Source organism: Noviherbaspirillum autotrophicum (genome assembly GCF_000818395.1).
Taxonomy (GTDB): Bacteria; Pseudomonadota; Gammaproteobacteria; order Burkholderiales; family Burkholderiaceae_D; genus Noviherbaspirillum; species Noviherbaspirillum autotrophicum.
The window spans coordinates 4,593,147-4,648,922 of record NZ_JWJG01000028.1; the positions used below are offsets into that span (position 1 = coordinate 4,593,147).

Consider the following 55,776-nt stretch of genomic DNA (forward strand, 5'->3'; position numbering starts at 1 on the left):
GGCGCAGCAGCTGCATACCTTCGGCGCGGACGTCTACCTGGTCAACATCCTGGGCATGAGCATCATCCGCGAACTGGGGCCGATGCTGGCCGCCATCCTGGTCGCCGGCCGCTCCGGCTCGTCCATCACGGCCCAGCTGGGCGTCATGCGCGTGACCGAGGAACTCGATGCGATGCTGGTGATGGGCATGCCGCACGGTTATCGCCTGATCCTGCCGCGCGTGCTGGCGCTGGCGATCTCGATGCCGCTGTTGGTGATCTGGACCGATGCGATTGCACTGGCCGGCGGCATGACCGCCGCCAAGGTGGAGCTCGGCCTGTCGCCGAGCTACTTTCTGCAGCGCCTGCCGTCCGTGGTGCCCCTGTTGAACTACTGGATCGGCCTTGGCAAAGGCATCGTGTTCGGCATGCTGATCGCACTGGTGGCCTGCCACTTCGGGCTGCGCGTCAAGCCCAATACCGAAAGCCTGGGCCAAGGCACCACGCTGTCGGTCGTCACCGCCATTACCGCAGTGATCCTGGCCGATGCAGTGTTCGCGATCCTGTTCAAGGGCGTGGGGTTCCGCTGATGCCGCCACCCATCATCCAGATCCGGAACCTATCGACCCGCTTCGGGCAGTTCGTGGTCCACCAGGATCTGAATCTCGAAGTGCGCAAAGGCGAAATCCTGTCGCTGGTGGGCGGCTCCGGCTCCGGCAAGACCACGCTGCTGCGGCAGATGCTGGGGCTGGAGCAGCCGGCGCACGGCACGGTACAGGTATTCGGCGAAGACATCCACCGCGCCTCGGCCGCGCACCTGCAGGCGCTGCGCAACCGCTGGGGCATGCTGTTCCAGCACGGCGCGCTGTTTTCCGCCCTCACCGCGTTCGACAATGTCGCCCAGCCGATGCGCGAATTGCGCGCGTTGCCGGAAGACTTGATCCGTGACGCGGTCCTGCTCAAGCTCGACATGGTCGGCATCAGCCCGCGCGATGCGCTGAAAATGCCGGCCGACCTGTCCGGCGGCATGGTCAAGCGCGTGGCGCTGGCACGCGCCCTGGCGCTGGAACCCGAGCTGCTGTTCCTGGACGAGCCGACCGCTGGGCTGGACCCGGACCTGTCGGACAGTTTCGTCAACCTGATTCGCGCGCTGCACCGCGAACTGCATTTGACGGTGGTAATGGTCACGCACGACCTCGACACGCTGTTCGAGCTGTCGACGCGCGTGGCCGTGCTGGCGGAAAAGCATGTGATCGCCAACGGCACGCCGGAAGAAGTGATCGCAATGCCGCATCCGTTCGTCAAGGAATTCTTCCTTGGGGAACGCGGCCGGCGCGCGCTGGACGTCTTACGCAACAAGAAAATGGACATGGATCATGGAAAATAAGTCGCATGCCGTCGTTGCCGGCATTTTCACGCTGGCCCTGCTGGCCGCCGCAGTCCTGATCGGCATGTGGCTCAACCGCGACCGCGTGCAATGGGTGCCGTACCAGATCGCGACCAAGCAGTCGATTCCCGGCCTCAACCCGCAGGCCAACGTGCGTTATCGCGGGCTGGACGTCGGCAAGGTGGAAGACATCTCGTTCGATCCGCAAGTACCGGGGCAGATCCTGGTGCGCATCAACGTGCGGCCGGATACGCCGGTGACGCACTCGACCTTTGCCTCGCTCGGCTACCAGGGCGTCACCGGCATCGCCTACGTCCAGCTCGATGACGACGGCAGCAATCCCGCCAGGCTGCAAAGCAGCAAGGAACACATGGCGCGCATCGACATGCGGCCCAGCCTGTTCGACCAGTTGCAAACGCGCGGGCTGGCTATCCTGCAGCAGGCGCACGAAGTGACGCGTCGCCTCAACGATATGCTCGCCCCCGCCAACCAGCAAGCCATCCTGAATGCCTTCGACAAGGCGGGCAAGGCGGCCTCTGCGATGGAAGCCATTCCGCGGCAACTGCAGCCGACCCTGGAAAAACTGCCGGCCCTGACGGCGCAGGCGCAGCAAACCCTGCGCTCCGTAGACACCCTCGCACAAAATACCAGCACACTCACCGTCAGCCTCGACAAGATGTCGCGCAACCTGCAGGCGTCCGACGGCGCGCTGGCGCAACTGGGCAATGCGGCCGAACAGATGGGCAGCATGGCAAGCAAGCTCGAGTACGAAACGCTGCCGCTGGCCAGCGACATGCGTTCATCGCTGCGCGCGCTCAACCGCACGCTCGACAACCTGAACGAACGCCCGCAAAGCGTGTTGTTCGGCATGCCGCGCGTTGCGCCCGGCCCCGGCGAGCCCGGTTTTGGCGCATTGTCCAGATAAGGGAACAACAGATGAAAAAAACAATCCAGATGATTCCTGCGCTGGGTGCGGCATGCGTGTTGCTTGCCGGCTGCGCGATTCAGCGGCCGGAATCGGCGACGCTCTATGACCTTGGTCCGGCGCGGCCGATGGCCGTAGCAACAGCCCTGCCGACGAGCTTGCCGGCAATAAGCATGGCGGATGTGGCGGCGCCGGGCTGGCTCGACCGGCCGCTGATGTTTTACCGGCTGGATTACCAGAATGACCAGCAGCCGCGCACGTATGCGCAAAGCCGGTGGTTGACGCCGCCGACGCAGATGCTCACGCAGCGCGTAAAAATGCGCATCGCGCAAGCCGGCGGCGTGGTCTTGCCGGCGTCCGACGGGGCGGCCAACATGCCGTTGCTGCGCATCGAAGCGGACGATTTCATGCAAGTCTTCGATGCGCCGGGGCATAGCGTCGGCCGCGTGGCATTGCGAGCTTCGCTGTTCAAGGGGCGAGTCCTGGTGGCGCAGCGTTCCTTCAGCAGCCAGGTGCCAGCGTCGCAGGCCGATGCCGGCGGCGGCGCCCGGGCCCTGGCGGCGGCGAGCGATGCGGCGATTGCCGAGCTGATGCAATGGCTGGCCGCGCTGCCGCAGAAATAGAGGGTGCGCCATGGGGCGCTCTGCAGGCGCAGCATGAATCTACGATAATCGAACCATGCCTCTGAACAAGGAAAGTCCGCCAACGACTGGTGCAGAACCGGAAACCGCGCCGCACGTATCGACCTTCGCGCGCGTCGGCCTGGTGATGTACAGTTTCCTTATCGTATATGCCAGCCTGTACCCGTTCTATAACTGGCGCGACATCGGCCTGCCGTTCTGGGCCTTCCTGCTGCAGCCGCTGCCGCATTACTGGACGGGGTTCGATGTCATCACGAATATCATCGGCTACCTGCCGTTCGGCATGCTGGTCGTATTTGCATTACATCCGCACCTGCGCGGCCTTGCGGCAGCCCTGCTGGCCATGGCGTGCGGCGCGCTCCTGTCGGGAACGATGGAAGGGGTGCAAACCTACCTGCCCAACCGGGTGTCGTCGAACCTGGATTTCATCACCAATATTTCCGGCACCTGCATCGGCGCCATCGCCGGCGCGCGCCTGAGCGGCATCTTCCTTGAACAGAGCCGCCTGCTGCGGCTGCGCCAGCGCTGGTTCGTGGACGATGCGGGGCGCGGCCTGATCGTGATCGGGCTGTGGCCGCTGGCGCAGATTTATCCGCAAAGCTATCTGTTCGGGCACGGGCAATTCATGCCGCTCCTGTCCGAATGGCTTTCACACCTGCTGGAAACACCGGTCGACCTGGTCACGCTGCTGCGCCGTGACATGGAATTCAGCGTGCAGGAGTACTGGCTCTCCGAAACCATCATTACCGCCTGTGGCCTGGCCGGTGCGCTGCTGACCGCTTCCTGCCTGCTGCGCAAGCAGGCGCCGCGCACGGTATTGCTGCTGCTGTTGCTGGCGGCGACGCTGGCAGCCAAGGCCTTGGCCAGCGGTCTGTTCTTTGCGCCGGAAAACGCCTTTGCCTGGCTCACGCCCGGCGCCAAGGGCGGCTTGCTGGTCGGGGCGATGATGGCGTCCGGCCTCATCTTCGCCCCGCCTACCATGCAGCGCCGCCTGGCCGTGGTCAGCCTGCTGGCCAGCTTCATCGCGGTCAACCTGGTACCGACCAATCCTTATTTCGTTGCGACGCTGCAGGCGTGGATACAAGGGAAATTCCTGAACTTCAACGGCGCCGCGCATTTCCTCTCGCTGTTCTGGCAATTTTTCGCACTGTGGTTTCTTTTGCATCCGGCACATCGCCTGAAGCAAAAATAACGCGGGTGTATCATGTCGCCTTTGAGTAATACCACCGATCATGAGCGACAAGCCGTACTATCAGCACCACGTCTTTTTCTGCCTCAACCAGCGCGAAGAAGGGCGTCCCTGCTGCGCCGACAAGGGCGCGCACGCAGCCCAGGAGCACGCGAAAAAGCGCATCAAGGAGTTGCACCTGAACGGCCAGGGCAAGGTTCGCATCAACAAGGCCGGCTGCCTGGACCGCTGCGAAGAAGGCCCGGTGCTGGTGGTTTATCCGGAAGGCACCTGGTACACCTACGTCGACACGCATGACATCGACGAAATCATCGACGAACACCTGGTCGGCGGCAAGGTCGTCGAGCGCTTGAAAATCTGATAATGAACGCCCATACCCAACGCTTCACCCTCACCGGTGCGGCAGGCGCGCTCGAGTGCGCGCTCGACCTGCCGCATGGCGCGCCGCGCGGCATCGCGCTGGTCGCACATCCGCATCCGCTGTACGGCGGCACCATGGACAACAAGGTGGCGCAGACGCTGGCGCGTGCTTTCGTTGCGCTCGGCTATGCCGCCGTGCGCATGAATTTCCGCGGTGTCGGCAAATCCGAGGGCGAACACGACGCCGGCCGCGGCGAAACCGACGACATGGCACTGCTGCTTGCGCATATGCGGCAGCAATATCCCGGCTTGCCGGTAGCGCTGTCCGGTTTCTCTTTTGGCACGGTGGTGCAAGCACAATTGCAACAACGCCTCACGGCGCAGGGCACCCCGGCCGAACGCCTGGTGTTGGTCGGCACGGCCGCCGGCAAGTGGACCATCCCGGAAGTTCCCGCCAACACCATCCTGATCCACGGCGAGCAGGACGAGACGATTCCGTTGTCAGATGTGCTCGACTGGGCGCGTCCGCAAGACTTGCCGGTCATCGTGATTCCGGGTGCCGATCATTTTTTTCACCGCAAGTTGCAACATATAAAGAATTTCGTGGTCGAAATGTGGCACCGCTGACCGCTGGTTCAAAAACCGTTGCAATTGGCTGCAATCAACGGCTGGTTTTTCAACCGGCGCAAGCAGCGGCGCTATAATTTCTTTCGAGCTTGTTTCTTCGTGTCATCCGCCGGACTCCGAGCGGAATTCATTTGTTATATCCATGAAAAAAATATTTGTGGCCTTTGCCGCCTCCGTTCTCTCGTTGTCCTGCGCCTTTGCGCAATCCGTTCCGGCGCCCACCATCGACGCCAAGTCATGGCTGCTGCTCGACGCCACCAGCGGCCAGGTGCTGGCCTCGCACGAGCCGGACATGCGCATCGAGCCCGCCTCGCTGGCCAAGCTGATGACGGCCTACCTCGCATCGGCCGCCATCAAGGAAAAGCGCCTCGATGCCAACCAGATGGTGAACGTCTCGGTGCGCGCATGGAAAGTCGACAAGAGCAGCTCGAAAATGTTTATCGATCCGGCCACGCCGGTGAAGGTCAACGACTTGCTGTATGGCCTGATCATCCAGTCCGGCAACGACTCGGCGGTGGCGCTGGCCGAAGCGGTGGCCGGCACCGAAGATGCGTTTGCCGCCCTGATGAACCGCGAAGCCGAGCGCATGGGCATGAAGTCGACCCACTTCGTCAATGCGCACGGCTTGCCCGATCCCGGCAATTATTCGACCGCGCGCGACCTGGCGACGCTGGCCACGCACGTGGTCTACGATCATCCGGAAGACTACAAGATCTACTCGATCAAGGAATACACCTATAACAACATCAAGCAGCAGAACCGCAATCGCCTGCTGTGGCTGGACCCGACGGTCGACGGCCTGAAAACCGGCCACACCTCCAGCGCCGGCTATTGCCTGATCTCGACTGCGCACCGCCCGAACGGCAACAGCGACCGCCGCCTGATCTCCGTGGTGATCGGCACGCCGTCCGACCAGGTGCGTACGCAGGAAAGCCAGAAGCTGTTGAACTGGGGATTCCAGAACTTCGACACCGTCAAGCTGTATGCGAAGGGCCAGGCGGTCGACACGCCGCGCGTCTGGAAAGGTTCGCAAAACAACGTGAAAATCGGCTTTACGCATGACGTCTATGTGACCGTGCCGAAGGGTGTTGCGGACAAGATGAAGCCGGTGCTGGAACGCAAGGACCCGCTGATTGCGCCGATCAACCAGAACAGCAAGGTCGGCACGCTGAAGGTCGTCGTCGACGGCAAGCAGCAAAGCGAACTGCCTGTCGTCGCGCTCGAACAGGTGAACCAGGCCAGCATCTTCGGCCGCGCCTGGGACTCGGTGCGCATGATGATGAAGTAATCGGCCGGCGCGGGCACGACTGCCCGCCCTGCCCCGTCCGGTTCCAACGAACGCGGCGGACATGGCGAAGAACGATCAGTAACGCTTCTTCCTGCCGTGCCCGCCGCGTTCGGCATTCTGGAACCGCCACTTTCCTTGTTCAGGAATCGACATGCAAGATCCCCTCGTCTACCTCAACGGCGTATTCGCTCCCTTGTCCGAAGCGAAGATCCCGGTGCTCGACCGCGGCTTCATTTTCGGCGACGGGGTCTATGAAGTGATTCCGATGTACGCAGGCAAGCTGTTTCGCGCCAGGCAGCATATGGCGCGCCTGTTCCGCAGCCTGGCGGCCGTCAGCATTGCAAACCCGCACAGCGAACAGGAATGGATGGCGTTGATCGCGCGCGTGACGAGCGCCTACACGGCCGATTATGCGGTCAGCGACCAGCTGGTCTACATGCAAGTGACGCGCGGCGTGGCGCGGCGCGCCCATGCCTTCCCGAAGGATGCGGAACCGACCGTCTTCATCATGACCAATGCGTTCACACCGCCGGCGGCCGAGGTGTGCGACAACGGCGTCGCCTGCATCACGGTGGAAGACCAACGCTGGCTGCGCTGCGACATCAAATCGATCTCGCTGCTCGGCAATGTGCTAGCCGCGCAGCAGGCCGCCGAGCAAGGCGCGACCGAAGCGATTCAGTTCCGCGACGGCTTCCTGACCGAGGGCGCGTCCTCCAATGTGTGGGTCGTCAAGGATGGAAAACTGATGGGCCCGCCGACGAATGCGCTGATCCTGGAGGGCATTCGCTATGGATTGATCGCAGAATTATGTGCCGCATGCAACATCCCTTTCGAAGCGCGCCGAATTGCCCGCAACGACGTCTTCGCCGCAGACGAGGTATTGCTGTCATCGGCCGGCAGGGAAGTCCTGCCGGTGGTCGCGCTGGACGGCCAGCCTGTTGGCAATGGCAAGCCCGGCCCGGTATTCCGGCGGCTCCATGCGGCATACCAGGATGCCAAGAGGGCGTAAAATAGACGTCTTTCTGACCGGCTGGCGCCGCCGCGCCGTCCGCGTCGAGCACCTCTTTCGAACGGCCGTTCCCGCTTACATCCGAGCCGCCGCAGCGAGCACATCATGACTCAGACACCCGACACCCTCATCGAATATCCGAGCGACTTCCCGATCAAGATCATGGGCATCATGCAGGACGCCTTTGCGCAGACGATGGTGGAAGTCGTGACGCGGCACGACCCGACCTTCCACGCCGGCAAAATGGAAATGCGCCCGTCGTCCAAGGGCACCTACCTGTCGCTGACCGTCACCGTGCGCGCCATCAGCCGCGAGCAGCTCGACAACCTGTACCGCGAGCTGACCTCGCACCCGATGGTGAAAGTCGTACTGTAATTCAGGGCGGACCGAGTTTCGCCGCCTCGTCGAACAGCCACTGGCGAAACGCCCGCACCTGCGGCTTTTGCAGCGCGTCCGGCGGGCAGACCACATAGTAGGAATGCGGGCACTGGATCGCGGTATCAAACAGCCGCACCAGTTCGCCGGAGGCCAGTTCCGTCATCGCGATCGCATGGCGCGCCAGCGCAATGCCATGCCCCTCGGCCGCCGCGCGCACCAGCATCGACGAATCCTGGAACACCAGCCCTCCGGTAGGCTCCGGCAAATCCAGCCCTGCGGCATGGAACCAGGGCGTCCAAGGCTCGCCCTCGCAGCGCAGCAGCATGCCGCGCGCCAGCGTGGCAGGCGATTTCGGCAGCTTGCCGTCGTTAAAGCGCGGACTGGCCACCGGATAGTAGTAATCGTCCATCAGCTTTTCGCTGGCCAGCCCCGCATAATGGCCTTTTCCGAAACGAATGCCGACGTCGACCGATTCGCGCACGAAGTCGGTGAGATGGTTGCTCGACTGGAGCATCACTTCCAACTCGGGATGCTGCTCGATGAATCGGCCCAGGCGCGGCGACAGCCAGCGCCCGGCGAACGACGGCAGCGCGGTGATGGTCAGCCGCTGCTGCTTGCCATCCGCCCTGAGAGCCTCGGCTGCAGCCGCGATATCGCCGAGCGCACGGCGCAGCGTCGCGGCGAAGCGCTCGCCTTCCGGCGTGATCGCGATGCGCTTGCCGTGCCGCGCAAACAGCGCCACGCCCAGCTCCTCTTCCAGCGCACGCACCTGGTGGCTAATCGCGCCATGGGTGACGTGGATTTCCTCGGCCGCACGCGAAAAATTTTCGTGGCGCGCCGCCGCCTCGAATGCGCGCAATGCAGCCAGATTGGGCAGGCGTCGCAGATCAGCCATTCTATGTGAGCCAAATTAACAAGAGAATCAAAAATATATCGTTTAGATAACGCCAGGGCAAGCACTAGAATGATTTCACAGAACGGGGCTGGCTAGCATTTGCGAGCGCTCTGCAGCATCTGCCCATTCATTTCAGGAGACGACGGTCATGAGAAGCCTTTTCACAAAACCAGCGCTGACGGTATTGCCCGGCCAGGTTGTTTCCGGGATTGCTAGCCGTGTGCAGACACTGCGCGTGCGGCAAGGCCGCCTCTGGATTACCGTCGAAGGCATTTCCCACGATTACTGGCTGTCGGCGGGCGACACATTCACCACGCTTCCCCGAAGACTGACCGTGATCGAGGCGGGACGGGACGAAAGCCGCATCGAGATCGTGTCGTCCGCGCTGGCTGGACATAGTGAAAATGCTGGCCGGCAGGCTGGCGGCGCGCTGGACATCGCGCCGCACCGTGGCCGCGTCGTTCAAGCGGCACGGCACGTGCAAGGGCAGCTGCTGAACCTGACGCCACCCATGCGTCAAATAGACTCTTGTAGATCCATGCAAAAAATTATCCGCAGCCGCGACTTTACCGCCGAGCGCCCCTGGGGCGCGCTCGACATCGCCCGCATGAATGGCATTACCACCCGCCTGCACTGGACGGATACGCCATATCAATGGCATGTCAACGACGGCGAGGAAGTATTCGCCGTTCTGGACGGCACGGTCGATATGCACTTCCGCGAGGCAGGGCTGGAGAAAATTGCGGTGCTGCAGGCCGGTGACGTATTTTTCGCCGGCACCGGCTGCGAGCATGTCGCCCATCCGCGCGGGCCGGCGCGCATCCTTGTGGTCGAAAAGGAAGGCAGCGTCTAGCGTTTCTGCTGCACCTTAAAAATCGGAACCGTCCGCCACCTGACACGAATTTGAACAGTGCTTTTGCGAACTGTTCAAAAATAGAACATGCTCGCCGCCGCCCGCGCGCATGACAACGTCTTTGCCCCCTCGCCCCGCCCATACGCGTGCGCCCGGAAGGCGCGCCAGTCCATGCTTTACGCCCCAAGCGCCGCTGCACAAGACGCCTGGCACAGTGCTTGCGCTATGTATAACGTACTCGCAGCACCATGCCGCGAGACATATACGCCAATAGACTGCACCACACCATTTTGGAGGAAGACATGAATCTTGCAGACATCAGCAAACTCGGTATCAAGAATCCGTTCAAGCAACGCTACGACAACTTCATCGGCGGCAAATTCGTGGCACCGACCGGCGGCCAGTACTTCCAGAACATCAGCCCGGTAATCGGCCAACCCTTCTGCGAGATTGCCCGTTCCACCGCCGAAGACATCGAACTCGCGCTGGACGCGGCCCATGCCGCCAAGGCCGCCTGGGGCAAAACATCCCCGGCCGACCGCGCCCGCGTGCTCAACAAGATCGCCGATCGCATGGAAGCCAATCTGGAACTGCTGGCAACGGCCGAAACGATCGACAACGGCAAGCCGATCCGCGAAACGATGGCTGCCGACATCCCGCTGGCAATCGACCATTTCCGCTACTTCGCCGGCTGCATCCGCGCGCAAGAAGGCAGCGTCGCGCCGATCGACTCGGAAACCTATGCGTATCACTTCCATGAGCCGCTCGGCGTAGTCGGCCAAATCATTCCTTGGAACTTCCCGATCCTGATGGCAGTGTGGAAGCTCGCACCGGCACTGGCTGCAGGCAACTGCGTGGTGCTGAAACCGGCCGAGCAGACCCCGGCCTCGATCATGGTGCTGATGGAGCTGATCGCCGATCTGCTGCCGCCGGGCGTGCTGAACGTCGTGAACGGCTTTGGGCTGGAAGCCGGCAAGCCGCTGGCCTCGAGCAAGCGCATCGCGAAAATCGCGTTTACTGGCGAGACCGGCACTGGCCGCCTGATCATGCAATATGCAGCGCAAAACATTATTCCGGTCACCCTCGAACTGGGCGGCAAGTCGCCCAACATCTTCTTCGAGGATGTGCTGGATGCGGACGACGAATTCTTCGACAAGTGCCTGGAAGGCTTCGCCATGTTCGCATTGAACCAGGGTGAAGTCTGCACCTGCCCGTCGCGCGTGCTGATCCAGGAATCGATCTACGACAAGTTCATGGAACGTGCAGTCAAGCGCGTAGCCGCGATCAAGCAAGGCAGCCCGCTCGACAGCAGCACCATGATCGGCGCACAGGCTTCGCAGGAACAGATGGAAAAGATCCTGTCATACCTGGACATCGGTCGCCAGGAAGGCGCAAAAGTGCTGATCGGCGGCGAGCAGAACCGCCTGTCGGGCGACTTGGCCGGCGGCTACTACGTGAAGCCGACCATTTTCGCCGGCAACAACAAGATGCGCATCTTCCAGGAAGAGATCTTCGGGCCGGTCGTTTCGGTCACCACCTTCAAGGACGAAGCCGATGCGCTGGCCATTGCCAACGACACGCTGTACGGTCTGGGCGCAGGCGTCTGGACCCGCGACGGTTCGCGCGCCTTCCGCATGGGTCGCGGCATCATGGCCGGCCGCGTGTGGACCAACTGCTACCACCTGTATCCGGCGCATGCGGCATTCGGCGGCTACAAGCAGTCGGGTATCGGACGCGAAACCCATAAGATGATGCTTGAACATTACCAGCAAACCAAGAATCTGCTGGTGAGCTACAGCCCGAAAGCGCTCGGCTTCTTCTAAGCGTTCATCAGGCGGCGTGCCTTGCCATAAGCAGGGCACGCCTGTTTTTTTCTGCGTGGGGAGCAAACATGGCACAACTCGTGGTCCAGCGTGTCGTTGCAACCGAAGCCGCACAGGAATTCATCGCGGCATTGCGAGAAAAGCATGGCGAGCTGATGTTTTTCCAGTCGGGTGGATGTTGCGACGGCAGTGCGCCGCTCTGCTATGCGGCAGGCGACTTCAACATCAGTTCGAGCGATGTCTTTCTCGGCAGTGTGCATGGCGTGCCGTTCTACATGGGCGCCGAGCAGTTCGAATACTGGAAGCACACGCAACTCATCATCGACGTGGTTGCCGGAAACGGCGGCATGTTTTCGCTCGACAACGGCACCGGGAAGCGCTTTCTGACGCGCTCCAGACTGTTCACCGATGACGAGAACACCGCGCTGCAGCAGGCCCGATAGGGAAAACAGCATCCACTGGCCATGGCCGCGTTGTATTGTTCCGATTGAATCGTCCCGAATTGGAACAATGGTGCATCAGACGCTCCGTTCGCCGCATAGATCGCGCAAGAACTCCGTTTTTACCTCGGCCGCAGGCAAGCCGCGCGCGAACAGGTGGTGCAGCTTGACGAAGGCTGCCTCGAACGTCATGTCGCCCGCGCCGATCACGCCGGCATCGATCATGCCCGCCCCGGCCGCATAGGCGCCGATCGTCACCCTGCCGTGCAGCGCCTGGCTGCCAGCGACCAGTACCATTCCAGCCGCGTCGGCGCGCGCGAGCATGTCGAGCAGCGCCGGATCACGATCCGGCACATTGCCGGCGCCATAGCATTGCAAGATCACGGCTTCCGGCTTCAGATCCAGCAATGCCTGCACCGCCCGCAGCGGCAAGCCCGGCACGAAGCGCACCGGCAGCACCGTGCTGTTCCCGTACTCCGGCAATTCGAATCGTTCCTGTCCTGGATTCGGCAGCAAGGCGGCATGGTTCAGGCGCACATCGATGCCCGCTTCGCCCAGCCACGGGTAATTGGGGCTGTCGAATGCATCGAGTCGTTCGGCGCTCAACTTGGTGGCGCGATTGCCGCGCAGCAGACGCTGATTGAAATAAAGCGCGACTTCATGGATCGCATCCGACGCGGCCAGCTGCAGCGAGGTGATCAGGTTGTGCGGCGCGTCGGAGCGCGCCACGCTCAATGGAATCTGCGAACCGGTGACGATGACGGGCTTGCGCACGCCTTGCAGCATGTAGGACAGCGCCGCCGTCGTGTAGGCCATGGTGTCGGTGCCGTGCAATACGACAAAGCCGTCGTAATCGTGATAGCGCGCCGCGATGTCGCGCCCGATCTGCTGCCAATCGCGCGGCGTGGCATTGCTGCTGTCGATCGGCGCGGCGTACTGGTGCAGCGTGTAGCGCGGTACTGCATCGTCGTTGCCGTCGAGCAGCCGGGACAGTGCCGCGGCAAAATCGCGCATCGGCGCATAACCCCGCGTGGTTTTTTCCATGCCGACGGTGCCGCCGGTGTAAATCAGGCCGATATGCTTTTGTTTCATCGTGGTTATTCCATCCTGCCGGTTCGACGGTTGCCCCATCTTCCGACGTGCCTGGCCGAAAACGCAAAAGTATGCCACGGTCTACCGTGCCAGATGGAAGCGCCGGCCCCGCCTGCGGCCCCGGGATGGAAAATTCGGCCTCCACGGGCGGCCGCGCCTCCGGCCGCCCGCCGCCAGCCGTGTTACTTCACGACGGCGATTTGCTCACGCTTGCCACCCTTGTAGGTGTATAGCGTCAGGGTGCCATTCTTGATATCGCCCTTGGCGTCGAATGCAATATTGCCGGTCACGCCCTTGTAGTTGATCTTATGCAGTTCGGGCAGGTATTTTGCCGGCTCGGCCGAACCGGCCTTCTTCATCGCCTCGACCATCACCATCACCGCGTCATACACGTATGGCGCGTAGAGCTGGACGTCGATGCCGAATTTCTTCTTGTACGCTGCGCGGAACTCGTCCATGCCCTTCTTCTGCGCTTCTTCCACGCCGCCGGCTTCGGCGCACACGATCTTGCCCGGCTCGCCGATAGCGTCGCCCGCCAGGTTGACCAAGCCTTCGGTGCAGATGCCGTCGCCGCCCATGAACTTGGCGTTCATGCCCAGCGCCTTCATCTGGCGCAGCATCGGGCCGGCCACGGCATCCATGCCGCCAAAGAACACGACGTCCGGATTCTTGGCCTTGATCGAGGTAAGGATGGCGTTGAAGTCGGTCGCCTTGTCGTTGGTGTACTGCTGCGCCACCACTTGCACGCCCTTGGCCTTGGCGCCCTTGATAAATTCCTCGGCAACGCCCTGGCCGTAGGCGGTGCGGTCGTCGATCACGGCAACCTTCTTGGCCTTCATCTGGTCTGCCGCATAGCGACCCAGCGTGCCGCCCAGCTGGCCATCGTTGGCCACCACGCGGAAGGTGGTGTTGAAGCCTTGCTGGGTGTATTTCGGGTTGGTCGCGGACGGGGAAATCTGCGGGATGCCGGCGTCGTGGTAGATCTTGGATGCCGGGATGGTGGTGCCGGAGTTCAGATGGCCGATCACGCCGTTGACATGGGCGTCGACCAGCTTCTGGGCGGCGGCGGTCGCCTGCTTCGGATCAGCCGCATCGTCTTCAGCCAGCAGTTCGAACTTGACCTTCTTGCCGCCGATGGTCACGCCCTTGGCGTTCAGTTCGTCGATCGCCATTCGCGCGCCGTTTTCATTATCCTTGCCCAGGTGGGCGATCGCGCCGGAGATCGGGCCGACATGGCCGATCTTCACTACTTGTTCCTGCGCCAGAGCAGCACCTGCAAAGGCGATGGCACCGGCCAATGGAATTATTTTTGTCGTGAACTGCATGCTGTTATCTCCTAGGTGTGAACAAGAAGTTACTGTAAGAATTCGCCTCTGCAGGACGCTCAACGGGCGTGTCGACATCGAGCCCGTCATGATCCTTTTAGGCGTTGCCGAGCCGGCATCGATGCGAAAAACATTCCGGCCGCCCTGATTGTTAACCTGTCCGGCGAGAACTTGCGCAACTGCTTGAATACGTTTTGATGAATCGCAATTATTGCTAGCACCGCCTTAAGGACTACTATGATCGGCAGCCGTCCGGCACATGGCATAAACTGATCCTACCTGGTGCTAAAATAGCGTCAAACAGCATCACCCTACTATAAATTACCAAACGGGGACCGCCCATGTCATCAGGCGCGAGGAGCGCGGCCCAGGCCGCGCAGCGCGAATTTTGCGTGAACCTGCGCATGCTATGCAGCTATTACCGCTCGGTAGCCGATGTATGCCGCAAGCTCAATCTGAATCGGGCGCAGTTTAACCGCTACCTCAACGGCACCAGCAAGCCGTCGAATCACACGCTGGAACGTATCTGCGATTTCTTCGGCGTCGAACCGTCGGAAATCTACCTGCCGCGCGAGCACTTCCACCAGATCGTGCAGGTGCGCCCCAAACAGCGCGGCGAACGCGCGGTGTACGCCGACCACGTCGCGCGTCTGCAGCGTCAAAGCAACGGTAAGCTCGACAAGTATCTCGGCTACTACTACGAGTACTATTACTCGTTGAGCGCGCCGGAAAAGGTGCTGCGCGGCCTAGTGCACATCTACACGCACGGCGGCGCGATCTATCATGAGCGGCTGGAGCGTTTCCCGCAGCATGCCCCCCCCGATGACACCCGCAAGTGCAAGTACGTCGGCGCCGCCTTCCACCTGAACAACCGCATTTTCATGGTCGATTACGAGGCGCTAAGCGGCAATGAAATTGCCCAAACCATCCTGTTCACGACTTCCCAAAGCAAGGTGGCGCGCCTGTCGGGACTGATGCTCGGCGTATCGTCCGGCAACCAGCGCACCATCGCCTGCACGCGCGTGGTGTTCGAATTCCTTGGCAAGGACATCGACACGCGCGCGGCAATGCGCTTGTGCGGGCTGTTCGACCCGGACGACGGACAAATCGATCTGGCCATCCTGAAGATGATCGACAATTCGGCGCGCCAGGACCAGCCTCACTTCTGCACGATTCCGCTGTAGCGTCGAAGTGTTCCGAACTATACTGCGTCCATGACACCGATCATCATCGACCGCGGCTTCGAGCCGTATGAAATCAGCTTTGCCGCGATGCGCGCCTTCACCGACGCACGCACCGCCGAAACGCCGGACGAACTGTGGATCGTCGAACATCCTGCGGTATTTACCCTCGGGCTGGGAGCCGACCCGTCGCATGTGCTCAACGCGCACGACATCCCGGTCGTGCAGACTGACCGCGGCGGCGAAGTGACTTATCACGGGCCAGGCCAGGTCGTTATCTATTTGCTCATGGATCTGCGCCGGCGCCCGGGTGCGCGCCTGTTCGCGCGCGAATTCGTGAATAAAATCGAACAGTCGGTCATAAACACCTTGCACGCGTATAATCTTGACGGTGAGCGCAAGCCCGGCGCGCCGGGGATTTACATGTGCGACGGCCCCTGGAAAGGCGCGAAAATCGCCGCCCTCGGACTGAAGGTGCGCGGCAACGGCTGTACCTATCACGGCGTGTCGCTGAACGTCGCCATGGACCTGTCGCCGTTCTCGTGGATTAACCCGTGCGGTTACGAAGGCTTGGCGACGGTGGACATGAAAACCGTTGGCGTGCAAGCCCCCTTGCGCGACGTGCAGCAGGCGCTCGCTCACAACCTGACCGATTTACTGACGACCTGAAGCATTCCCTGCCGCTCCGATATCCATCCGAGAACAGCGTCGACGCGCAAGCCGCCGGATTCGGCCTGCGCCGGAATGATCACTGACGAAGCGACCGCACCATGACGACCGACAGCAAGCCCCTGCCCTCTTCCGCACCTTCCGACTACAACCCGAACGAGAAGCAGAAGGGAGCCGGCAAGACGGCTCGCATCCCGATCAAGATCGTGCCGGCCGAAAAACTGCCCAAGCCCGACTGGATTCGCGTGAAGGCTGGCTCGCCATCGACCCGCTTCTACGAAATCAAGGACATCCTGCGCACCAACAAGCTGGTTACGGTGTGCGAGGAAGCGAGCTGTCCGAACATCGGCGAATGCTTCGGCAAGGGCACCGCCACCTTTATGATCATGGGCGACAAGTGCACGCGGCGCTGCCCGTTCTGCGACGTCGGCCACGGCCGCCCCGACCCGCTCGACCCGAACGAGCCGGCTACGCTGGCGAAAACCATCGCCGCCATGAAGCTCAATTACGTGGTGATTACCTCGGTCGACCGCGATGACCTGCGCGACGGCGGCGCCGGGCATTTCGCCGACTGCATTCGCCTGATACGCGAACAGTCGCCCAAGACCCGCATCGAAATTCTCACCCCGGATTTCCGCGGCCGCATGGAACGCGCCCTCGAAGTGCTGAAGGAAGCGCCGCCGGACGTGATGAACCATAACCTGGAAACCGTGCCGCGCCTGTACAAGGAAGCGCGTCCAGGCGCCGACTATGCCTTTTCCCTGAGCCTGCTCAAGCGCTTCAAGGAATTCCATCCGGAAGTCCCGACCAAGTCTGGCCTGATGGTCGGCCTGGGCGAAACCGACGAGGAAATCCTGCAGGTGATGCGCGACCTGCGCGAGCACGGTGTCACCATGCTGACCATCGGCCAGTACCTGATGCCCTCGGGCGACCATTTGCCGGTGCGCCGCTATGTGCATCCGGACACCTTCAAGATGTTCGAGGACGAAGCGTACAAGATGGGCTTTGCGCATGCCGCCGTCGGCGCCATGGTGCGCAGCTCCTACCACGCCGACCTGCAGGCGCACGGCGCCGGCGTATCCTGATCGGGCCTGCGCGGGGACTTCCGGTCCGGCCCCGCGCACGCCTGCTGACGCGAACCGCCATGCGGCTTGATAAAAACTAAACGGCAGGCCGCATGAAGCCGTAAAAATATCGATGCCAGCCTCGCGCCTGCCACTTCGGCGCGACGGGATGGCTTTTCGATTCTGATGTCGATTGCCGGCATCGACTTATCTATCGCTTGTTCCAGCTCGATGACGATGACAAGCTCCTCCTTGCCGAACCGGCTTTCACGCCGGCAGAGGAAGATCATTCCGCGACATGTTTACCAAATGTTACGGCGCCCCGAACACGGGAACCGCCCGCGCGACGATTGGTCGGACTTATCGATGGCAATAGTTACGATGCGTTTAACGCAGCGAGACGTATGATTTCATGGAACCATATCACGCAGTTTGGCGATGTCACCATCACGATGCTTGTCGCATTTGCCATAGCGGCCTGGCTCTATATCGAGGACGAGCGGCGCCTGTCGCTCTGGTGGAGCGGGCTGTTCACGGCAGGGCTGGGCATCGTCGTCATGACCAAAATGGCATTCATTGGCTGGGGCATCGGCATACGCGCCGTCGACTTCACCGGCTTTAGCGGCCATGCGATGCGGGCGACTGCCGTCATCCCGGTGCTGTTTTACCTGATGCTGCAAAAAGCAAGTCCGGCGCTGCGCACGACGGGTGTGCTGGCCGGACTTGCGGGGGCTGCGCTGGTCGGGCTGTCGCGCCTGACGCTGCATGCGCATTCGGTATCGGAAGTGGTTGCCGGCACGGCGTTGGGCGCGGCGGTGAGCATGACCTTTATCTGGATTGCGGCCGAATCACTGCGCCGGCATGTGTTCAATCCGCTGCGCATCGCCCTGAGCGTGCTGGCGCTGCTTCCCGCTCCCTATGTGCAGCCTGCGCCGACGCAGGAGTGGCTGACCGACGTCTCGCTGTTTTTCTCCGGGCACGACAAGCCGTTCCTGCGCACCGGCTCCGGGGAGTCGCAGCCAGACATGAGCCGGCCGGGTTCATCTACGCGGTCGTAGGGGTTGTTTAACAGGCGTAGCGAGCGCCCCGAAGGGCGTCGAAGAGCTCGCGAACAATGGTACGCCGAGCACCGCAGACGCCTAGCCGGGGTGCACAGTGGCATCCCCTAGGCGGCCAGCGCCTTTTCCAGCAGCTGGTGCAACTCGGCGAATTCCGGTTCGCCGACATAGCGCTTGATGATCTTGCCGTTCTTGTCGATGATGTAGGTGGTCGGCGTCAGTTTCACATCACCGAAGGATTTCGCCAGGTCTCCCTGCGTGTCGAGCGCGACCTTGAACGGCAGGTTGCGGCTCTGCGCGTAATTGAGCACGTAATTGGGCGGGTCGTAGCTCATCGCGACCGCAACGAAATCCAGGCCCTTGTCCTTGTACTTGTTATACGTCTGCACCATCTGCGGCATTTCATGCACGCAGGTAGTACAGCTGGTAGCCCAGAAATTGACCATCACGACCTTGCCGCGCAGGGTTTGCATCGGCACTTTTTCGCCGCTCAGGCTGGTGAAGGTCACGTCCGGCGCCGCTTTTTGGGATGACATCGACAGGTAGCCCACTGTCGCGACAGCAACCACGGCAATGGCGCCCACCGCCTTGATCCAGGTGCGCTGGCGAGAATTGGTAGTTTCAGCTTGCATGACGCCTCGGCATAGTGATGTTACGGATAACCGCCATTATAGTCAGTTCATGACGACGGCTAGGGCCGCAGGTAAACGAAGCCTTCGCGCGCCTGCAGCCTCGCAACTTCGACCACGCCGGACGGCACGAGTTTCGCCTGCGGCAACAGCTGCGACGGCGCGACGTCGTGTGCAGTCAGCGTATTGCGGCAGACGCGGAACTCCACGCCCTGCTCGGCCAGCGCCGCTACCGCCGCATCGAATAGCCGGCCGTTGCGTTCTTTTGCCCCGGACAGCAGGAAACGGATGCCGTCACCATTGGCAACCACCACAATTTTCGTGTCCGGCTCGGCACGCAGATGGTTGCGGATGTTTGCCATCGCGCGCGAAGCCTGGTCGATGCCATCGACGAGATGGTAGACCACCTTGACCGGCTCGTCCGCCGACGCCCGCACGGCGGCTCCTGCGGCGAGCAAACTCAAGGCGGCGAGGGAGTGTTTCAGGAAAGTGCGTCGCATAGTCATTTCTCGATCTTGTCAGGGGCGGCCAGCCTGCTGCGTGCCAGTGGCCGGCAGTGACGCCACCGGCGTAAATGCGAACACGACAGCAATGACTGAACTGGGGAATTGCACGCGCGCGGCATTGTAATGGCTTGCCGCCTCATTGTAGACCTGCCGCGCGAACGCCATCCGGCTTTCAAGTGCGCTCAATTCATCGATCAGCCGGTGCAGGTCCAGATCGGATGCCGCCTCGGAATAGTGCGGCTTCAGCACAAACATCGTGTGCAGCGCCGATTCCAGCATGGCTTCGGCCTCGATCAGTGGGACTAAGGCATCAATGCCGAGCGCGTTGCGCGCAGCATACGCAGTGGCAGCAAGTGTTGCCTTGTCCGCCGCGAGCACCGCATCGAGCGCGGCGCCCTCCTCCGGCATGCGCATCCGGCAGGCCGCAACGAGGGGCGGAATCAATTCATGGCGGCGCTCCGCCTGCGCTTCGACCTGGGAAAACGCCGTCCTGCACTGCTTGCGCTGCCTCAGCAGCCGCTGATAGGCGCCCACGGCCCAGAATACGATCAGAAGTGCAACCAGGGTCACATAAGGTGTCATTGCCCACCTCAAATAAAAAAGCCGCAGGACGAATCGCCCCGCGGCTCATGCTTGATCAGAAAAAGCTCACTTCTTCTGGTTTTCCGGCTGTGCGGTCATCTGCCTGAGCTCGTCTTCCGTGATGTACTCGAACACCTTGACGACCTTGTGCACGCCGCCGATGCCGCTCGCCACTTCCGAGGCAAGCCGCCCTTCGCGCGGGGTGACGCGCCCCATCAGGTACACGTTGCCACGCTCGGTGACCACCTTGATCGAGTTTGCGTACAAGTCCTTGGTATCGACGAACGCCGCCTTGACCTTGCCCGTGATGAGCGAATCGTTGGAGCGCGACGTGAAGCTGGAGGATCCCATCACTTCCAGGTCGTTGATGATCGACTCCACGCCTTCGATAGCGTTGACTTCGCGCTCGACCGCCGCCTTGGTCGCTTCGTCGCGTACTTCGCCGGTCAGCAGCACCTTGCGGTTGAAGCTGGTGATATTGACATGGCCGTCTTCGCCGACGATATTGGCGATGCGCCGCTCTCCCTTGAGCAGGATTGCCTTGTCCTCGGTCTGTGCGCCGAACGTGCGGCGGTCAGTCGCTGCCAGCGTACCCATCACGGCGCTGCCGACGGCCATTTCAATGCAGCCCTGCAGGCTGACAGTGACGGCGCCGCACAACAGCACGGCGGCCAAAGGACGTGTAACACGCGTCCAATTAATCATTCGCATCCTCCCCAAATAATGCGACGTCGATGCCGTCGCACAAGCAATGAATTGTCAGCAGGTGCACTTCCTGGATGCGGGCGGTGCGGTCATGCGGCACGCAGATATGTACGTCCGCATCGGACAGGCGCTTACCGATGGTGCCGCCGCCCTTGCCGGTCAGGGCCACCACCCGCATGTCGCGCTCCAGCGCCGCATCGACCGCAGCCAGCACGTTGGCCGAATTGCCGGAAGTCGACAGCGCCAGCAGTACGTCGCCCGGCTGACCGAATGCCTGCACCTGCTTGCTGAAAATGTCATTAAAGTTGTAGTCGTTGCCGACCGCCGTCAAGATGGACGTGTCAGTGGTCAGCGCCAAGGCCGGCAGAGGCAGGCGCTCGCGCTCGAAACGGCCGACCAGCTCAGCAGCAAAATGCTGGCAATCAGCTGCCGAACCGCCATTCCCGCAGGCAAGTATCTTGTTGCCATTAGACAAAGCCGTGAACATAAGTTCCACTGCTTGCGAAATCGGCTGTGCAAGAACGGCGGCAGCCCTCGTCTTTAATTCGGCACTTTCCTGGAAGTGCGCCTGAATGCGTTGGTTTGTCATAGTGTTCGCGATTATAGTGCAGGTAGGAAGCGACTTCCCGCCGGGCTACCAAAATCCATTTATTCCAATATGGAAATGATAGCCGGTGTTGGACTGCGCTGAGGAAATTAAGTGCCCAAGGAAATTTCTTTAGATTACGCTTCGATCGCGTTTTTTAGCCAGCTCAAGTGGGCGCCGTCGAAGGCGATGACATCGAAACGGCAAGCAGGCGGTACACGGTAGCGTTGCAGAAAAACCAGCGCTGCCAGAATCAGGCGCGTCTGCTTGCTTGCGGTAATACTTGCGGCAGCTCCTCCGAAGCGCACATCGGCCCTTTTCCGCACTTCGACAAACACCAGCGTGTCCCGGTGCTGCAAAATCAGGTCGATCTCGCCGCCCTTGCAGCGAAAATTACGCTGCAGTAGCGTCAACCCTTGCTTCTGCAGATAATCGAGCGCGGCGTCTTCCGCTGCCTGACCTGTGACCTGCTTGGCGGTGCGCGGACCGCTGCCGGCGCCGAACAAGCCCATTACTGCGCGCCGCCTTCCGACACCACTAGCCCATCGCGATAGACGGCGGGCTGCGCGCTGCGCTCGAAGTGCGCCTTGGTCTTGTCGAAGTGTACTTTCAGCTTGCCAGTGACACCGTCGAGCTGGAAATCGCGGTGCTGAGCTGCGATTTCGTGTGCGACGCGGTAGGCATCGATGCCGAGCGCGTAAAGCCGCTCCAGGTCGGCATTGTGCCTGTGGCCTGGGTCGACGACGAGGCGAGGATATACCATGACGGCAGGATGATCGGGCTGCAACAGCCAGGGAATGTCAAGCAGTCGGGTGCCGTTCATCTCGACGCTGCGCTCGGCATCATTGGCGTCGGCGCGCACAAAAGGGTTCAGCTGCGACGTGCCGTACAGCGCAATATCGTTTCCCAGAATCGCGCGCACTTGCCGTGCCTGGCGCGCGTCAAGCGCCGCAAACACCAGGGTCGATTTGTCGCCCTGTATCTGTTTTTTCAGCTGCAACAGGGTGCGGCCATTCAAGAAGCCATCGTTGGCCGCCACCTCGACCATTTCCGGCTCCATGCCCAACTTCAGCCATTGCATCTCGAACGCCCTGGCCGCACGCCGCTGCCACGCGGCCTGCGTATGAAGCACGTAGGCCTTGCTCCATTTTCCGCTCGCACCGGCCCAACTGACGACCTGGCGCGCTTCATCTTCGATCGACAAGCCCATGACCAGCATTTGCCGCGGCAACGCGACTTCCTCGCCATCCTGGCTGTCCGGCGGCGTCAGCGCGATGGTTGGCTTGTCGAGCACATCGCTTTGCGCGACGGCAGCCACGCCCGTGCGTGACAATGGCCCGACGACGATGTCGACTTGCGCGGCAGCAGCGGCATAGCCGGCGAGAACGTCCTGCGGTGCATCGCCGGTTTCCACGACGCTGACCTCGACGCCGTCCTGTTCGCGCTCGTGCGCAGCCATGAAACCGGCGCGCACGGCTGCCGCGGCTTCGGCCAGAGTGTCAGAACGCAAGGGCAACAGCAAGGCGACGCGGGCAACAGGGGCTGCAGTCAGAGCGTTGGCAGGGAAGGCATCGGCCGGCGGCAGGGCCAGGTCGTTCTGCGCCGTGCGCACAATCGGCGCGCTGTCGAATGAGGCAGCGCCGTCGCTGTCGGCTCCGGTTGTGTTTGCCCCGGCAGACAGGCACAATCCGCTGCAGACACTGTTTAGCAGTATCACTTTTGCCCATCGTTTCCACATCGCGCGCTCCTCATGACATCGCCCACCTCCAGCTCACTTGCCACCCTGCCGATCATGGAAGAGGTGTCACGGCAAATTTATCCGGCGTCGACATTATATGTGGTGGCTACACCGATCGGGAATGCGGGCGATATCAGCTTACGGGCGCTCAATGTCCTGTCGATCGCCGATGCCATCGCCTGTGAAGACACGCGCAACACCGGCCATCTGCTGGCTCGCTACGGCATCGCCAAGGAATTGGTTGCCGCACATGAGCACAACGAGCGCGAGGCGGCGCAGACGCTGATCGGCCGGCTGCAGGCGGGCCAGCGCATCGCCCTCGTATCGGACGCCGGCACACCGGCAGTATCCGATCCGGGCGCGCGCATCGTGGATGCGGTGCTCGACGCGGGATTACGCGTGATGCCGCTGCCGGGCGCATCGGCTGCCGTGGCAGCACTTTCCGCGGGCGGCCTGGTCAACGACCAGTTCCATTTCGTCGGCTTCCTGCCTGCCAAGGCAAAGCAGCGCGAGCTGGCGCTGGCCGAATTGCGCCAGGTCGGCGCGACCCTGGTGTTTTACGAAGCGCCGCATCGCATCGTCGATACGGTCGCCGCCCTGGCAACGCAGTTCGAGCCGACCCGGCAAGTGGTATTCGCACGCGAATTGACCAAGCTGTTCGAAGAAATTCACCGCTGCCCGCTGGCTGAAGCCGCGACCTGGCTTGCAGGTGACGCAAACCGGCAAAAAGGGGAATTCGTGATCCTGCTCCAGGGTGCGCCTACGGCGGCGGACGAGGATGAGGTGGAAGCCGATCGCATCTTGACGATCCTGTTGGCCGAATGCCCGGTCAAGCAAGCCGCGGCACTGGCCGCGCAGATCACCGGACAAAAGAAGAACGCGCTCTACGAGCGTGCGCTGCGCATCAAGCAACAGGATGCGACCGAGTAGCGGCGCCTAGCGCTGCACGATCAGCGGCTTGAAGCTGCCTTTTTCCTGCAGCTGCTGCGCGACCGCAGCGGCCTCCGAACGGGTGACGAAGGGGCCGCTGTAGAGCCGGTAGAACAAGCCGTATTCGACAACCTCGACCGGCGGCATGCTGCCACCGGTGCTCTGGGTCAGACGGCTGCGCGCCGCTTCGGCGTTTTCCGCCTGCGTGAAGCTACCAAGCTGCAGGTAAAAGCCCGGTGCAGCGATGGCGGGCGAAGCCGGCGGTGCGGCGGACACGACAGGCGTCCCGGCGTACGGCGCTTCGGCCTGAGTCGCCGGCAGTGCCGATACCGGCATGATCCCGTCCTGGCGTGATGCCTCCGGCGTCGTCCTGGCGGATTCGGCGTGTTGCGCCGCTTCGACAGCCCCCGCCGCAGCCAGCACTTCCGGCGTCGGCAAGGACTGTTCCACGCGGGCCTGCTGCTCCCTGCGGCTATTTGCCATGCGCGCTATCTCGTCCGGCAGCAGGCGTTCGACTTCAAGCTCGCTGCTGCCCTTGCCGAGATAGCCGAGCTTGAATGCCGCAGTATAGGAAAGATCGATGATGCGCCCGGAATGGAACGGGCCGCGGTCGTTGATCCGCACGATCACCTGCTTGCCGTTGGCGACATTGGTGACGCGCGCATAGGATGGGATCGGCAGGGTCGGATGGGCGGCGGTCATCTTGTACATGTCGTACAGCTCGCCCGACGAGGTTTTCTGCCCATGGAATTTCTTGCCATACCAGCTGCCGATACCACGTTGCCTGAACGGCCTGTCATCGGTCATCGGCGTATAGGTTTTGCCAAACACGGCATATGGCCGATTGCTGCGCGGCAGATACGGTTCGATCTTCGGCTCCGCATCGGGAATATCCAGCAAGCCCTCGGGCGGTGCATCCCCCGGCCCGTCGTCCTGATAGTAGCCGCCCCGGCCTGAGCCGGCGCGCGGCAGGACAGGCGCCGAGGAGGACGATTTGGATGCGGAAGAGGAACGGGTAGGCGCGGCGCCAGTTTGGGCGGGAGAATGCGGCACGCTGCCGCAGCCGACCAATACCAGTGCGGGCGCGAGAGCGAATGCAAGCAGGATCTGACATCGGCAACGGTCGTAGTACTGACGCAGGAACATCGCGCTCTCCTTTCTTATTCATTATTTATCAGGCAAGGAGTCCTTGCCTATGCGCAGTCTTTTGTGATGCCGGCCGAATGCGGCGGGCAGAAACTGGCGGACATTGATTGAACGGGCGTGCCCCGGTTTAACGGGGAACAGTTTGCCTCGACAATGCTATTGCCGCAAGAATTGATTTTTAACCAGTTGTGACGGAAGAGGATGTGCCGTCACAACTGGTAGTGTGCGCTAACTCTGCACGAGTTTACGGTGGCGTTGAATGCTCATCAACATGCCCACCCCCAATCCGAGGGTGACCATGGCTGTTCCGCCGTAGCTCATGAACGGCAGTGGCACCCCGACGACCGGGAGAACACCGCTCACCATGCCCATGTTGACGAAAGCATAGGTGAAGAAGCTCAAGGTGATGGCGCCCGCGAGCAACCGGCTGAAGAAAGTAGGCGCATTGGCGGCGATGATCATGCCACGCCCGATCAGCAGCAGATACAAGACCAGCAGGACACAATTGCCGATGAGCCCGAATTCTTCGGAAAACACGGCGAAGATAAAGTCCGTCGTACGCTCCGGGATGAACTCCAGATGTGCCTGCGTTCCCTTCAGCCACCCCTTGCCGGCAATGCCGCCGGAACCGATGGCAATGGTAGCCTGGATGATGTGAAATCCCTTACCAAGGGGATCGGTGGTCGGATCGATCAGTGTCATGACGCGGTCGCGCTGATAATCATGCAACATCGACCACACCACCGGCAAGCTGGCCAGGACGCTCGCGGCCAGACCGATCAGGATTTTCCATGACAATCCGGCCAGGAAAATCACGTAGAAGCCGGCCGACAGGACCAGGATCGCGGTTCCCAGGTCGGGCTGCTTGATGATCAGGCCGACCGGAATCGCCAATATCACCGCAGCGACCAAAAACTCTTGCCAGCGCAACTGCCCCTCGCGCTTCTGGAAGAACCAGGCGAGCATCAGCGGCATCGCGATCTTCATCATTTCCGAAGGTTGAATCACCACGCCGACGTTGAGCCAGCGGCGCGCGCCCTTCTTGATCAGGCCGAACGCTGCCACCGCGACGAGCAAGGCCACGCCCACGGTATAGACCGGCACCGCAAAGCGCATCAGCGTCTGCGGCGGAATGATGGCGGCGATCCACATCACGACAAATCCGATCAGGATGTTGCGTAACTGGTCCTCGACGCGTCCGGGGAAATCGATGCCGGCCGAATACAGCGTCACGAGCGCCACCGACAGGATCAGGAACAGGATGAGCGCAAGCGGCCCGTCGAATACCGTGAAATACGGCTTGATGATCTGTCGCAGCGGACGTTTTTCTGTCAGATGCATGGTCTCTTAATCCCTGTTGCCCTGGTTTCCGGCGCCTGCTTGCGGGCTTCCGGTCGATTCTGCTGCAGCCTTCAGGGCCGCAGCGGGATTGCCGGCAGCCGCCGCAGCCGCTTCTGCTGCGGCCTTTTCCTTGTCCACCGGACGCTTGCCGAGCAGGTAGTAATCGAGCGCCTTGCGCACGATGGGCGCCGCCGCCTCCGCGCCGAAGCCGCCGTTTTCGACGATGAGCGCAATCGCGATCTTCGGATTGTCGGCTGGCGCGAACGCGGTATACAGCGAATGGTCGCGCATGCGCTCGGCCACTTTCTTCGCATCGTACTTTTCATTCTTCTTGATGCCGACCACCTGCGCAGTGCCGGTCTTGCCCGCCGACTCGTATCCGGCATTGGCGAACACGCGCGACGATGTGCCCTCCTTGGTAACCCCGACCATCGCGCGCTTGATGATGTCGATATTTTCCTGCTTCAGGTTGATGCGGTAGCTTTCCTTCGGCACCGTGACGGTGCGCTCCTTGGTCACGCCGTTCTCGACGATCTTGACCAGGTGCGGCTTCATTACCACGCCGTTATTGGCCAGATTGGCGACCGCATGCGCCAGCTGCAGGGGCGTAAACGAGTTATAGCCCTGGCCGATGCCGAGCGAGATCGTTTCGCCGGCATACCACTTGCGCTGCTCCGGCTTCTTGTACGCGTTGCGCTTCCATGTGGTCGACGGCAGCAGGCCGCGGCGCTCATGCTCCAGGTCGATGCCGGTGATCTGGCCGAAGCCGAACGGCTTCATGAAGTCATGCATCGCGTCGACGCCAAGATCATTGGCCAGCATGTAGTAATACGTGTCGCAGGAATGCACGATCGACTTGTACATGTCGACGGTGCCGTGGCCGCCTTCCTTGTCGTCGCGGAACTTGTGATTGCCGAACCAGAAATAGCCGGGGTCATATACGGTCGCGCTCGGCGTGCGCTTGCCCAGCTCGAGCGCCGCCAATGCCATAAACGGCTTGTAGGTCGAACCCGGCGGATAAGAGCCAGTGAGCGGGCGGTTGAGCAGCGGACGGTCAGGCGAATTGTTCAGCTCTTCCCAGCTTTGGGCATCGATGCCATCGACAAACAGGTTGGGATCGTAGGTCGGCATCGACACATACGCGAGGATGTCGCCCGTCGACGGCTCGATGGCGACCAGCGCGCCGCGGCGGTCGCCGAATGCTTCCTCGATGATCTTCTGCAGCTCGATATCGACCGACAGGATCAGGTTGTTGCCGGGGCTGGCGTGGGTGCGCGACAAGGTGCGCACAGCGCGCCCGCCGGCGGAGACCTCGACCTCTTCGTAGCCGGTGGTGCCGTGCAAATGCTGTTCGTAGCTTTTTTCCAGCCCTTCCTTGCCGATGTACTCAGTGCCGGCGTAATTGGCCGCGTCTTCCGTCTCATCGATTTTTTCCGCCTCGCGCTGATTGATACGGCCGATATAACCGATCACGTGCGAGGCCACTTTCCCGAGCGGATACTGGCGGAACAGGCGAGCCTGGATTTCCACTCCGGGGAATCGATATCGTTGCGCGGTGAAGCGCGCCACCTCTTCATCGGTCAGCCGGGTGCGAATCGGCGTGCTGGCGAAATTCTTCGACTCTTCGCGCAGCTTGCGGAAGCGCTTGCGATCCTTGGGCTGGATGTCGACCAGCGTGGAAAGCTCGTCAATGACGCTGTCGAGGTCGCCCTGCAGCTTGGACGGCGTGATTTCCAGCGTATAGGCTGAAAAATTGCGTGCCAAAACGACGCCGTTGCGATCCAGGATCAAGCCGCGGTTCGGCACCACGGGAACCACGGAAATGCGGTTTTCCTCCGCCTGCGCGGCGTAATCGTTATGCTTGAAGACCTGCAGCCACAAAAAGCGCGCCAGCAGCAAGCCAAAGCAGATCAGCACGAACACACCCACCGCAGACAATCGCATGCGGAACAGATGCAGTTCGCGTTCGGTGTTTTTGAATTCTGTCATACCAAGCCTTACGAAGACATCCGGTGGGCGTCTTCGTCATTACCTTTCCATCTCCCGCAAGCGGGCAATGGCGATACAGGAAATCCGGGCAGTACGCTGCCAGCGCGCGAAAGCTCCAGCGCTTCCCGTGCACATACCGCGCGCCAGGAACAGCGCCAGAGCGGATCTGTCCGGCCGGAAGACGCGTCGATCCTCAAATCGGCCGTGTTTCGTCGCGGTCGATCGCGCGCCGCTGCGGCGCAAGCAGCATCATGGTCGCTACCGGCCAGAGCGCGGCCGACGTGACGCTTTCCAGAAAATACATCCAGCCGGGGAAGCGTCCGCTGACCAGCAGGCGCACGACCAGTTGCACCACCTGCGCCAGCATCAGCAGCGGCAGAATGTGCAACGCCTGGGTACCCATCGGGAACCACAGCACGCGACGATGAATCATGATCGCGAAGTACGACAACAGCGTGTACGCCAGCGCGTGCTGCCCCAGCAGCGTCGCGTCGTGCACATCCATTAGCAATCCCATGAAGAACGCAACGCCGATGCCGACCTTGCGCGGCTGGTGGATGCTCCAGAACACTAGTGCCAGCGCGACGAAATCCGGCACGCCGTACCACTGGCCCCATGGCAGCAGATTGAGCAGGAATGCCGCAATCAGCGTCACCACGATGAATACGGGATTGGCCGGCAACAGGATGTAGTGTGGACGATTGTTCATGGCGTCGTTACCTTTTGCTGTTGCGGTGCCGCCGGTTTCGCCGTCGATGTCGGCGCTGGCACTGCCGGCTTGACGGCAGCCGCCGGTGCGGGCGTCTGCTGCGGCGCTTTCTGCGGCGAAGCCACGCGCTGCGGCAAGGCCGCCTGCGGCGAAACTGCGGCCGGTTTGGCAGGCCCGACCGGCGCCGCAGGGGCAGCCGCTGCGGGCGCTGGAGCTACCGGAGCGGCCGGAGCAGCGGCGGGAATTGCGGCTACCGGCTGGGCACCCGGCTGTTGCGGCGCTTTCGGTTGAGGGGCGGGCGACGCCGGTGCCGGTTGGGCTGCCGGCGCGGCGGGGGCCGCCGGGGTAGCATTTGCGGCTTCCTTGGCGCCCTCTTTCTTCGCATCCTTGGCCGCGTCCGCCGGGTGCTTCTTGGCCTTCTTATCCCTCACGTCCTCCGGTTCCGGTCGCGGCGGAAGCTGGGTCTCGGTCAGCAGGATCAGCAGCTGGCGATTACGATCGATACCGGCCAGGGGCTGACACGTGATGCGGGCAAATGCGTCGGACGACTTGGATTCGATATTGGACACCTTCGCCACGGCGAGGCCGGCCGGATATACGCCGTCGATACCGGAAGTGACAAGGGTATCGCCGCTCTTGATATCGACATTGGTCGGCATGAAACGCAGATCGAGCACACCCGAATGCCCCTGCCCGTAGGCGACGCTGCGCAGGCCGCTGCGCACTACCTGCACCGGGATGGCCTGGTCCTTGTCAGTCAACAGCGTCACTTCGGAGGTAAAAGGAAACACGCGTGTCACCTGGCCGACCACGCCGACATCGTCGATGACGGGCTGTCCCGGCTTGACGCCTTGCTGGCTGCCGCGATCGAGCACGATCTTGCGGGTAAACGCGTCACGGGCGTCGTACAAGATCTCGCTCATCACCGACTTGACCGGCAGGCGCTCGTTGGCGGCCAGCAGCCGGCGCAGCTGGTCATTTTCCGCGGACAGCTGCTGCACCTGCTGCAACGTCTGCGCATTGGCGACCTGCTGCTGCTTGAGCTTGCGGTTTTCCTTTTCCAGAACCGACAGCGAAGTAAAGTAATCGCCGACCACGTACGCGGCGTCGCGCGGCAGCAGGGCCACTACTTGCAACGGATAGAGCACGGTGCCAACGAATTGCCGAATCGAGGTGAGCGATCGCATGCGCGAATCGGCCACCAGCAGGATCAGTGCAATCAGGGAGAAGAACACCACTTTGGCGCGGGCGGATGCGCCTTGCTTGAAAAGTGGCGGTGGACTGTATTCCATCAGGATCTAGCTATGTTCCGGAATGTGACCGTAGGTCGTTGTCAGCCCCCGCGCCCCGCATGGGAAGCGAGGCGCGTCGCATGAAACGCCGAACAGATTATTCGTACGAGAAGATGGAGCCAAGCTTGTCCATGCGCTCGAGCGCCATGCCGGAGCCGCGCACCACGCAGGTCAGCGGATCTTCGGCGACGATCACCGGCAGGCCGGTTTCTTCCATCAGCAGGCGGTCGAGGTCGCGCAGCAGCGCGCCGCCACCGGTCAGCATCATGCCCTTTTCGGCGATGTCGGCACCCAGTTCCGGCGGCGTCTGTTCCAGCGCGTTCTTGACAGCCGACACGATATTGTTGAGCGGGTCGGTCAGTGCTTCCAGGATCTCGTTCGAGGAGATCGTGAACGAGCGCGGAATGCCTTCCGACAGGTTGCGGCCCTTGACTTCCATCTCCTTGACTTCGGAGCCCGGGAAGGCGGAGCCGATTTCCTTCTTGATCAGCTCGGCGGTTTGTTCGCCGATCAGCATGCCGTAGTTGCGGCGGATGTAGTTGACGATCGCTTCGTCGAACTTGTCGCCGCCGACGCGCACCGACCCCTTGTACACCATGCCGCCCAGCGAGATGATGCCTACTTCAGTGGTGCCGCCGCCGATATCGACCACCATCGAACCGGTCGCGTCCGACACCGGCAGACCTGCACCGATGGCGGCAGCCATCGGTTCCTCGATCAGGTAGACCTGCGAGGCACCCGCGCCCAGCGCCGATTCGCGAATCGCGCGGCGCTCCACCTGGGTCGAGCCGCAAGGCACGCAAATGATGATGCGCGGGGACGGCTTGAACAGTTTGGAGTCATGCACCATGCGGATGAACTGCTTCAACATCTGCTCGGTGACGGTGAAGTCGGCGATCACGCCATCCTTCATCGGGCGGATCGCTTCGATATTGCCCGGCACCTTGCCCAGCATTTGCTTGGCTTCCTTGCCGACGGCCTGGATGGTCTTCTTGCCGTTCGGACCGCCCTGCTGGCGGATCGCCACTACGGAAGGCTCGTCCAGCACGATGCCCATGTTGCGCACGTAGATCAGCGTATTGGCGGTGCCGAGGTCGATTGCCAGGTCGTTAGAAAAATAACTGCGTAAAAATCCAAACATGTATTGTCCTGATGCGCATCAAAGGCGCGCTTAACATTGAAGGTAGAACCTTTTACCTGCGGCTTTCGCTGCCGACGCCAGCGAGGTCTTAACGCAACATTCTACCTTATAATTTAGCCGAAATTAGTCAGCGGAAACTTCAAAAATGCAGTCCTGATGCGGCGTTTTCACAAGTCTTTGCCAGAATAAGAACACAATTTGCCTTTTTCAAAATACCCGCCCGAACAACTTGCCCAAACTACTATCCAATCATGTCACTCGACCTTTCCGACGTTAAGCGCCTAGCCCGCCTGGCGCAGCTTGATCTGAACGAAGAGCAAGCCAGCAAGACCCTCGACAAGCTCAATGGAATCTTCGCCCTGGTTGAGCAAATGCGCGCCGTCGATACGTCCGGCGTAGAGCCGCTGAACCACCCGATCGCCGCATACCAGAACGACGTGGCGCTGCGCCTGCGCGACGATGCCGTCACTGAACCGAACCGGCGCGACGAGTACCAGCAGGTCGCGCCCGCCACGCAGGACGGCTTGTATCTGGTCCCGAAGGTCATCGAATAACGCGCGGTTTGCGCCCAACCACCACAGTTATGCATACCAAAACCCTCAAAGAGCTGTCAGCGCTGCTGCACGCCAAACAAGTTTCCGCCAGCGAGCTGGCCAAGCTGTACCTCGCCCGCATCAGGCAAAGCGATCTCAACGCCTTCATCGACATCAATGAAGAGTTAACGCTGCAACAAGCAGCCCAGGCCGATCAACGCATTGCCAACAATGACATGACGCCATTGACCGGTATTCCCATCGCGCACAAGGACATTTTTGTCACGCGCGGCTGGCGCTCCACCGCTGGCTCGAAAATGTTGATGAATTACATCAGCCCCTTCGATGCAACTGTGGTCGAACAGTTCCGTACGGCAGGTATGGTTACGCTTGGAAAATTAAATTGTGATGAATTTGCCATGGGTTCATCCAACGAGAATTCCTTCTTCGGACCGACCAAGAACCCGTGGGACAAGACCGCCATTCCGGGCGGCTCGTCGGGCGGCTCGGCGGCGGCCATCGCGGCCCGCTTGGCACCTGCCGCGACCGCCACCGATACCGGCGGCTCGATCCGCCAGCCGGCCTCGCTGTGCGGCGTCACCGGTATCAAGCCGACCTACGGCCGCGTATCGCGCTTTGGCATGATCGCTTTTGCATCATCGCTCGACCAGGGCGGCCCCATGGCCCAGAGCGCCGAGGATTGCGGCCTGCTGCTCAACGCCATGGCCGGCTTCGATGCGCGCGACTCCACCAGCCTGGAACGCCCGGCGGAAGACTTCACGCGTGACTTGGCCAACCCCTTGCAAGGCTTGAAAATCGGTATCCCGCGCGAGTATTTCGGCGCGGGGCTCGCATCCGATGTCGAGCAGGCGGTGCGCGCTGCCTTGCGCGAATATGAAAAGCTGGGCGCGACCCTGGTCGATATTTCATTGCCGAAAACGGAACTGTCGATCCCGGTGTACTACGTGATCGCCCCGGCGGAAGCCTCGTCCAACCTGTCGCGCTTCGATGGCGTGCGCTACGGCCATCGCGCCAAGGAGTACAAGGACCTGGCCGACATGTACCGCAAGTCGCGCGCGGAAGGCTTTGGCGACGAAGTGAAACGCCGCATCCTGGTCGGCGCCTATGTGCTGTCGCACGGTTATTACGATGCGTACTACCTGCAGGCGCAGAAGATCCGCCGCCTGATTGCACAGGATTTCCAGAACGCCTTCCAGCAATGCGACGTGATCATGGGGCCGGTGTCGCCCACCGTCGCCTGGGATCTGGGCGCCAAGGCCGACGATCCGGTGGCGAATTATCTGGCTGACATCTTCACGCTGTCGACCAGCCTGGCGGGCCTGCCCGGCATGTCGATCCCGTGCGGCTTCGGCCAGGGCGACAAGAATGCGAAGCGTCCGGTCGGGCTGCAAATCATCGGCAATTACTTCGATGAGGCGAAGCTGTTGAACGTCGCGCATCAGTACCAGCTGGCGACCGACTGGCATCGGCGCGCGCCAGACGGCGTATGAGACTGAAAATTCGCCAAGCAGCACTGCCGATCCTGTTATGCAGTGGCATGAATGCCTTTGCACAGCAGGTGGAGACGCATTTTTCCTGCAGCATGACACGCGACGACGATGGCGAAAAGGTCACGTATGCGGACAGCGGGGAAATGCGGCTGTCGGGCGACCGCATCGCGTCATTTCGCTGGGAATCTTCGCTGTTTCGCAGCACCCACGGTTTCGACTGCAGTATCGATGAATCCGACGGCTTGCTGGCCGAGGTGCATGACGAAGGCAAAACGGTACTGTGGCGTATTGCATTGTCCGACGCGCACGCGGCACGCATCAGGCGCGGCTTCACCTTTGAACGGAGCGGCAATTGCACGATCCGGCTCGTGCGTAATGGCGACATGCTCAACCTCAAGCCGAGCTGCCCCGCCCTGTGCGGATCGCGAGCCAACTTTACAGAGCTGTCGGTCGACCTGAAAACCGGCAGCTGTCATTACGAACAATAAGGAACACTACTATGCAGTGGGAAGTCGTCATCGGTCTGGAGACACATGCGCAACTCTCGACCCAATCGAAAATCTTCAGCGGCGCCGCGACCCGTTTCGGCGCCGATCCGAATACCCAAGCCTGCCCGGTCGACTTGGCGCTGCCGGGCGTGCTGCCGGTGATGAACAAGGGCGCCGTGGAGCGCGCGATTCAGTTCGGACTGGCGATCGGCGCCAAGGTCGCCCATCAGTCGATTTTCGCGCGCAAGAATTATTTTTATCCTGACCTGCCGAAGGGATACCAGATCAGCCAGTACGAGATCCCGGTGGTGCAAGGCGGCACTCTTTCGTTCGTGCTTGAAAAAGACGGCAAGACCGAAATGAAAACCGTGCAGCTGACGCGCGCGCACCTCGAAGAGGATGCCGGCAAGTCGCTGCACGAGGACTACCACGGCATGACCGGCATCGACCTGAACCGCGCCGGCACGCCGCTGTTGGAAATCGTCACCGAGCCCGACATGCGCAGCGCGGCCGAAGCGGTTGCCTACGCCAAGGCGCTGCATTCGCTGGTGGTATGGCTCGGCATTTGTGACGGCAACATGCAGGAAGGGTCGTTTCGCTGCGACGCGAACGTGTCGGTCCGTCCGCTCGGGCAAAAGGAGTTCGGCACGCGCTGCGAGATCAAGAACCTGAACTCGTTCCGCTTCCTCGAAGAGGCCATCAACTTCGAGGTCCGGCGCCAGATCGAGCTGATCGAAGACGGCGGCAAGGTAGTGCAGGAAACGCGCCTGTATGATCCGGATCGCAAGGAAACGCGCTCCATGCGCAGCAAGGAAGATGCGCAGGATTACCGCTACTTCCCGGACCCCGACCTGCCGCCGCTGGTGATTGCGCAAGAGTGGATCGAGCGCGTGAAGGCGTCCATGCCGGAATTGCCAGGCGCGATGCGCGAGCGCTTTGTGCGCGACTACGGCTTGCCCGAGTATGACGCGGCCGTGCTGACCCAGTCCAAAGCGATGGCATCCTATTTCGAGGCGGCCGTGGCAAAAGCAGGCAAGGAGCAGGCCAAGCCTGCCGCCAACTGGCTGATGGGCGACGTGTCGTCCACCTTGAACCGCGAAGGCGTCGACATCGCCGATGCACCGGTGAAGGCGGAGCAACTTGCGCTGCTGCTGCAGCGTATTGCCGACGGCACGATCTCCAACAAGATTGCCAAGGAAGTGTTCGCGGCCATGTGGGCCGCTCCTTCGGACAAGGAAACGCTGGCCGATGACATTATCGAAGCCAAGGGCCTGAAACAGATTTCCGATTCCGGCGCGCTGGAGAAGATCGTGGACGAAGTGCTGGCGGCAAACGCGAAGTCGGTCGAGGAATACCGCGCCGGCAAGGAAAAGGCATTCAACGCGATCATCGGCCAGGCGATGAAGGCCACCAAGGGTAAGGCCAATCCGGCGCAACTGACTGAATTGCTGAAGAAAAAACTGGCTGGTTAATCCAGCGGGGGCGGCGAAGGCATTCCGGCGCCGGCCGGAATGCAGCCGCTGCCTTCAGCGGGACGCGGTCGTTCCGGCCAATTCCCGGAACCTCTTCGCCGCCGTATCGAACTGCGCATTGATCCGATCGAGATCACATCACGCCGTAACGACTCCTGTAAGCGGCCACGGCATCCTTATACTTCGCTAGGTCCTGATTGGCGCCGGCCTTGGAAATATATTCCAGCAAATCGTCCAAATTACCAATCGAAATGACCGGCATGCCATAGGCCTGCGTTACTTCCTGAACCGCCGAATGCGGCGACAATGCACCATCCTTGCCGGCGCGCTCCATGCGGTCGAGTGCGATCAGCACGGCCGACGGCGTAGCGCCGGCGGCACGGATTAGCTCGACTGACTCGCGCACCGAAGTGCCGGCCGAGATCACATCGTCGATGATGACGACTTTGCCCTGCAGCTTGGCACCGACAATGGTGCCCCCCTCGCCGTGGTCCTTGGCTTCCTTGCGGTTGTAGGCGAACGGCACGTTGCGCCCCTTGCTGGCCAGCGCAATGGCGGTGGCCGCCGCCAGCGTGATGCCCTTGTAGGCCGGGCCGAACAGCATGTCGAATTCGACACCGGAGTCGATCAGGGTCTGCGCATAAAAGTCGGCCAGCCGGCCGAGGTTGGCGCCGTCATTGAACAGTCCGACGTTAAAAAAATATGGTGACAGGCGGCCCGCCTTGGTGACGAACTCGCCAAAGCTCAGCACGCCCGCCGATACCGAAAACGCGATAAATTCCTGACGTAAGTTGCTCAAAATTCCCTCGATTTGTGTGATTAACAAGACCGGCCGGTGCGCCGTAACAGGCTGCCATTGTAATTGGATCTGCAGTGCGGCCGTCATACCGGCATGCGCCGGCACCGCAAATTTTGTGCGGATCAGTTATGCTTGCCGCGTTATTTTCTCTACCCGAACCATGCTCAAGATTATCTCCGCCAACCTGAACGGCATCCGCTCCGCCGCCAAGAAAGGCTTTTTCGACTGGATGTCGAAGCAATCCGCACATTTCGTCTGCGTCCAGGAACTGAAGGCGCAGGCCGGCGACATGACCCCGGATTTCCTCGCTCCGCCCGGCTATCACGGCCACTTCCACTATGCGGAGAAGAAGGGCTACTCCGGCGCCGGCGTGTATTCCTCCATCAAGCCGGACGCAGTGCAGATCGGCTTCGGCTGCCCGGAATTCGACGCCGAGGGGCGCTATGTGCGCTGCGATTTCGGCAAGCTGTCCGTGATCTCGGTGTACTGTCCGTCCGGCTCGTCGAGCGAAGAGCGGCAGCAGGCCAAGTTCCGCTTCATGGAAGTATTCCTGCCGCACCTGGCCGAGCTGAAGGCAAGCGGACGCGAAGTCGTCATCTGCGGCGACTGGAATATCGCACACAAGGAAATCGACCTGAAAAACTGGAAAAGCAACCAGAAGAATTCCGGCTTTTTGCCGCAGGAACGGGATTGGCTGACGCGGGTTTTCGACGAAGTCGGCTTGGTCGACGCATTCCGCCGGGTCGATCCGCGCGCCGAGCAGTACACCTGGTGGAGCAACCGCGGCCAGGCGTGGGCGAAGAACGTTGGATGGCGTATCGACTACCACATCACCACGCCGGGCATCGCGGACAAGGCGAACGCGGTGTCGATCTACAAGGACGAACGCTTTTCCGACCACGCGCCGCTGACTATCGAGTACAACGGCGCGTCGGCCTTCCTCAAGGGATAGGCGCGAGCCCGCTGCGATTGCTTTGATACGGGGGCAGCGCGCCGGGCGCCACCCCTTTCGCTTTCGCATACAGCGGCAGCACTTCCGGCAGATGCTTGCGGATATCGGCGATGCGGTTCTTGCCGGCGGGGTGGGTGGACAGCCACTGCGGCGGTGCGCCCTTGTCGGCTGCATTCATCTTCTGCCACAGCGCGATGCCGGCGCGCGGGTCATAGCCGGCACGCGCCGCGATATCGAGCCCGACCAGATCCGCTTCGGTTTCGTCGCTGCGCGAGAATTTCAGCAAGACCAGTTTTGCGCCCTGCCCCATCACCATTTGGCCGGTGTCTTTCAGGCCCAGCAATGCCGAACCGAGCGACGCGCCCAGATTGACCAGCGTCCCCTTGGCCATGCGCTCGCGGCCATGCTCGCGCAAGGCGTGCGCGATTTCATGGCCGAGCACGATGGCCAGCTCGTCGTCGGTCAGCTTCAGCGTGCTCAGCAAGCCGCTGAACACAGCGATCTTTCCGCCCGGCATGCAGAATGCATTGACGTCCTTGGAGGCGATCAGGTTGATTTCCCATTGCCACTGCGCGGCGCGCGGATTCCAGCGCGCGGCCTGCGGAATGATCCTGTTGGCAATGGCGCGCAACCGCACGACTTGCGGATGCGTGTCCGGCACCAGCGCACCGTGCTGCCCGGCCTGCTGCTTCATGCCGGCGTACTGTTCGAGCGCCATCGCTTCGATCTGCTCTTCCGGCACCAGCTTGCGCAAGGGCGACATGCCGTCGACCTTCACGCCATCGTCCGCGCCTTGCGCCCGGTCCTTGGCCATCGCGGCGGACGATCCAATGCCGCAAACAATCGCAAGCAGTACCGCAACGACGTTTCGCTTCATCGGTTTCCTCCGCTAGGTTCAGACGCTATTTTTGATTCCAGGGCGCGATTTTCGGCAGCATCAGCATGCCGGGCAAGGCCAGCGCAAAGCACACCAGGAAGAAGGTGGTCCAGCCGGTTTGCGTCACGATATAGCCGGTGGCGGCATTGAAAAAGGTGCGCGGCACCGCCGCCAGGCTGGTAAACAGCGCATATTGGGTGGCTGTATAGCGCGGATCGGTGGTGGTGGCGATGAAGGCGGTGAACGCCGCGGTGCCGAGGCCGACCGCAAACGCTTCCAGGCCGATGACGGCGCCCAGCATCAGGGTCGCATGTTCGTTGGTGCTGACGCCACCGACCCACGCCAGCGCCGCAAAGCCGAGGATCGCGATCGCCTGCAGCGCGCCAAAAATCCACAAGCCGCGGTTGACGCCGGTCTTTTCCAGCCACACGGCGCCCAGGATGCCTCCGCCCAGGCTGGCCCACAGCCCAGCATTCTTTGCCACCAGGCCGATCTGGGTGCGGGTAAAGCCGAGGTCGAGATAGAAGGGCGTGGCCAGCGCGGTCGCCATCGAGTCGCCCAGCTTGTACAGGAAGATGAATGCCAGCACCCACAGCGCATAGGACCAGCCGCTGCGGTTGATGAATTCGCGAAATGGCAATACGACCGCCTCGCGAAGGTTCTTCGGCGGTGCGCCATAGAGCTTCGGCTCGGACACCAGCAGCGTGGTCAGCACGCCGGGTAGCATGAACAGCGCCGTGATGGCGAACACCGCCTGCCAGCTCAGGAAGTCCGACAGGATCAGCGACAGCGAGCCGGGCACCAGGGTCGACAGCTTGTACGCATTGACGAAGATGGCCGTGCCGGAGCCCTGCTGCTGGTCCGTCAGCATCTCGCGCCGGTAGGCGTCAATCACGATATCCTGGCTGGCCGACAGAAAGGCGATTGCGCCGCACAGCACAATAATGGCGGTCAGGTCGGTTTTTGGCGAATAGAACCCTAACGCGCCGACCGCACCGAGCAACAGCAGCTGCGTCACCAGCATCCAGCCGCGTCGCCGCCCCAGCAGCGGGAAATGGAAGCGGTCCATCAGCGGCGACCAGACGAACTTCCAGGTATAGGGGAAGCCGACCAGCGCGAACAGGCCGATCGCCTTGAGGTCGACGTTTTCCGACTTCAGCCAGGCCGACAGCAGGTTGTACAGGATGAACAGCGGCAGGCCGGAGGAAAAGCCGAGCGACACGCAGATCAGCATCTGCCGGTTGAAGTAATGGCGCCAGCCGGGTGGCGTGGCGGGGTCGGTAGCGTTGGGCGCTGCCTGAGTCATAAGCGTGCTCGCGAACAGAGTTTATTTTTTACGGAAGCGGAACACGGCCAGACTGCCACGCCAGTTTGGCAGGAAGTTAACGGGCTTGCCGTCTTGCAACGCCACACATTCGAGCACTTCGAGTCCGACCCGGTTCGCAAGTTCCTCAAAATCCTTGATCGTGGCGCAACGCAGGTTGGGCGTGTCATACCATTCGTACGGCAGCGACTTCGATACCGGCATGCGCCCGCGCAGCAGTGCAAACCGGTGCGGCCAGTAGGCGAAGTTCGGGAACGAGACGATCGCTTCGCGCCCGACGCGCGCGATATCGCGCAGCACGCCCTCCACGTTCTTCATCATTTGCAAGGCCGACAAGCACAGCACGGTATCGAATGCATTATCGGCAAACATTGCCAGGCCCGCTTCCAGGTCTTGCTGGATCACCGCGACGCCGCGCTCGACGCAAAGCGGTATCTTGTTGTCGTCGATTTCGACACCGTAGCCGAGGCATTGCTTCCCCGTTTGGAGATAGTCCAGCATCACGCCGTCGCCGCAGCCAAGGTCGAGCACATGGGATGCATCGCGCACCCAGTGCGCGATGAACGCGAGGTCGGCACGCAAAATACTCAGCTCCTGGAAATTCATGCGCGCCTCCTGTTGTCGATTTCTTTCCCAATGCGGTCGTAATAGGCGCGCACCACGTTCATGTAGCGCGCGTCTTCCAGCAGGAATGCGTCATGCCCGTGCGGCGCGGCGATCTCGGCATAGGTCACCTTGCGCTTGTTGTTGACCAGCGCCTGTACGATTTCGCGGCTGCGCTCGGGCGAGAAGCGCCAGTCGGTGGTGAAGGACACCAGCAGGAACTGCGCCTGCGTGGCGGCCAGCGCCTTGGTCAGATCGTCGTCATGCTCGCGCGCCGGATCGAAGTAATCGAGCGCCTTGGTGATCAGCAGGTAGGTATTGGCGTCGAAGTATTCGGAAAACTTGTCGCCCTGATAGCGCAGGTACGATTCGATTTCGAAATCGACGCCGAAGCCGAACTGATAGCCGCCGTTGCGCAGGCCGCGGCCGAATTTCTCCGCCATGCTGTCGTCGGACAGATAAGTGATGTGGCCGATCATGCGCGCCACGCGCAGACCGCGCTTGGGCACCACGCCGTGGGCATAATAGTCGCCGCCATGGAAATCGGGGTCGGTCAGGATCGCCTGGCGCGCGACATCATTGAACGCGATGTTTTGCGCCGACAGCTTGGGCGTGGACGCAATCACGATCGCATGCCGCACGCGTTCCGGGAACAGCAGGCTCCAGGACAGCGCCTGCATGCCGCCGAGCGAGCCGCCCATGACAGCCGCAAATTGCTTGATGCCGAGCTCGTCGGCCAGGCGCGCCTGTGCGCGCACCCAGTCTTCGACCGTCACCACGGGAAAATCCGCGCCGTAGGGCTTGCCGGTGGCCGGGTTGGTGTGCATCGGCCCGGTCGAGCCGAAGCACGAACCGAGATTGTTGATGCCGATGACAAAAAAGCGGTCGGTGTCGAGCGGCTTGCCGGGGCCTACCATGTTGTCCCACCAGCCGATGTTCTTCTTGCCGCCCTCGCCTTCGTACATGCCGGCGACATGGTGCGAAGCATTCAATGCGTGGCACACCAGCACCGCATTCGAGCGGTCCGCGTTGAGCGTGCCGTAGGTTTCATAGACCAGCGTGTAGTCGGAAAGCGACGCGCCGCTGCTCAACTTGAGCGGCGCCTTGAAATGCATCGATTGCGGTGCAACGATCCCTAGGGATGGCATAAAGGTCCCGAAGTAGAATTATTTGAACCTGAAATGAAAAAGCCCGACAGCTGGTCAGCTTATCGGGCTAAATTCTGGGCTCACATGCAAGCACGCTTTAGCCGTATTTATTAGGCGCCCGCAAGCTGATTATCAAATCGGCGCACCGTAAGAATACCCAAGCCGGTGCAGTCCGTCAAACCGCGCCGGCCTGATTGAGCTGATTGACGGCCTCGGCAATCGCCATCGGGTCGAACGAGCGCAGGATCTTCTTCACCGACGGAGTGATCTCGTTGAGGTCGCTGTTCAGGATTTCATGCTTGACCGCCAGCAGCTGGGTCGGGTGCATCGAAAACTCGCGTAGCCCCATGCCGAGCAAAAGCCGCGTCAGCTTCATGTCGCCGGCCATCTCGCCGCATACCGCCACCGGAATGCCCGCCTTGGTGGCAATCGAAATCGTAGACGCCAGCAGGTACAGCACCGCCGGATGCAGCGGGTTGTACAGGTGCGCCACCTCGTGGTCGGCACGATCGATCGCCAGCGTATACTGAATCAGGTCGTTGGTGCCAATCGACAGGAAATCCATCTTCTTGACGAACATCGGCAAGGTCAGCGCCGCCGCGGGAATCTCGATCATCGCGCCAATCGGAATGAGCGGATCGAACTTCTTGCCGGCGTCGCGCAGCTGCGCCTTGGCCTGCTCGATCATCGCCAGGCTCTGGTCGATCTCGAACGCGTGCGCCAGCATCGGGATCAGAAGCTTGACCGGACCGTAGGCGGAGGCACGCAAAATCGCTCGCAGCTGCGCCAGGAACATCTGCGGCTCGGCCAGGCAAAAGCGGATCGCGCGCAGGCCCAGCGCCGGATTGAGCGAAGTCTGCTCGGCCATGTCGAGCGGCTTGTCTGCGCCGATGTCGAGCGTGCGGATGGTGACCGGACGTCCCTTCATCGCCGCCACGGCCTGGCGATAGGACTCGAACTGCTCGTCCTCGGACGGCAGCTTGTTGACGAAACCGGCGCGGCCCATGAACAGGTATTCGGAACGGAACAGGCCGACGCCCATGGCGCCCGCCTCCATCGCCGCGGTGCAATCCTCCGGTAATTCGATATTCGCCAAGAGGGTAATTTCGGTGCCATCCTTGGTCACCGCCGGCATCTTTTTCAGCTTGCCGAGCTTCTTGCGCTCGCGCAGCAGGCGCGCCTGGCGCTCGCGGTACTGCTCCAGTACGGCCGGCGTAGGGTCGACGATCACGACGCCGGCGTCGCCGTCGATGATCACCCAGTCATCCTGCCGGATCAGCATCGACGCGTTATACATGCCAACCACGGCCGGAATGTCGAGGCTGCGCGCGACGATGGCGGTATGCGAATTCTGGCCGCCGAGATCGGTGACGAAACCGCCGAAAGCGCGGTCCTTGAAGCGCAGCATGTCGGCCGGCGAGATGTCGTGCGCGACGACGATCATGCGACCGGCGCCCTCGCTGCCGTCCCCGGCCGGCAAGGCGTTGGCGCTGCCGGTCAACACCTTCAGCACGCGCTCGCCGACCTGCTGGATGTCGGACTTGCGTTCGCGCAAGTAGGCATCCTCGATTTCATCGAACTGCGCCGACAATTCGTCGATTTGCGTCAGCAGCGCCCATTCGGCGTTGTAGAAGCGCGTGCGGATGATATCGAGCGGTACTTCGGCGATCATCGGGTCCGACAGGATCAGCGCATGTACGTCGATGAACGCGCCCAGTTCGGCCGGCGAATCCTTCGGCAGATCGTTCCAGATGGTTTGCAGCTCTTTATGGACGGTCGCGATCGCCTTTTGCAGGCGCTGCACTTCGGCTTCGACCTGCTCCTGCGGAATCAGGTAATGCTTGACGTCGAGCGCGGCTGGCGCCAGGAGGTGCGCGCGGCCGATCGCGATCCCGCGCGAAACGGGGATGCCATGGAGCGTGAAAGAGGCCATCGATCTTCGCCTGGATTATTCGCCTTCGCCGAACTTATTCTGGATCAGCTCGACGAGCGCGTCAAAGCACGCCTTTTCGTCGGCGCCGTCGGTTTCCAGAATGACCTTTGCTCCCTTGCCTGCGGCCAGCATCATCACGCCCATGATGGACTTGGCATTGACGCGCCGCGCATTGCGGGTCATCCAGACCTCGCTCTGGAATTTCGCCGCCAGCTGGGTCAGCTTGGCGGAGGCGCGCGCATGCAGTCCGAGCTTGTTTACGATTTCGATTTCTTGTTGAATCATGTTTGAAATTATTAGTTTGGCCCGAGGCGGACGCGATTGTCGACCCTGACCGCGCCGCTCTGGCCGCCGGCCAGCGCCATTTCCACCACGACGTCGAGCGTGTCGTTACGGTAAGTCAGCGCCCGCAGCAGCATCGGCAGGCTGATACCGGCAATCACTTCAACATGACCGGGATCGCCCAGGCGCAGCGTGCAGTTGCAAGGCGTGCCACCCATGACGTCGGTAATCACCAAGACGCCCGAGCCGTCGTCCAGGCGGGCGATCGCTTCCTTGGCCAGGCGATTGACCTCGGCCGTATCCTGGTCGGCCGTCACGTCGATCGATTCCATTCTTTCCGGGCGAGCGCGAAACACATGGGTCGCCGCGTCAATAAAGGCGTTACCCAACGGTGCATGCGTCAAGAGAAGAATGCCAATCATGGTCTTCGGTACCCGGAATGATCAAGCGGGAATAAACAGAACGGTGTCCCCAAACAAAAGCGGTCTATCCTTTTATCCTGCGCGGCTTGCCGCGCAGGTTATTTTATGTGCACTGCTTTTCCAGCGCATCGACGAACATGGCCGCGACGTTAAAGCCGGTCTGTTGCGCGATTTCCTGGAAACAGGTGGGGCTAGTGACGTTAATTTCCGTCAAGTAATCCCCAATAACATCCAATCCTACCAGCAATAAGCCGCGCTTCAAAAGAATTGGCGCAAGCGTTTCGCCGATTTCCCGGTCGCGCGCCGAAATCGGTTGCGCTACGCCGAGGCCGCCGACGGCCAGATTGCCACGCACTTCGCCCCCCTGAGGGATGCGCGCCAGACAGAATGGCGCGACTGCGCCGCCGATCAGCAGCACCCGTTTGTCGCCCTGTGCGATTTCGGGGATGAAGCGCTGCACCATGATGGTATGCGCGCCGTTGGCGGTGAGCGTTTCGACAATCGAACCGAGATTGAGGCCGTCTTCCTTGACACGGAAAATGCCGATGCCGCCCATGCCGTCCAGCGGCTTGAGGATGATGTCCCTGTGCTCGTGGTGGAAGGCGCGCACCCGGGAGGCATCGCTGGTGACCAGGGTCGGCGAGATGAATTGCGCGAATTCGGTGATCGCCATTTTCTCGTTATGGCTGCGGATCGCCTCCGGCCGGTTGAGGATGCGCGCGCCCTGCCGCTCCGCCAGTTCGAGCAAGTACGTGGCGTAGATGTACTCCATGTTGAACGGCGGGTCCTTGCGCACCATGACCGCATCGAATTCGTGCAACTGCACCGGCCGTGCCGCCTCGGCCCGGTACCAATCCTTGAGGTCGCCGGTGATCGTGATGCGCGCGACATTGGCGAGCACCTTGCCGCTCTCGAACGCCATGTCGCGCTGCTCGAAGGCATAAATCTCGTGGCTGCGGCGCGCCGCCTCGGCCATCATTGCGTAGGTCGTGTCCTTGTAGGTCTTGAAATGGTCGAGCGGGTCGGCCAGGAAGGCGAATTTCATGAGACAGGGCCTAGTAAATTTCCGGATTCGGGTCGGTCTTTTCCAGCTCGATCGATGCCGCCAGCAAGGCCAGGCGCGCCACCACGCCGTACATGTAGAAACGGTTCGGCGCGGCGGTGCCGGGCTTGGCGCCCAAGTCGGGTAGCGCATGTTGCTGCGCGAATGCCAGCGGCACGAAATGCGCGCCCGGAGAATTCAGGTTCTCGTCGACACCGCGCTCGGCATGCACGCGGTAAAAGCCGCCGACGACGTAGCGGTCGATCATGTAGACCACCGGCTCGGCCACCGCATCGTTGATGTGCTCGAAGGTATGCACGCCTTCCTGGATGATCACATCGTTGACTTCCAGCCCCTCCTTCACCACCGACATCTTGTTGCGCTGCTTGCGGTTCAGGTCCTTCACCTCGCTGGCGTCCTTGACCGTCATGATGCCCATGCCGTAGGTGCCGGCGTCGGCTTTCACGATCACGAACGGCGTTTCCTTGATCCCGTATTCCTTGTACTTCTTGCGGATCTTGGCCAGCAGCGTGTCGACGCTGGCGGCGAGGCAATCCTCGCCGGTGCGCTCCTGGAAATTGATCTGACTGCACTTGGCGAAATAGGGATTGAGCATCCAGCCGTCGACATCGATCAGCTTGGCGAATTTCTTGACCACCTCATCGTAGGCCGCGAAGTGGTTGGTCTTGCGGCGCACCGTCCAGCCAGCATGCAGCGGCGGCAAGAGATTTTGTTCCGGCAGGTTTTCCAAGATCTTCGGAATACCGGACGACAAATCGTTATTGAGCAGGATCGTGCACGGATCGAAGTTCTTCAAGCCGAGGCGGCGGCCGTTGGGCGAGCGCTCCAATGGTTCGAGCGTCAATACGGTGCCGTCCGGCAGCTCGATATTGGTTGGCTCCTTCACCTCGTCCGACAGCGACCCGAGCCGCACATTCAGGCCGGTCTGGCGGAAGATCTGGATCAGGCGCGCGACATTCTGCAGGTAGAACGTATTGCGGGTGTGTTTTTCCGGAATCAGGAGCAGGTTCTTGGCGTCCGGACAATATTTTTCAATCGCCGCCATTGCCGCCTGCACGGCCAGCGGCAGCATCTCGGAAGACAGGTTGTTGAAGCCGCCCGGGAACAGGTTGGTATCGACCGGCGCCAGCTTGAAGCCAGCATTGCGCAAGTCCACCGAACAGTAAAACGGCGGGGTATGTTCTTGCCATTCGAGCCGGAACCAGCGCTCGATGGCCGGCGTCGCATTGAGAATCTTCTTTTCGAGGTCAAGTAGCGGGCCATTCAGGGCCGTGACGAGGTGCGGAACCATATAAACCTTAAAGGTATAAGCATATTTGCAAGAGGATTGACGCTGATTCTAACGGCAATCCCTGTCTTGCGTCTGCCGGATGTTGTAATGGATACGCCGAGGCGATGGATTTCATTTCACAGATGACAATAGATTCATCGCTCGGATCTGGGCCTTTTCCAGATCAGGGCAAATCGGGCAATTTAAAGGGGAAAACGCGTTGCTTGGCCGGCATCCCGCGCTGCGGTGCGACAGGACGAAAAAAAAAGCGCCTCTTGCGAGGCGCCTTGTCATCCGCCGCAGCGGATGGGGAATGCTGTGCGATCCGAAAAATCAGCCGTGATAAGCGGATTCGCCGTGGGCGGTGATATCCAAGCCTTCGCGCTCCTGCTCTTCCGGCACGCGCATGCCAATTAGCAAGTCGACCAGCTTGTATGCCACCAGGGACACCAGGCCAGACCAGATGATCGTCGTGATCACGCCTTGGAACTGGACCCAGACCTGGCCCGCGATCGAATACGGTTCGGACGACATCTTGTTGGCCACGTAATCGAAGATGCCCTGGCCGCCGAGCGACGGCGATGCGAACACGCCGGTCAGCAAGGCGCCCAGGATGCCACCGACGCCGTGCACGCCGAACACGTCGAGCGAATCGTCGGCGCCGAGCAGGCGCTTCAAGCCATTGACGCCCCACAGGCAGACGACGCCGGCCAGCAAGCCCATCACCAGCGCCCCCATCGGACCGACGAAGCCGCACGCCGGGGTAATCGCCACCAAGCCGGCAACCGCGCCTGACGCGCCGCCGAGCATGGAAGGCTTGCCTTTTGCCATCCACTCGCCGAACACCCAGGACACGGTGGCGGCAGCCGTCGCCAGGAGCGTGTTGACGAAGGCCAAGGCCGCCACGTCACCGGCTTCCAGCGCGGAACCGGCGTTAAAGCCGAACCAGCCCACCCACAGCAGCGAGGCACCGACCATGGTCAGCGTCAGCGAGTGCGGCGCCATCGATTCGCGGCCGTAGCCGATACGCTTGCCGACCACGAAGGCGCCGACGATGCCGGCAACGGCCGCATTGATATGCACCACGGTACCGCCCGCGAAGTCGAGCGCGCCCTTTTGCCACAGCCAGCCCGCCTTTTCGGTAGCCGCTGCCAAGGTTGCCGCATCCGTGATCGCGTCCGGGCCGGGCCAGAACCAGACCATGTGCGCAATCGGCAGGTAGGAGAAGGTGAACCACAGCACCACGAACAGCAGCACGGCGGAGAACTTGGCGCGCTCAGCGAAGGCGCCGATGATCAGGCCGCAGGTAATCGCCGCGAAGGTCGCCTGGAACGCCACGAACACGAACTCCGGAATCACCACGCCCTTGCTGAAGGTCGCGGCAGTGGCGAACGATCCCTTGGCCGGATCCCAGATGCCGTTCAGGAACAGGCGATCGAACTTGCCGATGAACGCGCCGCCTTCGGTAAACGCCAGCGAATAGCCGTAGATACACCACAGCACGATGATCAGCGCAAAGATCATGAATACCTGCATCAGGATCGACAGCATGTTCTTCGAGCGCACCAGGCCGCCGTAGAACAAAGCCAGGCCCGGGATCGTCATCAGGATCACGAGCAGGGTCGCCACCATCATCCAGGCGGTATCGCCCTTGTTGGGCGTCGGTGCCGGTGCAGCAGCCGCAGGAGCCGCGTCGCTGGCCGCAGGTGCTGCCGCGGCGGCAGGTGCGTCTACGGAAGCGGCTGCGGATGCCGCCGGCGCGTCAGCGGCGGTGGCAGGCAACGAAACGCCCACTGCAAACAGCAGGGCGCCGGCTGCCAGGAAGCTTGCCAATCGTCTCATCATGTCATTCTCCTTAGAGGGCTTCTTTGCCGGTTTCGCCGGTACGGATACGCACGACTTGCTGCAAGTCGTAGACAAAAATCTTGCCGTCGCCGATCTTGCCGGTGCGGGCGGACGACTCGATGGCTTCGATCGCGCGGTCGAGGATGGCGTCGTCGACCGCGGCTTCGATCTTGGTCTTGGGCAGGAAATCGACCACGTATTCCGCGCCACGGTACAGCTCGGTATGGCCTTTCTGGCGGCCGAAGCCCTTGACCTCGGTGACGGTGATGCCCTGCACGCCGATGGCGGACAATGCTTCGCGCACCTCGTCGAGCTTGAATGGTTTGATGATCGCAGTGATCAGTTTCATGATGGCCTCGATTAAAAGGTTTTGCCGACAGAGACAACCAGACCGTTCTTGCCCAGGTTCTCACCATCCGGTCCGGGAACAGTCAGGGTGGTGCCGATCAGCGCGGCACTGCCGGTGACGATGCCGAAGTCCTTGGTCAGCCCGACCTTCCAGTCGTTGTAGCTCGCTGCGCTGGACGGGCCGCGCACGCGCTGGCGGCCGGCGTGCAGGTTCAGGGTCAGGCCTTGCGCCACTTCGACGTTGGCACCGATGTCGAGATAGCCGCTGTTCTTGCTGTCGGCAAAGCCGAACAGGTTGGTCACGGAATGCGAGTACTTGACGTAGCCCGGGCCGAAACCGACCTGTCCATAGAGTTCGGTGGTGTTTGCGCTCGGGTTCAGGCCATTGGATGGATAGACATAGGTCAGCGCGCCGACGTCATATGAGACGTCCTTGGTGATTTCACCACGCTTGCCGCCATAGATATCCCACTCGATATTTCCGTCACCGCCAGCATCCTTGATCCATTTAATGGTGGAAAGCCATGTGCCGGCATACAATCCGGTCGGGTTGTGCGTGTAGTCGGCACCGCCCTGCAACGCGGGATCCAGGCGCGTCTGCGAGATGCCGCGATAACGGTAGTCGCTGACGATGGAAGCGTTGAAGCTGACTTCATGATCCGGCTTATTGTCTTCTGCCTGAGCATAACTGCCTGCAAAGGCGGCCATTACTGCGGTGGCGAGAATCATTTTTTTCATGGCATATCCCTTTTAGCGGTGTTGGAACGAAAAATGGGTTCTAATACGATTCGAAGGGGTATTAGCAGAACCCATGCCACCCTTTTCCTCAGGGTATGCGTTATCATTTTTTTATTTAAACGCCCCTTTCAGGCCGCGCACGCCCTCATTTAAATCAGTGCACCGGAAAACTCGCACCATCTTGAGGCGCACCATCGCAAGGCGCACCACGGACGTGCGGCACATTGACATTTGGATTCATCATGAACGCAAACAACTTCTTTAATGACCTGCAAGCCAAGATCAACCAGGCGCTGGAAAACTCGCCCGCCAAAGACATTGAAAAGAATGTGAAGGCCATGCTGACCCAGGGCTTTTCCCGGCTGGATCTGGTCACGCGCGAGGAATTCGATATCCAGACCCAGGTGCTGGCCAAGACCCGCGCCAAGCTGGACGAACTGGAAAAACGCGTGGCCGAGCTGGAAGCGCAGCTGAAAACCAAGTAATGAGCCTCGCGGTCCTGAAAAGCCGCGCACTGGCCGGCATGCACGCGCCGGAAGTCACCGTCGAAGTGCATCTGGCGAACGGCTTGCCCTCCTTTACGATCGTCGGCCTGCCGGAAACCGAGGTCAAGGAATCCAAGGACCGCGTGCGCGCCGCCTTGCAGAATGCGCGCTTCGAATTTCCGGCACGGCGCATCACCGTCAATCTGGCGCCGGCCGATCTGCCGAAGGAGTCGGGCCGCTTCGATTTGCCGATCGCGCTTGGCATTCTCGCCGCCTCCGGCCAGATGCCGGCCGACGAACTGGACAAGTATGAATTCGCCGGCGAGCTGTCGCTGTCGGGCGAACTGCGGCCGATCCGCGGCGCGCTGGCGATGACTTATGCGATGCATCGCGCCAGTGACACATCGGGCCGCGAGCGTGCCTTCATCCTGCCGCGCGCCAGCGCGGACGAAGCGGCGCTGGTCGGCGACGCCGCGGTCTTTCCGGCCGATTCGCTGCTGCAGGTCTGCGCACACTTTGCCGCCGCCGATGGCGATACTAGGCTGGCCCGGCATTACGCGCAGGCAGCCGCAGTACGGCCGGACTATCCGGATTTTGCCGACGTTAAGGGCCAGTCGCATGCCAAACGCGCACTGGAGGTGGCCGCCGCCGGCGGCCACAGCGCCCTGCTTGTCGGCCCGCCCGGTACCGGAAAATCGATGCTGGCAGCGCGCTTTCCCGGCATTCTGCCGCCCATGACGGATGAGGAAGCGCTGGAGTCAGCAGCCGTGCAATCGCTGTCCGGCGGCTTCTCGACCGGGCGCTGGAAAGCCCGGCCTTATCGCGCGCCGCACCACACTGCGTCGGGCGTCGCGCTGGTGGGCGGCGGAGGTACGCCGCGACCGGGAGAAATCTCGCTGGCGCATCGCGGCGTGCTGTTTCTGGACGAATCCGAGATTTCGCGATGAGCCACCAATTTACTCAAGCCAAATATATTTAATATTCAGTCACTTAGAATAAATTTGAACAAAGCCCTGCTGAACAACAGTAAGCTGAGAGCCGGGGCGATGACTTTATCGAGCCACTAAAAAGGCATTCTCGTGCGCTCCGATTTGTAGCAAGACTTGGAAGGTCAGATTTTCTGCCCCGTCAGATAATGCTCTGTGGGCCGTGGGAATCATCGGGTGAAATTTTGGGAAGCATTGTGGGAGATTGCCGTCTCTCCGGCGACCCTGCCTCGTCACCGCGGGCTTGTCTCCGCGATACTGCTACCACGGGCCGACCGCCTCATGAAGTTAGAAAAACGCCAATGCACCTATCCTGTCCGCCACACCCGATGTGAACTACCAGAGTGCATCTATAGATGTCGCGGTGGACGCTTGCCAAAATCTCAGGTTATGGCTCCCACTACACGATTGAAAGTAGGAACTTAATTCAATTCCCGGTGCCCACGAACTTCGCTTGTGGAACATCTGAAAGTGTTGCAATCAACCGCCCCACCGCTCCTCGAAGTTCATCGAGAGATAATTCACTGAATTGCTTGGCAAGAACTTCGAGCTGCACTTGCGCATTTACCTTGAGAGCAAACGGGTCTGCAAAAGGAGCCTTCTCTTCGCTTGCCAGCTTTATAAAAGCCCAGTCGATATACGTGTTAAGCGAGTCCACTGAGGAATGACCAGTAATCATTATGAGCTCCTTGAGAAAACCCTCGAATTGAAGCAATTTCTCAAGCTCAGAACGTTCCTTGGCACCGCAACTCTGGATGAACAGCAGAATTTGGTCGCAAACAAATCGATGACGAAATAAGTGTGAATGACAGGGGTTCTTTATACCCGCCTCCATCTTCATTAGCCTTATCTCAGAAGATATGATTTGCGGCTTAAGTTGCATGCCCGATTTAGTACTAACGAGCAAGAATCCGTGGTCGTTTCCACTGCCTAAATACTTTTCAACGACTCGGCTTCGCCAAAAATCTACATAGTCTAAGAAGAATTTCAATTCGCTGCGTAAAACAGGAACGCTTCTATGTTCAATCTTCCTTTTCTTTAAACTCCAAACTTTTAAGTGAGGCACCTCCATTTTTAATGCCTCTCTAACTGCATCCACAGTAACTTGCGACACCTCACCAACGCGCAAACCACAATCGAGAAGAGACAGGACAACCAAGCGCCTCCTGTCCCGCACCTTTGCCATTTCCAATGGGTAGTGGCTCTTAGGACTGCGGCTTTTAGTGAAACTCGCTAGCTTTCGAAGGCGGCGAACATCTTCATCATCAACTGGTCCACGCTTATGGACAGGTGACGCTGGTGGGAACGAGGAATGATGCCAACCGTATCTGACGAATTTCCGACCATTCCTTCCGCTGTATTCGTAGCGCGCCTTCCAAGCTCGAATCACCCCATCACGTTTGACGAAATTCGGAATCCTAAAGAGCTCTGCTATAAAAGATAGGAACTCCAAGCAACGCCTACCGATTTTGATAACAGTCGTGCCACATCTTTTCTGTTCGATAGTTCCCTTACGGAGAATCCGCTCCTCAGTCAATTCCCGAATGAATTGGGAAAAATCGTCGTCCAAAAGAGCATGAAACGATATACCTCTTCTCCAACAAAACCGGCAGAGTAGTGCGAGATTCGATGCATATGTCCCCAATGTTCCACCTCGATTAAACGTCGACGCTCCTTTTTCTGCACACTCCTTAATGAACAAAGCAATCTCGAAACACCAGCGACCATCGGGCCAATAAGGCAGAGGGAGCCCTGGTGCTTCCCTAAAATGCACATAACCATCTTCGTCCAGTGATGAAAAGATTCGTGCACCATCCGGCGCATTTAAGAACAGTTGTTTCCGCCGCATACAATTCCCCGCAATGCACGCGCCCACTTTTCTTCTTCACTCGCCTCGCGAACCACCAACTCCTTCGCCAAAGTTAGCATTGCGAGAATCACCTTTTCTTCGCGCTTCCACAGTTCAACTGCCAATTTCCTGTCGTCCATTTCCGCAACCTTTCGGCCAACTGACAAACATTTGTGAACCGCTGACGTCAAGTGAAAGCAATCCATTAAACGTCGATTAGCCGTGTTCTTCATTTCCGCAGCAGAGGCACGAAAATCTTCCCGTGTTCGCTTCCTTCCTATATGTTGATTTTCAATTGCCGCGCAGGCATCAGTTATCTTTTCCAACGCACGTCGACGTAATGCATCGAAGGCTGGGTACCCGCCGGACAAGAGTCGGTTACAAACACGTTCAATGGAACTGCGGGACGTTCTTCTAACACCGTATTTTTTACTTTCAAACGCCCCCAGCCTTTCTTGTCTCGAAAGTGCTGCCAGCAAATCCGGGTCATGCAAGTACATGCTAGGTGCTATGCAGATTTTCTCAAGCAGGGTATGTAGGTCCGATACTGCACGCTCGATAGGGGTTTTTGCTGACGATATCATCTTGGCCAACCTTCCGAGAACGTGACTGCAATTCGATATGATTTTCCACTAGCATCAGAAATAAAGTGCGGGTTTACGGACAGCCCTTTCCTTAAGAGACCAGCAATAAACAACTCAAAAGTATCACTATCAATTAGCGAGAAATTTCTTGTGCCGAAGACTGTCTGAGTAGCATCTCCCAGCTTACAAAACGCAGATTCTGAAATCTCAATCTCCTTCTTCCAGCTTCCCGAAGTCAGCACATCGGCCAAAAAATAACTACGAACCTCATCCAAAATTTCCCCAGGGACACTACCGGTAATGTAATGCCATACATGCTCTGCATCCGAATGACCAAGCATCCATCTCAACGTTGAAACATTCCCGTATTTGGTTCCGTAGAAGAAAGCTAAAGCGAAAAAACGTCGCAACTGGTGCTGCCGTACGTACCAGCGACGCCCTTTACTATCAAGACCAAAAGATACGTAATCACAAAACGCGTCCAACGCTTCGTTATACGTTGACGTAGATACTGCTCGAATGCCAGCGACACCTGGTAGGTCAAACAACCTATGAGGCGGCATCTTTACGCCAGCCTGTTCAAGGTTAAGATGCAACTTTTTACTCAGCTCTACAATGTCGCGGCACAGTGGCGGAGCTGGCCGTAGCTCGAACTGGCGAAGACCGTGAGCGCCAGATTTTCTATTCTTAAATCCAACATATCGTCCAGTTTCGTCTAAAGCCCCTTGGGGTGTCAGGTCGATTAGCTCACCTTGACGTCGAGCCGTCATCGCACCGAAGTCATACTCCATTGCGCCGACCATTACTCGCAGTAATTCGACCATTCCACGGTTGGCCCTAAAGTCCGAGAAATACTGTGCGACACGAGTTTCGTTTATCCGCGCATCTCCCGGCAACCGAACAGAAGAGGCACCGCTTATCTTTGATGACAGGGACCACTCGGCAACACCTAGATTCAGCACATCTTTGCTTAAGAAATGTTGCACACCCACCGATTGCACCAGTGCGGCAGGAGCCATTTTTCTTTTGATTGCATCGCTGAGAACGCACACATAGGCGTCGAAAAGCTTTTCGGAATGGTCATAAACCATGTCGATTCCATTTCGAATACCAGCCATTAAGTGTTTAAACGGAACCGTCGCGTACCGTCCTAGTGCACGTATGCTTTTGCTTTCTATTCCGCGCTTATCTTTGCAATTCACGAGAACATCTACCGGAATTCTCATGCCCGCTTCTGCCAAGAGTTCCAAACTGAAAAAGGCACGGCGGCGGCTTCTTACCGTTACCTCAGTTGGCCGAACATCGTCGCTCCTAACCGGCACTGGGTCCTTTTCCCTGATTGTTCGTTCTACTGGCGCATAACACAGCTCACGATAGAGAGGCTTAATAACCGCTTGCCCTCTAAGCGTATCCTTAAGCAAAACCTTACTGATTTTGGTTGACGAGTAATGCCGTTTGAAATCTGGATGCCCCTTCGAGCTATAGAGTCTTTTGACAGAAAGCGCCGCCCTCCACCGTAATACCTTCTCTGAATCCGGTGTTAGTACCCAATCCTCAATTGGAAGGTCATTTTCTTGTAGTTCTTTGTTCTTCTCTAACTCACGCTCAATCTCTGGCTCATTCTCATCAACGACCGAATCAAGCCACTGAGCTAGCTTTCTCTTCCAGTTGTAAAACGCTGCCGCTTCGTCAGCATGGCTCTCGATATCTCGCAGAATGTTTAGCACGTCATTTTCAGTAAGCGCAGACAATCCGAATTGAGGTAACTTATATTTATCTTGATGCAAGAGTAGATAGTCAATAAAACCGGTTACCCGGTTAATGGCGCCTCTCTTTACTGCTGGGTCGGTTAAGTACCCGCCGGTAAAGCGTGGGTGGACCTGCAAAATCAACCAAGAGCGAAAAATCTTCCATGTATCGGCGAATGCCCTATCCGTTAGAAGTCCGTCACCAAACCGGACCCTCCAATCTATTTTCCAGTTTAGATTACCAACGGATATTGCCCAAATCGGGGATACATAATCCACTCCGAGTATGTCGCCTTCCTCAAATGAATTTAGGCCTCCTTCATAAAAAACTTCCAAGGCACGTAATGCAGTAGCAGGAAACGAGTTATGCATGAAGAAGGCCCTTGTACAAGTCAGGATTGACTCTCCCTTTTGCCTCTTCGAACATCATCGAGAACTCCATCATGTTCTCAGATGAATCAGCGAAGGCTCTTATACGTGTGGCGAGCATTGCCCACGCAGTTGATAAAGGACCACAGGGACTGGGATGGCGCTGAACTGCAATTCGTATGCTCTCCATCACTGCTATCGAATCAACGCTTAGCCCAAATACAACCTTATCTTCGATGTTCAAAATAGTTCTGTCCATGCTGCTTTCATTTCCTCCCCTCCTAACTTGCAGCGCATGGTTCGCCAAGAATGTGTGAACTTCCTCCATCGACGAAAATCCGGTTGCTCGAAGCTTGTATGGACTGTCCTTCAGCGCTTCGAGTAGGACAGCACACTGAAACAGACGAACCCATCGCTCCTGAAAGAATGCCAACAATGGCGGAGGTATATAACGGTCCAACTGTTTGTAGTTGAGCCTCTCGTGGCCAAGACGCCTTGCCACAAGTGCTATATCAGGCCTCTTAATGTACTCCGCCACTACTGTTTGGGAACGGAGAGTCGCGAGACTAAACCTCTGTACGAATCGTTCAAGCTCGGCGCGGCTACCAGAAAAAAATGCCTCGAACTGCGCCGTGAGTTCCGGAATGCAACCGTGGATTAATGAACTTGGT

56 protein-coding genes and 3 pseudogenes (2 of these 59 running past the window's edge) are annotated in these 55,776 nt (G+C 60.3%); 26 read left to right on the plus strand and 33 right to left on the minus strand.

All coding sequences use genetic code 11. The annotated features are described in order from the left end of the window. The 10 genes from TSA66_RS22605 to TSA66_RS22650 form a co-directional block, all read left to right on the plus strand. Positions 1 to 568, plus strand: partial view of an MlaE family ABC transporter permease gene (locus TSA66_RS22605; RefSeq protein ID WP_040041624.1) — the 3' portion only. The gene continues 554 nt to the left of window position 1, outside the view; 568 of the gene's 1,122 nt are visible here — the last part of the coding sequence; its start codon lies off the left edge, out of view; its stop codon occupies positions 566 to 568. Beyond that, on the plus strand, positions 568 to 1,365 hold the full coding sequence (locus TSA66_RS22610; protein WP_040041625.1) for an ABC transporter ATP-binding protein: 798 nt from the start codon (positions 568 to 570) through the stop codon (positions 1,363 to 1,365). Before TSA66_RS22605 ends, TSA66_RS22610 begins: the two co-directional genes overlap by 1 nt. Continuing rightward, complete coding sequence (locus TSA66_RS22615; protein WP_040041626.1) at positions 1,355 to 2,290, plus strand: MlaD family protein; 936 nt, start codon at positions 1,355 to 1,357, stop codon at positions 2,288 to 2,290. Before TSA66_RS22610 ends, TSA66_RS22615 begins: the two co-directional genes overlap by 11 nt. 11 nt (positions 2,291 to 2,301) lie before the next feature. Further along, complete coding sequence (locus tag TSA66_RS22620) at positions 2,302 to 2,913, plus strand: ABC-type transport auxiliary lipoprotein family protein (RefSeq protein WP_040041627.1); 612 nt, start codon at positions 2,302 to 2,304, stop codon at positions 2,911 to 2,913. Between the two features lie 55 nt (positions 2,914 to 2,968). Beyond that, complete coding sequence (locus TSA66_RS22625) at positions 2,969 to 4,123, plus strand: VanZ family protein (protein ID WP_040041628.1); 1,155 nt, start codon at positions 2,969 to 2,971, stop codon at positions 4,121 to 4,123. A 40-nt stretch (positions 4,124 to 4,163) separates the two neighbouring features. Beyond that, on the plus strand, positions 4,164 to 4,481 hold the full coding sequence (locus TSA66_RS22630; RefSeq protein ID WP_040041629.1) for a (2Fe-2S) ferredoxin domain-containing protein: 318 nt from the start codon (positions 4,164 to 4,166) through the stop codon (positions 4,479 to 4,481). 2 nt (positions 4,482 to 4,483) lie between these two features. After that, entirely contained in the window at positions 4,484 to 5,107 is a 624-nt protein-coding gene (locus TSA66_RS22635; RefSeq protein WP_040041630.1) for an alpha/beta hydrolase, read from the plus strand. A gap of 142 nt (positions 5,108 to 5,249) precedes the next feature. Beyond that, the gene (locus tag TSA66_RS22640) at positions 5,250 to 6,395 is read left to right on the plus strand and encodes a D-alanyl-D-alanine carboxypeptidase family protein (RefSeq protein ID WP_040041631.1); all 1,146 of its coding nucleotides are present in this window, start codon (positions 5,250 to 5,252) and stop codon (positions 6,393 to 6,395) included. 151 nt (positions 6,396 to 6,546) lie between these two features. Beyond that, a complete protein-coding gene (locus TSA66_RS22645) occupies positions 6,547 to 7,404 on the plus strand; it encodes a D-amino acid aminotransferase (RefSeq protein ID WP_040041632.1) in 858 nt (285 codons plus the stop codon). Positions 7,405 to 7,509: 105 nt separating this feature from the next. Next, positions 7,510 to 7,779, plus strand: coding sequence for a DUF493 family protein (locus TSA66_RS22650; RefSeq protein WP_040041633.1), 270 nt, complete (start codon positions 7,510 to 7,512; stop codon positions 7,777 to 7,779). A 1-nt stretch (position 7,780) separates the two neighbouring features. Here the strand turns inward: TSA66_RS22650 and gcvA are convergent, their stop codons facing one another. Next, entirely contained in the window at positions 7,781 to 8,677 is an 897-nt protein-coding gene (gene gcvA / locus TSA66_RS22655; RefSeq protein ID WP_040041634.1) for a transcriptional regulator GcvA, read from the minus strand. A gap of 148 nt (positions 8,678 to 8,825) precedes the next feature. Between gcvA and TSA66_RS27910 the strand changes: the two are divergent. From TSA66_RS27910 to TSA66_RS22670, 4 genes and pseudogenes are all read left to right on the plus strand, one after another. Further along, positions 8,826 to 9,014: pseudogene (locus TSA66_RS27910) on the plus strand (DUF2917 domain-containing protein); the annotation flags it as partial. A gap of 201 nt (positions 9,015 to 9,215) precedes the next feature. Next, a complete protein-coding gene (locus TSA66_RS27915; protein ID WP_040042898.1) occupies positions 9,216 to 9,530 on the plus strand; it encodes a cupin domain-containing protein in 315 nt (104 codons plus the stop codon). Between the two features lie 302 nt (positions 9,531 to 9,832). Then, positions 9,833 to 11,353 (plus strand): aldehyde dehydrogenase, encoded by a 1,521-nt coding sequence (gene adh, locus TSA66_RS22665; protein WP_040041635.1) that lies wholly within the window; start codon positions 9,833 to 9,835, stop codon positions 11,351 to 11,353. 68 nt (positions 11,354 to 11,421) lie between these two features. Then, entirely contained in the window at positions 11,422 to 11,796 is a 375-nt protein-coding gene (locus TSA66_RS22670) for a DUF779 domain-containing protein (protein WP_040041636.1), read from the plus strand. A 75-nt stretch (positions 11,797 to 11,871) separates the two neighbouring features. Here the strand turns inward: TSA66_RS22670 and TSA66_RS22675 are convergent, their stop codons facing one another. After that, the gene (locus TSA66_RS22675; protein WP_040041637.1) at positions 11,872 to 12,885 is read right to left on the minus strand and encodes an asparaginase domain-containing protein; all 1,014 of its coding nucleotides are present in this window, start codon (positions 12,883 to 12,885) and stop codon (positions 11,872 to 11,874) included. Between the two features lie 182 nt (positions 12,886 to 13,067). Further along, a complete protein-coding gene (locus TSA66_RS22680) occupies positions 13,068 to 14,210 on the minus strand; it encodes a branched-chain amino acid ABC transporter substrate-binding protein (RefSeq protein WP_040041638.1) in 1,143 nt (380 codons plus the stop codon). 341 nt (positions 14,211 to 14,551) lie between these two features. Here TSA66_RS22680 and TSA66_RS22685 point away from each other — a divergent pair, with 341 nt between their 5' ends. The 4 genes and pseudogenes from TSA66_RS22685 to TSA66_RS22705 all read left to right on the plus strand — a co-directional run bounded on the left by TSA66_RS22685 (position 14,552) and on the right by TSA66_RS22705 (position 18,182). Continuing rightward, a complete protein-coding gene (locus TSA66_RS22685) occupies positions 14,552 to 15,394 on the plus strand; it encodes a helix-turn-helix domain-containing protein (RefSeq protein WP_052452535.1) in 843 nt (280 codons plus the stop codon). A gap of 21 nt (positions 15,395 to 15,415) precedes the next feature. Beyond that, a pseudogene (lipB, locus tag TSA66_RS22690) lies at positions 15,416 to 16,060 on the plus strand (lipoyl(octanoyl) transferase LipB); the annotation flags it as partial. Positions 16,061 to 16,161: 101 nt separating this feature from the next. Continuing rightward, positions 16,162 to 17,145: a lipoyl synthase gene (gene lipA / locus TSA66_RS22695; protein WP_040041640.1), complete on the plus strand. Its 984-nt coding sequence runs from the start codon at positions 16,162 to 16,164 to the stop codon at positions 17,143 to 17,145. Between the two features lie 383 nt (positions 17,146 to 17,528). Next, positions 17,529 to 18,182: a phosphatase PAP2 family protein gene (locus tag TSA66_RS22705; protein ID WP_052452536.1), complete on the plus strand. Its 654-nt coding sequence runs from the start codon at positions 17,529 to 17,531 to the stop codon at positions 18,180 to 18,182. Positions 18,183 to 18,289: 107 nt separating this feature from the next. On the opposite strand, the gene TSA66_RS22710 is transcribed toward TSA66_RS22705, so the two are convergent. From TSA66_RS22710 to TSA66_RS22740, 7 genes are all read right to left on the minus strand, one after another. Beyond that, on the minus strand, positions 18,290 to 18,814 hold the full coding sequence (locus TSA66_RS22710; RefSeq protein WP_040041642.1) for a TlpA family protein disulfide reductase: 525 nt from the start codon (positions 18,812 to 18,814) through the stop codon (positions 18,290 to 18,292). 59 nt (positions 18,815 to 18,873) lie between these two features. Next, positions 18,874 to 19,311, minus strand: a complete 438-nt coding sequence (locus TSA66_RS22715) for a DsrE family protein (protein ID WP_040041643.1) — start codon at positions 19,309 to 19,311, stop codon at positions 18,874 to 18,876. 18 nt (positions 19,312 to 19,329) lie between these two features. Beyond that, positions 19,330 to 19,899, minus strand: coding sequence for a LemA family protein (locus TSA66_RS22720; RefSeq protein WP_040041644.1), 570 nt, complete (start codon positions 19,897 to 19,899; stop codon positions 19,330 to 19,332). 66 nt (positions 19,900 to 19,965) lie between these two features. After that, positions 19,966 to 20,604, minus strand: coding sequence for a BON domain-containing protein (locus tag TSA66_RS22725; RefSeq protein ID WP_040041645.1), 639 nt, complete (start codon positions 20,602 to 20,604; stop codon positions 19,966 to 19,968). After that, the gene (locus tag TSA66_RS22730) at positions 20,597 to 21,193 is read right to left on the minus strand and encodes a phosphoheptose isomerase (RefSeq protein ID WP_040041646.1); all 597 of its coding nucleotides are present in this window, start codon (positions 21,191 to 21,193) and stop codon (positions 20,597 to 20,599) included. The genes TSA66_RS22725 and TSA66_RS22730 overlap by 8 nt, the downstream gene beginning before the upstream one ends. Before the next feature lie 134 nt (positions 21,194 to 21,327). Further along, on the minus strand, positions 21,328 to 21,702 hold the full coding sequence (locus TSA66_RS22735; protein WP_040041647.1) for a YraN family protein: 375 nt from the start codon (positions 21,700 to 21,702) through the stop codon (positions 21,328 to 21,330). Continuing rightward, positions 21,702 to 22,928: a penicillin-binding protein activator gene (locus TSA66_RS22740; protein WP_040041648.1), complete on the minus strand. Its 1,227-nt coding sequence runs from the start codon at positions 22,926 to 22,928 to the stop codon at positions 21,702 to 21,704. Before TSA66_RS22740 ends, TSA66_RS22735 begins: the two co-directional genes overlap by 1 nt. 12 nt (positions 22,929 to 22,940) lie before the next feature. Between TSA66_RS22740 and rsmI the strand changes: the two genes are divergently transcribed. Beyond that, positions 22,941 to 23,858 (plus strand): 16S rRNA (cytidine(1402)-2'-O)-methyltransferase, encoded by a 918-nt coding sequence (rsmI, locus tag TSA66_RS22745; RefSeq protein ID WP_040041649.1) that lies wholly within the window; start codon positions 22,941 to 22,943, stop codon positions 23,856 to 23,858. Positions 23,859 to 23,864: 6 nt separating this feature from the next. On the opposite strand, the gene TSA66_RS22750 is transcribed toward rsmI, so the two are convergent. The 6 genes from TSA66_RS22750 to TSA66_RS22775 all read right to left on the minus strand — a co-directional run bounded on the left by TSA66_RS22750 (position 23,865) and on the right by TSA66_RS22775 (position 31,476). Beyond that, the gene (locus TSA66_RS22750; protein ID WP_052452537.1) at positions 23,865 to 25,004 is read right to left on the minus strand and encodes a septal ring lytic transglycosylase RlpA family protein; all 1,140 of its coding nucleotides are present in this window, start codon (positions 25,002 to 25,004) and stop codon (positions 23,865 to 23,867) included. A gap of 228 nt (positions 25,005 to 25,232) precedes the next feature. Continuing rightward, entirely contained in the window at positions 25,233 to 26,345 is a 1,113-nt protein-coding gene (rodA, locus tag TSA66_RS22755) for a rod shape-determining protein RodA (RefSeq protein ID WP_040041650.1), read from the minus strand. Between the two features lie 6 nt (positions 26,346 to 26,351). Then, entirely contained in the window at positions 26,352 to 28,334 is a 1,983-nt protein-coding gene (mrdA, locus tag TSA66_RS22760) for a penicillin-binding protein 2 (RefSeq protein ID WP_040041651.1), read from the minus strand. Between the two features lie 193 nt (positions 28,335 to 28,527). Next, positions 28,528 to 29,043: a rod shape-determining protein MreD gene (gene mreD, locus TSA66_RS22765; protein WP_040041652.1), complete on the minus strand. Its 516-nt coding sequence runs from the start codon at positions 29,041 to 29,043 to the stop codon at positions 28,528 to 28,530. Next, positions 29,040 to 30,335 carry a rod shape-determining protein MreC gene (gene mreC / locus TSA66_RS22770; protein ID WP_040041653.1) on the minus strand — a complete coding sequence of 432 codons (1,296 nt, stop codon included), beginning with the start codon at positions 30,333 to 30,335 and terminating at the stop codon, positions 29,040 to 29,042. Before mreC ends, mreD begins: the two co-directional genes overlap by 4 nt. Positions 30,336 to 30,432: 97 nt before the next feature. Beyond that, positions 30,433 to 31,476, minus strand: a complete 1,044-nt coding sequence (locus TSA66_RS22775; RefSeq protein WP_040041654.1) for a rod shape-determining protein — start codon at positions 31,474 to 31,476, stop codon at positions 30,433 to 30,435. Between the two features lie 251 nt (positions 31,477 to 31,727). Here TSA66_RS22775 and gatC point away from each other — a divergent pair, with 251 nt between their 5' ends. From gatC to gatB, 4 genes are read left to right on the plus strand one after another with little or no spacing between them, the layout of a single operon-like run. Further along, entirely contained in the window at positions 31,728 to 32,030 is a 303-nt protein-coding gene (gene gatC, locus TSA66_RS22780) for an Asp-tRNA(Asn)/Glu-tRNA(Gln) amidotransferase subunit GatC (RefSeq protein WP_040041655.1), read from the plus strand. Positions 32,031 to 32,059: 29 nt separating this feature from the next. Further along, positions 32,060 to 33,520 carry an Asp-tRNA(Asn)/Glu-tRNA(Gln) amidotransferase subunit GatA gene (gatA, locus tag TSA66_RS22785; protein ID WP_040041656.1) on the plus strand — a complete coding sequence of 487 codons (1,461 nt, stop codon included), beginning with the start codon at positions 32,060 to 32,062 and terminating at the stop codon, positions 33,518 to 33,520. Next, a complete protein-coding gene (locus TSA66_RS22790) occupies positions 33,517 to 34,008 on the plus strand; it encodes a hypothetical protein (RefSeq protein ID WP_040041657.1) in 492 nt (163 codons plus the stop codon). The genes gatA and TSA66_RS22790 overlap by 4 nt, the downstream gene beginning before the upstream one ends. Before the next feature lie 11 nt (positions 34,009 to 34,019). Continuing rightward, positions 34,020 to 35,480 carry an Asp-tRNA(Asn)/Glu-tRNA(Gln) amidotransferase subunit GatB gene (gene gatB, locus TSA66_RS22795; RefSeq protein ID WP_040041658.1) on the plus strand — a complete coding sequence of 487 codons (1,461 nt, stop codon included), beginning with the start codon at positions 34,020 to 34,022 and terminating at the stop codon, positions 35,478 to 35,480. A gap of 133 nt (positions 35,481 to 35,613) precedes the next feature. On the opposite strand, the gene pyrE is transcribed toward gatB, so the two are convergent. After that, a complete protein-coding gene (gene pyrE / locus TSA66_RS22800; RefSeq protein WP_040042902.1) occupies positions 35,614 to 36,279 on the minus strand; it encodes an orotate phosphoribosyltransferase in 666 nt (221 codons plus the stop codon). A 160-nt stretch (positions 36,280 to 36,439) separates the two neighbouring features. Here pyrE and TSA66_RS22805 point away from each other — a divergent pair, with 160 nt between their 5' ends. Continuing rightward, positions 36,440 to 37,231, plus strand: coding sequence for an exodeoxyribonuclease III (locus TSA66_RS22805; RefSeq protein ID WP_040041659.1), 792 nt, complete (start codon positions 36,440 to 36,442; stop codon positions 37,229 to 37,231). On the opposite strand, the gene TSA66_RS22810 is transcribed toward TSA66_RS22805, so the two are convergent. From TSA66_RS22810 to TSA66_RS22865, 12 genes are all read right to left on the minus strand, one after another. After that, on the minus strand, positions 37,221 to 38,108 hold the full coding sequence (locus tag TSA66_RS22810; RefSeq protein ID WP_040041660.1) for a M48 family metallopeptidase: 888 nt from the start codon (positions 38,106 to 38,108) through the stop codon (positions 37,221 to 37,223). The genes TSA66_RS22805 and TSA66_RS22810 overlap by 11 nt on opposite strands. A 25-nt stretch (positions 38,109 to 38,133) precedes the next feature. Then, complete coding sequence (locus tag TSA66_RS22815) at positions 38,134 to 39,414, minus strand: AmpG family muropeptide MFS transporter (RefSeq protein ID WP_040041661.1); 1,281 nt, start codon at positions 39,412 to 39,414, stop codon at positions 38,134 to 38,136. 21 nt (positions 39,415 to 39,435) lie between these two features. Then, positions 39,436 to 40,038 carry a methionine biosynthesis protein MetW gene (gene metW, locus TSA66_RS22820; RefSeq protein WP_040041662.1) on the minus strand — a complete coding sequence of 201 codons (603 nt, stop codon included), beginning with the start codon at positions 40,036 to 40,038 and terminating at the stop codon, positions 39,436 to 39,438. Beyond that, positions 40,035 to 41,183 (minus strand): homoserine O-succinyltransferase MetX, encoded by a 1,149-nt coding sequence (metX, locus tag TSA66_RS22825; RefSeq protein WP_040041663.1) that lies wholly within the window; start codon positions 41,181 to 41,183, stop codon positions 40,035 to 40,037. Before metX ends, metW begins: the two co-directional genes overlap by 4 nt. A gap of 175 nt (positions 41,184 to 41,358) precedes the next feature. Continuing rightward, positions 41,359 to 43,116 carry a phosphoenolpyruvate--protein phosphotransferase gene (gene ptsP, locus TSA66_RS22830; RefSeq protein ID WP_040041664.1) on the minus strand — a complete coding sequence of 586 codons (1,758 nt, stop codon included), beginning with the start codon at positions 43,114 to 43,116 and terminating at the stop codon, positions 41,359 to 41,361. A gap of 15 nt (positions 43,117 to 43,131) precedes the next feature. After that, on the minus strand, positions 43,132 to 43,401 hold the full coding sequence (locus TSA66_RS22835; RefSeq protein WP_040041665.1) for an HPr family phosphocarrier protein: 270 nt from the start codon (positions 43,399 to 43,401) through the stop codon (positions 43,132 to 43,134). An 11-nt stretch (positions 43,402 to 43,412) separates the two neighbouring features. Beyond that, positions 43,413 to 43,820: a PTS sugar transporter subunit IIA gene (locus TSA66_RS22840; protein ID WP_040041666.1), complete on the minus strand. Its 408-nt coding sequence runs from the start codon at positions 43,818 to 43,820 to the stop codon at positions 43,413 to 43,415. A 103-nt stretch (positions 43,821 to 43,923) separates the two neighbouring features. Next, positions 43,924 to 44,865, minus strand: a complete 942-nt coding sequence (gene gshB, locus TSA66_RS22845) for a glutathione synthase (RefSeq protein ID WP_040041667.1) — start codon at positions 44,863 to 44,865, stop codon at positions 43,924 to 43,926. A 10-nt stretch (positions 44,866 to 44,875) separates the two neighbouring features. Next, entirely contained in the window at positions 44,876 to 46,174 is a 1,299-nt protein-coding gene (gene gshA, locus TSA66_RS22850; protein ID WP_040041668.1) for a glutamate--cysteine ligase, read from the minus strand. Positions 46,175 to 46,486: 312 nt separating this feature from the next. After that, positions 46,487 to 47,998: an ammonium transporter gene (locus TSA66_RS22855; RefSeq protein ID WP_040041669.1), complete on the minus strand. Its 1,512-nt coding sequence runs from the start codon at positions 47,996 to 47,998 to the stop codon at positions 46,487 to 46,489. Between the two features lie 10 nt (positions 47,999 to 48,008). Then, entirely contained in the window at positions 48,009 to 48,347 is a 339-nt protein-coding gene (locus tag TSA66_RS22860) for a P-II family nitrogen regulator (RefSeq protein ID WP_040041670.1), read from the minus strand. 11 nt (positions 48,348 to 48,358) lie between these two features. Further along, positions 48,359 to 49,084, minus strand: coding sequence for a TorF family putative porin (locus TSA66_RS22865; protein ID WP_040041671.1), 726 nt, complete (start codon positions 49,082 to 49,084; stop codon positions 48,359 to 48,361). A 242-nt stretch (positions 49,085 to 49,326) separates the two neighbouring features. On the opposite strand from TSA66_RS22865, the gene TSA66_RS22870 reads away from it, so the two are divergent. Continuing rightward, positions 49,327 to 49,569, plus strand: coding sequence for an accessory factor UbiK family protein (locus TSA66_RS22870; RefSeq protein WP_040042903.1), 243 nt, complete (start codon positions 49,327 to 49,329; stop codon positions 49,567 to 49,569). Further along, positions 49,569 to 50,498 (plus strand): annotated as a pseudogene (locus TSA66_RS22875) (YifB family Mg chelatase-like AAA ATPase); the annotation flags it as partial. The gene TSA66_RS22870 and the pseudogene TSA66_RS22875, both read left to right, overlap by 1 nt. 484 nt (positions 50,499 to 50,982) lie before the next feature. On the opposite strand, the gene TSA66_RS22880 reads toward TSA66_RS22875, so the two are convergent. From TSA66_RS22880 to TSA66_RS22895, 4 genes are all read right to left on the minus strand, one after another. Beyond that, positions 50,983 to 52,404, minus strand: coding sequence for a site-specific integrase (locus TSA66_RS22880; protein WP_084199831.1), 1,422 nt, complete (start codon positions 52,402 to 52,404; stop codon positions 50,983 to 50,985). After that, the gene (locus tag TSA66_RS27185) at positions 52,380 to 52,904 is read right to left on the minus strand and encodes a hypothetical protein (protein WP_157691756.1); all 525 of its coding nucleotides are present in this window, start codon (positions 52,902 to 52,904) and stop codon (positions 52,380 to 52,382) included. Before TSA66_RS27185 ends, TSA66_RS22880 begins: the two co-directional genes overlap by 25 nt. Before the next feature lie 80 nt (positions 52,905 to 52,984). After that, the gene (locus tag TSA66_RS22890) at positions 52,985 to 55,108 is read right to left on the minus strand and encodes a hypothetical protein (protein WP_040041674.1); all 2,124 of its coding nucleotides are present in this window, start codon (positions 55,106 to 55,108) and stop codon (positions 52,985 to 52,987) included. Then, positions 55,101 to 55,776, minus strand: partial view of a hypothetical protein gene (locus TSA66_RS22895; RefSeq protein WP_040041675.1) — the 3' portion only. Its footprint extends 1,673 nt past the window's final position; 676 of the gene's 2,349 nt are visible here — the last part of the coding sequence; the start codon falls outside the window, past its right edge; its stop codon occupies positions 55,101 to 55,103. Before TSA66_RS22895 ends, TSA66_RS22890 begins: the two co-directional genes overlap by 8 nt.

Excerpts from the sequence above, each read along its gene's own strand:
- TSA66_RS22610 (WP_040041625.1), top strand. The coding sequence starts at position 568 with ATGCCGCCACCCATCATCCAGATCCGGAACCTATCGACCCGCTTCGGG.
- TSA66_RS22615 (WP_040041626.1), top strand. The coding sequence starts at position 1,355 with ATGGAAAATAAGTCGCATGCCGTCGTTGCCGGCATTTTCACGCTGGCC.
- TSA66_RS22620 (WP_040041627.1), top strand. The coding sequence starts at position 2,302 with ATGAAAAAAACAATCCAGATGATTCCTGCGCTGGGTGCGGCATGCGTG.
- TSA66_RS22625 (WP_040041628.1), top strand. The coding sequence starts at position 2,969 with ATGCCTCTGAACAAGGAAAGTCCGCCAACGACTGGTGCAGAACCGGAA.
- TSA66_RS22630 (WP_040041629.1), top strand. The coding sequence starts at position 4,164 with ATGAGCGACAAGCCGTACTATCAGCACCACGTCTTTTTCTGCCTCAAC.
- TSA66_RS22635 (WP_040041630.1), top strand. The coding sequence starts at position 4,484 with ATGAACGCCCATACCCAACGCTTCACCCTCACCGGTGCGGCAGGCGCG.
- TSA66_RS22640 (WP_040041631.1), top strand. The coding sequence starts at position 5,250 with ATGAAAAAAATATTTGTGGCCTTTGCCGCCTCCGTTCTCTCGTTGTCC.
- TSA66_RS22645 (WP_040041632.1), top strand. The coding sequence starts at position 6,547 with ATGCAAGATCCCCTCGTCTACCTCAACGGCGTATTCGCTCCCTTGTCC.
- TSA66_RS22650 (WP_040041633.1), top strand. The coding sequence starts at position 7,510 with ATGACTCAGACACCCGACACCCTCATCGAATATCCGAGCGACTTCCCG.
- gcvA (WP_040041634.1), bottom strand. The coding sequence starts at position 8,677 with ATGGCTGATCTGCGACGCCTGCCCAATCTGGCTGCATTGCGCGCATTC.
- TSA66_RS27915 (WP_040042898.1), top strand. The coding sequence starts at position 9,216 with ATGCAAAAAATTATCCGCAGCCGCGACTTTACCGCCGAGCGCCCCTGG.
- adh (WP_040041635.1), top strand. The coding sequence starts at position 9,833 with ATGAATCTTGCAGACATCAGCAAACTCGGTATCAAGAATCCGTTCAAG.
- TSA66_RS22670 (WP_040041636.1), top strand. The coding sequence starts at position 11,422 with ATGGCACAACTCGTGGTCCAGCGTGTCGTTGCAACCGAAGCCGCACAG.
- TSA66_RS22675 (WP_040041637.1), bottom strand. The coding sequence starts at position 12,885 with ATGAAACAAAAGCATATCGGCCTGATTTACACCGGCGGCACCGTCGGC.
- TSA66_RS22680 (WP_040041638.1), bottom strand. The coding sequence starts at position 14,210 with ATGCAGTTCACGACAAAAATAATTCCATTGGCCGGTGCCATCGCCTTT.
- TSA66_RS22685 (WP_052452535.1), top strand. The coding sequence starts at position 14,552 with ATGTCATCAGGCGCGAGGAGCGCGGCCCAGGCCGCGCAGCGCGAATTT.
- lipA (WP_040041640.1), top strand. The coding sequence starts at position 16,162 with ATGACGACCGACAGCAAGCCCCTGCCCTCTTCCGCACCTTCCGACTAC.
- TSA66_RS22705 (WP_052452536.1), top strand. The coding sequence starts at position 17,529 with ATGATTTCATGGAACCATATCACGCAGTTTGGCGATGTCACCATCACG.
- TSA66_RS22710 (WP_040041642.1), bottom strand. The coding sequence starts at position 18,814 with ATGCAAGCTGAAACTACCAATTCTCGCCAGCGCACCTGGATCAAGGCG.
- TSA66_RS22715 (WP_040041643.1), bottom strand. The coding sequence starts at position 19,311 with ATGCGACGCACTTTCCTGAAACACTCCCTCGCCGCCTTGAGTTTGCTC.
- TSA66_RS22720 (WP_040041644.1), bottom strand. The coding sequence starts at position 19,899 with ATGACACCTTATGTGACCCTGGTTGCACTTCTGATCGTATTCTGGGCC.
- TSA66_RS22725 (WP_040041645.1), bottom strand. The coding sequence starts at position 20,604 with ATGATTAATTGGACGCGTGTTACACGTCCTTTGGCCGCCGTGCTGTTG.
- TSA66_RS22730 (WP_040041646.1), bottom strand. The coding sequence starts at position 21,193 with ATGACAAACCAACGCATTCAGGCGCACTTCCAGGAAAGTGCCGAATTA.
- TSA66_RS22735 (WP_040041647.1), bottom strand. The coding sequence starts at position 21,702 with ATGGGCTTGTTCGGCGCCGGCAGCGGTCCGCGCACCGCCAAGCAGGTC.
- TSA66_RS22740 (WP_040041648.1), bottom strand. The coding sequence starts at position 22,928 with ATGTGGAAACGATGGGCAAAAGTGATACTGCTAAACAGTGTCTGCAGC.
- rsmI (WP_040041649.1), top strand. The coding sequence starts at position 22,941 with ATGACATCGCCCACCTCCAGCTCACTTGCCACCCTGCCGATCATGGAA.
- TSA66_RS22750 (WP_052452537.1), bottom strand. The coding sequence starts at position 25,004 with ATGTTCCTGCGTCAGTACTACGACCGTTGCCGATGTCAGATCCTGCTT.
- rodA (WP_040041650.1), bottom strand. The coding sequence starts at position 26,345 with ATGCATCTGACAGAAAAACGTCCGCTGCGACAGATCATCAAGCCGTAT.
- mrdA (WP_040041651.1), bottom strand. The coding sequence starts at position 28,334 with ATGACAGAATTCAAAAACACCGAACGCGAACTGCATCTGTTCCGCATG.
- mreD (WP_040041652.1), bottom strand. The coding sequence starts at position 29,043 with ATGAACAATCGTCCACACTACATCCTGTTGCCGGCCAATCCCGTATTC.
- mreC (WP_040041653.1), bottom strand. The coding sequence starts at position 30,335 with ATGGAATACAGTCCACCGCCACTTTTCAAGCAAGGCGCATCCGCCCGC.
- TSA66_RS22775 (WP_040041654.1), bottom strand. The coding sequence starts at position 31,476 with ATGTTTGGATTTTTACGCAGTTATTTTTCTAACGACCTGGCAATCGAC.
- gatC (WP_040041655.1), top strand. The coding sequence starts at position 31,728 with ATGTCACTCGACCTTTCCGACGTTAAGCGCCTAGCCCGCCTGGCGCAG.
- gatA (WP_040041656.1), top strand. The coding sequence starts at position 32,060 with ATGCATACCAAAACCCTCAAAGAGCTGTCAGCGCTGCTGCACGCCAAA.
- TSA66_RS22790 (WP_040041657.1), top strand. The coding sequence starts at position 33,517 with ATGAGACTGAAAATTCGCCAAGCAGCACTGCCGATCCTGTTATGCAGT.
- gatB (WP_040041658.1), top strand. The coding sequence starts at position 34,020 with ATGCAGTGGGAAGTCGTCATCGGTCTGGAGACACATGCGCAACTCTCG.
- TSA66_RS22805 (WP_040041659.1), top strand. The coding sequence starts at position 36,440 with ATGCTCAAGATTATCTCCGCCAACCTGAACGGCATCCGCTCCGCCGCC.
- TSA66_RS22810 (WP_040041660.1), bottom strand. The coding sequence starts at position 38,108 with ATGAAGCGAAACGTCGTTGCGGTACTGCTTGCGATTGTTTGCGGCATT.
- TSA66_RS22815 (WP_040041661.1), bottom strand. The coding sequence starts at position 39,414 with ATGACTCAGGCAGCGCCCAACGCTACCGACCCCGCCACGCCACCCGGC.
- metW (WP_040041662.1), bottom strand. The coding sequence starts at position 40,038 with ATGAATTTCCAGGAGCTGAGTATTTTGCGTGCCGACCTCGCGTTCATC.
- metX (WP_040041663.1), bottom strand. The coding sequence starts at position 41,183 with ATGCCATCCCTAGGGATCGTTGCACCGCAATCGATGCATTTCAAGGCG.
- ptsP (WP_040041664.1), bottom strand. The coding sequence starts at position 43,116 with ATGGCCTCTTTCACGCTCCATGGCATCCCCGTTTCGCGCGGGATCGCG.
- TSA66_RS22835 (WP_040041665.1), bottom strand. The coding sequence starts at position 43,401 with ATGATTCAACAAGAAATCGAAATCGTAAACAAGCTCGGACTGCATGCG.
- TSA66_RS22840 (WP_040041666.1), bottom strand. The coding sequence starts at position 43,820 with ATGATTGGCATTCTTCTCTTGACGCATGCACCGTTGGGTAACGCCTTT.
- gshB (WP_040041667.1), bottom strand. The coding sequence starts at position 44,865 with ATGAAATTCGCCTTCCTGGCCGACCCGCTCGACCATTTCAAGACCTAC.
- gshA (WP_040041668.1), bottom strand. The coding sequence starts at position 46,174 with ATGGTTCCGCACCTCGTCACGGCCCTGAATGGCCCGCTACTTGACCTC.
- TSA66_RS22855 (WP_040041669.1), bottom strand. The coding sequence starts at position 47,998 with ATGATGAGACGATTGGCAAGCTTCCTGGCAGCCGGCGCCCTGCTGTTT.
- TSA66_RS22860 (WP_040041670.1), bottom strand. The coding sequence starts at position 48,347 with ATGAAACTGATCACTGCGATCATCAAACCATTCAAGCTCGACGAGGTG.
- TSA66_RS22865 (WP_040041671.1), bottom strand. The coding sequence starts at position 49,084 with ATGAAAAAAATGATTCTCGCCACCGCAGTAATGGCCGCCTTTGCAGGC.
- TSA66_RS22870 (WP_040042903.1), top strand. The coding sequence starts at position 49,327 with ATGAACGCAAACAACTTCTTTAATGACCTGCAAGCCAAGATCAACCAG.
- TSA66_RS22880 (WP_084199831.1), bottom strand. The coding sequence starts at position 52,404 with ATGCGGCGGAAACAACTGTTCTTAAATGCGCCGGATGGTGCACGAATC.
- TSA66_RS27185 (WP_157691756.1), bottom strand. The coding sequence starts at position 52,904 with ATGTACTTGCATGACCCGGATTTGCTGGCAGCACTTTCGAGACAAGAA.
- TSA66_RS22890 (WP_040041674.1), bottom strand. The coding sequence starts at position 55,108 with ATGCATAACTCGTTTCCTGCTACTGCATTACGTGCCTTGGAAGTTTTT.